We start from the raw sequence: 49,252 nt of genomic DNA on the forward strand, positions 1-49,252 counted from the left end.
CATCGCCGGCAGAAGCAGCCTCATGTTATCCGCAACCTGTTTCAGGAGAAGCATGTTCGCTACGCAGCTTGATCCAATATACGCACTATTTATTGAACTGGTCAGTAACAGCCCTGTGCAATCAGGGGGCGCAATCCATGTCCAGCCATTCAACACGGTTTCAGGGCGGCAGATGCGAACTTAACATGGATGTCTCCTGGGCACTGTTTCCGATTGCATACCGCCGGCTTCGGCGATTTTACGAACTTGTTTCAGGGCTCCCCCTCGACGGGCGGCCCCGAAACGGTTATCCGGTGCTGATGCCAACTTGTTCAGCATCGAAACGGAACGCGGCAGCTATCCTGGACTGATATTTGTGGAAACCGCAGCGAACCGTGTCCATTTTTGTGAGACACCCTGGCGGGTCTGTGCCCGTCACATCCAACTTTCACCGGATCACACCTTTCACGCGTCCTAGAAGCTCACCGCCGGGCCGAGCATGACGGCGACCTGGTTTGCAGTCGAAGACGGTGTTGCATTGTTGAGATCGCCCACGTCCGGGCGTGCGCCGATGATGCCCTCACCGCCTGCAGCGAGCGTCTGTCCACTCGCGTGCTGTCACGCCTGCAGGGCATAGACCGTCGTCCGCTTCGAGAAGTGGTACGACTCCTTGAGCGAAACCTGATGGTACTTTGCCGGGTCACTGATGCCGTTCGCGGACGATGCACGGGTGTAGCTGTAGCCGCCCGCGACTTCGATCGCCGGTGTGAACGTATATCGTACGACCGCGCCGTATGTGTTGAACACCACCGTGTCGGTAAACAGCGAATTCGTGCCAGGACGGTACTGAACGTTTGAGTAGTTCAGAGCACATAGCACCTTGCCCAGCGTGTGGTTGCCCTAGCGAAGATAGACGTTCGAGTGACCCTTCTGGTTGTTGACGTAGGCAATGGCATCGTCGACCACACCATACAACGTTACGCTGCTCTGCGCGAATGCCGGCGACGCGACCGCCGCGACAACCGCCGCTCCAATTAGTTTGGTACGCGAATGAAGAGTTCTTATGCAGACTCCTTCTTGATGCTTCGAATTAAGGTCATGTATTGCGTCTGGCGCCGCCGCCGGAACCCTTCAGCCCTGTTGCGCAGGGCCCGCGTGCCGGCATGAGCGACGTACCAGCAGCGCAATGCATAACACCGGCGCCACAGGGGCCTTGTCTCCGAATGCGAGTGCATCGTATGGAACGTCCGCGGTCAACGCGGGTTACACGTCGGCCAGCTCGGTCCAGAACATCGCGGTGGCCGCCAACTGCTGTACTCCTCGCGTTTCGGGCCGCGAGGAGCTGAGGATCTGGGCGGGGGGCTGAGCGCGATTTTTGATCTGCAGGCAGGGTTTGATCCGAACAGTGGCGCGGAGGCGTCTTCCGGACTGGTCTTTAACCAGCAGGCGTTTGTTGGGCTGCAGAACAACCAGTTTGGCACGCTGACACTCGGTCGGCAGTACACTGCCTTACTATGAACTGGTCGGACCACTTGGCCCCGCCTCTCTTCTCACGGGTGCGACCGGTGCGCCCCCGGGTGATCTGGACGGGCTGAATACGACGATCCGATCGAACAATTCCGTGGTCCTATACGTCGCCGGTCCTGTACGGATTTCAGGTCAGTGGCGTGTATGGATTTGGTGGCGTGACTAGCAGTTGGCATAGCGGCAGCACCATCAGTGCGGCAGTGAAGTACAGTACCGGGCTGTTCGCTGTGGCTGCCGGCTACCTCGCCACGGACAGTGCATTACTCCGGAGCAGGCGCCAAGGTACGTTCATGCATCGATCGTCGGGCGCAATTTGAAGCCGACCCGACACAAACACCAGCGACACCGCGCCCGCGGCGGTCCCCCGCCCTGCCTGGCGCCAGATGGGCCCGAGGTAATGGAGAATGCCAACTGGGTTGAACGGCGGCGCAGGATGGTGCCCGCCAGAGCAGATCTCACGGGATTCAGATGGACGCTCGCACACGATCAGGAAGCCGTGGTCACGAAGACTCGTGATGGACTGCATGCCGGTGAGTACGATGCTGTGCGCGTCCTCGAGTCATTCAGCTCAGAAGAAAGCTGCCATGGGCGCAGATCATGCCAAGCCAGCACGAGCGACCACCGCCGCAGGTGGCGGAATCGATTCGGGGGCGCAGCCGGCTGGCAGCGCGAGGGCAACGAGTTCGAAGCGATCGGCGATTTCGTATCGAGATGCGGTTCTAACCGGCTGAGAAGACCCGGCGACCTGCTCATCCTGGCGCAAATCCCGCTGCGCCGCATACCGCTTCCGCCGCCGGCTTCATCGCAACCGCTGGCCCTCGCAGAAGCCGCCACAGAGCCGTGAAGCCCCCCGAGCGCGCAACGTGTTCAAGTTTTCCCCGAGAACGTGATGCGTAATCGTCCCGCGAAGTGATGTTGTGTCATCCTCCCCCAATGAAAGCCCCGTGCCGCGGTTAGCCAACCAGCCCGTGTACTGGACTTTACTTTCCGAAAATGCGAACTAAACTTGCACCTTGTTGATGAAGCGAAGTAAAGCTGGAACTTTGCGGAGGGATGGTGGTGGCTGACGTTCGACCGGTCGATCCTGCGCTGCAGTTTGACTTTCACCCAATCGACATTCAGCGCTCAAAATGGATGCACCAGTTCCACGTCTGGAGCCCCAAGCTCTCCCGACGCCTCTTGCTTTATTCGCACGCGGCTGTCGACTTCTGGGCCATGATGGAGTCGTACGCTTCGGTTTTGACATTCTGCGAGTATCCGGGACTTATTCTTGTCGACCAGAAACCCCGTATTGCCGATTTCGTGCTTCGTCGGGACGACGTAACCGAGTTCGTCGTCTTGGAAGCCACGCCCCTCACCGCGATCGACGCCGGGTTGCTTGAAATCCTCGATCCATTGCCTGTCACGACCGTAAACGCTGATGCACTAAAGCCGCATCGTCAATGGATCGACAACTGGATGCGCATGTTGCCGTATGTCACAAGCAACGGCCCGTTCCTCTTGAATGAATTTCTCGACCGGATCGAACAGGGCCTGGCTTCACCGAAGCCTCTGTACGCCATCGAATACGAGGCGTTGCCAACTGATCCAGTCCTGACGCGCACCGCAGTCTTCGATCTGACTCGACGCGGTCGGCTTGTGAGCCCGGATCTGCGCGCCGACGAGATCAACAGGCATACGCGTTTCAGGCAGGCTGTGGCGACAGAGGGCGCGTCGTGAAAACGCGGGACTGCCTTACGCGTCGGGCACTCGCCCCGGAGCTGCGTGATCTGCACAGCTGGCCGACAGTCGATCCATCCGCGCTGCCGGAAGCGCGCCGGACGATTTTTCTGCGCCGTGAACAGGCGATTCGCCAGTACCTGGAAGACCGGAGCCTGACACTGATCGAGAGTGCGACCGGAATCCGGCGCGCGCAGCTATACCGCTTGCTCGCCCGCTGCACCACGCCGCATGCCGACGGACGTATCCAGGGCTTCCGCGCGCTGGTACCTCATGTGCGCACGCGGGGCTACGTGCGTACCCGGCCCACGCAACCGACCGTCCCCGGCAAGCGGGGCGGCGCGGCGGGAGCGATGGCGCAGTTGCTCGCGCGGCATGAGGTACTGGCCGAGTTCCTGCAAAGGCAGATCCACCTACACAAGGTCTACTTCGGCGCACGTGGCGAACTGCGCGGCCTGCGTGCAACGCACCGGGAATTTCTCAATCGATGTCGCGAGCTGAATCTGACAGGCAGGCACTATCCCTTCAATCAGGATCTTCAGGGCATCCGCAGCCTGGCTGCAGCCATCCGTCGCCTGGTGGCTAACCAGACATTTGCACACGCGGCGCGAGCCTCAGGCGCGCAGCGCGTCCAGCCACTTCGTCCTCCACCGGATCGGATGTCGCGCCCGCCGGTCACACGTCCATTCGAAGCGGTCGAGTTCGACGGACACAAACTGGATATCCGCCTGCGCATCCGTATGACGGATCCCATTGGACTGGACAGGGATATCGAACTTGAGCGCGTGTGGCTGCTCGTTGTCCTCGATGTATGCACGCGGGCGGTGCTGGGCTGGCACCTCGCGCTAGCCACCGAATACAACCGGCACGACGTCATCAGGACCGTACAGGACGCCCTGCAACCCCGCCGCAAGCGGACGACCTTCTCGATTGCCGGTTTGCGTTACGAATCGCGCGCCGGGTTTATCAGCGAAGCCGTTCGCGAGGCCGAATACGCGACGTGGGACTGGCTACGCTACGACAATGCACGCAGTCACCTCGCCGGCGAGACACTCGCCACCGTATGCGACATGATCGGGAGTCACGTCGATGCCGGCCCCTACGCGGAGCCCAACGAGCGGCCGTACATCGAACGGTTCTTCGGCACGGTTGGCAGCACGCTGTCGCATCGGCTTCCCGGTACAACAGGATCCAGCGCCCAGGATGTGCGGCGGGCCCTGTGCGATCCGGATGGCAAACGCAGCCTTCTGGTGAGCAGCGAGGAACTTGCCGAATTACTCGACGTGAGCTTCGCGAACTACAACGGAACACCGCATGACGGTCTGGGCGGGCGCTCGCCCATTGAGATGATGCAGCATTTCGCACAGAAACCTGGCGGGCTATGGCGAACACTTGCCGAACGCTACCGGCAAAACCTGATGCTGCTGCAGCCTGTTCATGAGGCCATTGTCCGCGGCAACCTGCGTCGCGGCGTGCGTCCCTATGTCAACCTTTACGGGGTCCGGTATTCCAGCGGCGTGCTCGGAGAAGCGTCCGGACGGATCGGCAAACCGTTGCGGATATATTTCGATCCCGAGGACATGCGTGTCGTAACGGCATTTCTCGCCAGCGGTGAGGAGATCGGCCCGCTCAGGGCTGCCAGACCCTGGGACCAGACACCTCACTCGTTGCGGCTTCGTCAGGAAATCCTCAGGCTGAAACGCCTCAAGGAAATCGACTACGGCGATCTCTCCGATCCTGTAGAGGCTTACCTCAAGTATCAACGAAGCAAGTCCCGTGCGAAACAACGGCGAATGCCCCATCGCATTGCCGAAGCCGCACGTGCCGTTGAGCAGCGAGACAGGCGTGACGAAATCCCCGCGGCACCAGCATCAACCGGATCGGACAATATCCCTGCCGTGAGCCTGCCCGAGCTCGGCAAGGGGCAGATTTTTCGCTGACCATGACGACCGACTCATTACGGCCATCGCCGATCGATGAACATCCGGTTGTGCTGCGCAGGTATCGCATCCCGACGCCATCGATCGCGCAATTCTATGCGTTGCTGGTGCGCTGCCTGTCGTTGCGTACCGGAGCGATGGTCTATGCCCGCTCGCGGGTCGGCAAGACCTATGCGATCCTCTTTCTGGAATCACTGCTCGCTTCACAGCGGCCGGCCCTGCCGATCCTGCGCATGCGCTGCCAGCACAAGCGCATTGCCACCGAGACAGCTTTCTTCAGCGCCCTGCTGACCATGGCCCGGCACAAGGCGAGCTCCGGCCGCGATCCGACACAGCTGCGGCACCGGCTTACACAGCGTCTGCTCGAAATCGCCGATCAGTCACAGAGCAGCGATATCCTCGTTTTCCTCGACGAAGCCCAGCATCTGGGCAGTTCCGAGTTCGAGTGGCTGCGTGACATTCACGACGAACTCGAGCTCGAAGGCGTGCGCCTTGTGACCATGCTCGTCGGCCAGCCCTCGCTGCGTGCGAGGAAGAGCATTTTCCAGCGTGATGGCGAAGAACAGATTGTCGCCCGCTTCATGACCGAAGAATTACCCTTTCACGGTGTGCGCTCCGCGCACGAGTGTTCAGCGTGTCTGCAGGGATACGATCAGGGCGAATATCCCGAGAACTCCGGCTGGACGCATACACGCTTCTTTTTCCCACGCGCCTGGGAAGCGGGCATGCGTCTGGCGGCCGAAGGCGGTGCCCTCTGGGATGCCTTCGACGACGCGCATAAACGAGCCCAGCTGGTGGGGGAGCTGGAGATACCCATGGAATTCTTCACGCGCGCGGTCCAGCACATTCTTTACCAGTGTGCAAAGCGCGATTCCACCAGTTTTGCCTTTTCCAGGGCAGTCTGGGACGAAGGTGTCGACGTGTCCGGCTATGTGCGCGCCAGGAAATGATGACGCCCGGCCAGTGGAAGGGGCCTTGCCCTGGCAGGAGCACAACCGGGTTTGCACCGCTCACCGGTCAACGTATACGACGCGTGCAGCATGGACTTGCGCGGTGGAGTCTGCGTGGTCGCGGTTCGCAAAATTTCAGCTGCTCAACCGCCTGAACTGGACACAACTCGACGAGGCCCTGGCAATCCTGCCAGCAATCAATACGGGCGAAGGCATTGACCTCCGGGCGGCCGATGCCTTCAGGCTCCCGGACCTGGCCGACACCTTGCACATCGGCCCGCACGACCTTGAAAATTCGTTTTGTACTACGAATCGTAGCGATGCGTTGCTGGATGCGGCGAGCCCGTCGCTGCGATTCTGCCTGACCTGTGCGTCGGCGGGTTTTCATGCAACGCTTTTTCAGTTTACAGCGTTCCGGCACTGCCCCATTCATGGATGCGTGCTGTGCGAGGCCTGCACGGGTTGCGGGCAGCCGCTCGCATACCGCCTCCATGCAGGGCTCGTGCGCCATCCGTATGCCTGCCCGGCCTGCGGTCGCTCCCTGCTCGCAGCAGCCTCGCTTCGCCGCCTGCGCGCAAAGGCCGGTATTGACGCGACCGGGCTGGATCGCCTGCGCGCATGGCACGACTACTTCTTCCGGTATGCGCAGTTGCTCGGCACAGGCAGGAGGCGTATGCGCGATGCGGCCGGGCAGTACCTTCCCGGCGCGGAAATCCAGGCGTGCTCGGACATTCCCCGCCGTCTCACGTTTATCGGCGAACTGGAGCGATACCTTCGCCGTCCACCAGAGCTGCCCCGCCTCGATCCCGTACCCCGCGCCAGTGCACAAAGCGGGCGCGGCTCTCGTCCGTCAGTGTGCCCGCCGGCCCGCTTCGCCTGGGCAGCCGACTGGCCACATGTCGACCACACATGCATCATGCTGTGCGCCGTTTACAGGAAGGCGCGGAAAAATCGTGTGCGCCGTCTGGCGCGTTCGATCCGGCCCGTACAGCCAGAAGCCGACTCGGTTCGCCATTTGCCCGAATCCGGATTGCTGCTGTGCGACGGCAATACCTCTGCCCAGTCGATTGCGCTGCTGGGATGGCGCCTGTCCTGGGAGCGACGCTTCAGTATTCAGACGCTCACGCGCTGCCAGGGAGACTATCCGCCGTTTGGATTGCTTGAATGGCTGGCCTTCATGCCTGCCCATTTGCCGCCCACCGTCGACCCGCAGGACTGGCTGCACCGCCATTTCGTTCACGCACTTGAGCAGACGTGGAACGCATGGCGTGCGATCGCTTCCGGGATGCAGGAAAGCGGTTGCTACGCCGTCTCTCCACTTCTTTTCCCCACGCGCCTGCACTGGCTGGATTATCCTGACGACGGGGATGCCATGGGCATTATGCGTTCCGCGCAAGCATGTCGTCCCGCTCCGTGAGGCGGCCGATCGCGCCTGATCGGATCGCAGCGCGCACCGCCCGGCGTTCCTCGAACCGTTATGGGCGCTTTCCTCTGTCAATCGCGCGTCAGGCCCCACGGCGCCCCGCAGCCGCGCCCCAATCGCGCGCCGAGATTGCCACGTTTCGACGGACGGATTTGCAGTCAGCGATTTGACTGGCGCATGGCGGCGTCCAGGACGTGTTTCCCCTTGCCTTTACCAGACCGGAAACACGACGTCCGGTTGCGGCGTAAATTGAATGCCCGTGTCGGGGCACGTTACGCGACCCTTGACGGTAACCCGCTGGTTGAGGTAAGGCAGCAGGAGTGTGGGGGCTGGCCTGCCTCCCTCGCCAAGAAGGATGTCGGACACCACCTTGTCGTTGCAGGGCGAAGTGGAGGGGCGATCCAGCATGATTGTCGTATAGTCACCCGGCGCATACTCCCCGCTGCCGCGCTGAACTGTCCCGGTGATCCAGATGTCATGTTGCAGGGGCAACGTCGGTAGCGGCGCGCTGGCTGACATGGCGTTCCCTGACCATGGTCCAGCGATCACAATTGCCGGGACCAGGATACACAATCGAGTTTTCATGGCGCAAGCCTCCAGACGTCCAGTGACGCTCGCCGGGATGTCACTGTTTTCTTTTCACTTCCCTGAAGTCGGCATCGATCACGTTCTCGTCCTGTGCCGCGCCTCTGGATCCCTGTGGGCCGGTCGTCGCATCGGGGCCCTGTGATTGCACGTCTGCGTAGACCTTTTCCCCGAGTTGCTGCGAGGAGGTCGCCAGTGCATGCACCCTCGCCTCGATCTCATCCCGGTCGGATCCTTTGAGCGCGGCCTCCAGTTCCGTGATTTCGGCTTCAATTTTCGCTTTTCCGGCGGCGTCCAGTTTCCCGCCGTATTCGGAGAGTGCCTTGCGCGTGCGGTGGATCAGGGCGTCACCCTGATTGCGCGCCTCGGCCAGTTCGCGCAGCCGGTGGTCCTCCGCGGCGTGCGCCTGGGCGTCTCTCACCATCTGTTCAACTTCGCCTTCTGACAGACCTGAACTGGCCTTGATGGTGATCCGGTTTTCCTTGCCGGTCGCCTTGTCTTTGGCCGACACGTGCAGGATCCCGTTCGCATCGATGTCGAACATCACCTCGATCTGCGGCATACCGCGCGGCGTAGGAGGAATACCCTCCAGTTTGAACTCGCCGAGCAGCTTGTTGCCGGTTGCCATCTCGCGCTCTCCCTGATAAATTTTGATGGTGACTGCTGGCTGGTTGTCATCGGCGGTCGAGAAAACCTCCGAGAAGCGGGTCGGAATGGTGGTGTTCCTGTCGATCATCCTGGTCATCACACCGCCGAGCGTTTCGACGCCGAGCGACAGCGGGGTCACGTCAAGCAGCAGCACATCCTTTCGTTCGCCGGACAGCACCGCCCCCTGGATCGCCGCGCCCACAGCGACCGCTTCGTCGGGGTTGACGTCCTTCCGGGGTTCACGCCCGAAAAACGATCTGACCTTGTCCTGCACTTTTGGCATGCGCGTCATGCCGCCCACGAGGATCACGTCGTCGATGCTGTCGGTGGACAACTCCGCATCCTTGATCGCGATGCGGCAAGGTTCCATCGTGCGCTCAATGAGATCTTCCACGAGTGCTTCGAGCCTGGCCCGGGTGAGCTTCAGACTCAGGTGCTTTGGACCCGATGCGTCTGCCGTGATGTAGGGCAAATTGATCTCGGTCTGCTGGCTCGACGACAGTTCGATCTTGGCCTTTTCGGCCGCTTCCTTCAGGCGCTGCAGCGCGAGCACGTCCTTCGAGAGGTCGACGCCCTGCTCCTTCCTGAACTCGCCGATGATGTAATCGATGATGCGCTGGTCGAAGTCTTCGCCGCCGAGGAAGGTGTCCCCGTTCGTCGAGAGCACTTCGAACTGTTTTTCGCCGCGAACATCGGCGATCTCGATCAGCGAAATATCAAAGGTGCCGCCACCGAGGTCGAACACGGCGATCTTGCGGTCACCCTTTTCAGCCCTGTCCAGACCGAACGCGAGCGCGGCTGCGGTCGGTTCGTTGATGATGCGCCTGACTTCCAGACCGGCGATGTGGCCGGCGTCCTTGGTGGCCTGGCGTTGGCTGTCGTTGAAGTACGCGGGCACCGTGATCACCGCTTCGGTGACCGGCTCGCCGAGGTAGTCTTCAGCGGTCTTCTTCATCTTGCGCAGCACTTCCGCCGAGATCTGCGGCGGCGCGAGCTTCTCGTCGTGCGCTTCGATCCAGGCGTCGCCGTTGTCGGCCTTGATGATTCTGTAGGGCATCAGGCCGATGTCCTTCTGCACTTCCTTCTCGTCGAAGCGGCGGCCGATCAGGCGCTTCACTGCGAACAGCGTGTTTCCGGGATTGGTGATGGCCTGACGCCTGGCGGGTGCGCCGACCAGTATCTGATCCTCGTCGAGATACGCGACGACCGATGGCGTCGTACGGGCTCCTTCCGAGTTTTCAATCACCTTGACCTGCTTGCCTTCCATCAGCGCCACGCACGAGTTGGTGGTGCCGAGGTCGATACCGATGATCTTCGCCATGATGTCTTTACCGATGCTCAGGGGTTCAAATGCGCCCGCTCGTCCGGACACGCTCTGCCGCCGTGCACACGCGCTTCAGTATTCCGTTGCCGGCGGCGACACGGGTGCCCTGCTTTCGTCCTTTGGCAATTCGGCGACCACGGCGTCGGTGGTGAGGATCAGCCCGGCCACCGAGGCAGCATTCTGCAATGCCGTGCGCACGACTTTGGTCGGGTCGACTACCCCCATCTCCATCAGGTCACCGTAGGTGTCCGAAGCCGCATTCCAGCCGAAGTTGCCTGTCTGTGCGAGGACCTTGTTGACCACGACCGAGGATTCTTCTCCCGCGTTGGTGGCGATCTGACGCAGCGGCTCTTCGAGCGCCCGCAACACAATCCGGATGCCGGCGTCCTGGTCGGGATTGGTGCCTCGCATCTCGCCGAGGGCTGCCCGGGCTCGCAGCAGCGCAACACCGCCGCCCGGCACAATGCCTTCTTCGACCGCTGCGCGGGTCGCGTGCAGCGCATCCTCGACCCGCGCCTTACGCTCCTTCATCTCGACTTCGGTGGCAGCCCCCACCTTGATGACCGCGACGCCGCGGGACAGCTTCGCGATGCGCTCCTGCAGCTTCTCCCGGTCATAGTCGCTTGTCGTCTCTTCGATCTGACGCCGGATTGCCTGGATACGTGCGCCGATCGTCTTGCGGTCCCCCGCGCCGTCGATAATGGTGGTGGCCTCTTTTTCGATTTCCACCCGCTTCGCCCGTCCGAGATCTTCGAGCTTGACGTTCTCGAGCTTCCTGCCGGTTTCTTCCGAGATCACCAGCCCGCCGCTCAGCGTCGCGATGTCCTCCAGCATCGCCTTGCGCCGGTCGCCGAAACCCGGGGCCTTCACGGCCACGGCTTTCAGGATGCCGCGCAGGGAATTCACCGCCAGCGTGGTCAGGGCTTCGCCCTCGACGTCCTCGGCAATGACGAGAATCGGCTTGCTCTCCCTGGTCACAGCCTCGAGCACTGGCAGCAAATCACGGATCGAGGAGATCTTCCTGTCGTGCACGAGGATGTACGGTTCCTCGAGAACAGCAGACTGCTTCTCGGGATCGGTGATGAAATACGCGGACAGCCACCCGCGATCGAACTGCATGCCCTCGACAACCTCGAGTTCGCTTTGCAACGACTTCCCCTCTTCGAGGGTAACGGCGCCGTCCTTGCCAACCTTGTCCATCGCATCCGCTATGATCCAGCCGATCTCCTCGTCCGCGTTGGCGGAGATGGTGCCGACCTGCGTGATCTCGCGGCTGGTCGTGACCGCACGGGAAAGCTTCCTGAGTTCCTCGACGATCGCGGCCGTCGCCTGATCGATGCCACGCTTGAGGTCCATCGGGTTCAGGCCCGAGGCGACATACTTCATGCCTTCCCGCACGATGGCCTGGGCGAGCACAGTTGCGGTGGTCGTTCCGTCACCGGCGACGTCCGAGGTTTTGGCGGCAACCTGCCTGACCATCTGCGCCCCCATGTTCTCGAGCCTGTCGCGCAACTCGATCTCTTTGGCGACCGACACGCCGTCTTTTGTGACCGTCGGTGCCCCGTACGATCGCTCGAGCACGACATTTCGCCCCCTGGGGCCGAGCGTGACCTTCACCGCATCGGCCAGGATGTTGATACCCGTGAGGATATGCTGCCGTGCGGGTTCATGAAACCTGACATCTTTGGCGGACATTTTCCGGTACCTCCTGACGAGTCAGACGAAGCACAACCCTGTTGCGCGGCCTACTGCGCAGGCCCCGATGTAACCACGCCCAGCAGATCGGATTCGCGCATGACGAGCAGCTCCTCACCTTCCACCTTGACCGTGGTACCGGCGTATTTGCCAAACAGCACGCGGTCACCGACCTTCACGTCCGGGGCGCCACGTTGGCCGTGCTCGAGCCGCCTGCCGGGGCCGACGGCAAGGACTTCGCCCTGATCGGGTTTCTCGCCAACGGTATCCGGGATGACGATGCCTGCCGCAGTCGTGCGCTCCTGTTCAATTCGCCTGACCACAACCCGGTCATGCAAGGGTGCGAGTTTCATGATCGTGCTCCCTCTGATCAAGATTGGGCTCAAGAACGGCGCGTTCGGCAGGTGCCGCCCACGCGCTGAGGGCCTTTGCCCGACCCCGCTAGCGCGCCAGGATGCCCGGCGTATCCTGGAGCGCCTCGTCGATCATGTCGTCGATGTCCGGCGCGAACTCGCTTCGATCTCGTGGTGAGTTTCATCGTTGGCCTCCGTCGTCACGCGGGAAATTGCGTTTCCCGCGATCAACCATGATCTGGCCGCGCCTGCGTGTTTATGGGCCATCGCGTCGTATCGCCTCGTCAAAATCCCTGGAAAGTCCGGACGCCAGCGGCAGCGTCCCCGGCACGATGTAACCCGCGGGCTCGACCGACGGCCCGGGCGCCAGTTTCAGGTCAGCGAGTCTGGCCCTGAGAAACGCGTCGGCATGCGCAAGCCGGTCTTCAAGTTCCGGCTCCGTGATGCCCAGAACCTGCGCTGCGGCATCCGCGGGCTGCGCTTCGAGGCGGCAGAGCGTCACGGCCCGTCGCCAGGGTTCCGGCAGCTCCGCGAGCAGCGTTGCCACCAGCTCGCGAAGCTCCCGGGTCATGACCACATCCTCCGGCGAGCCGTCCGTTGCCGGCACCACGTCCTCGAGGCGCAGGACTTCGTCGGGCTGCCAGTACTCGAACAGAAGCTCGTCGTCGTCTTCGTGTGGCTCGTGCAGCCGGACGGGTAGCCTGCCTTCGAGTGAAATGCACCGGCCTTCCTCACTCTGCCGATGCGCCACTTCGTCGGCAAGCCGTTCAAGCGCGATCTGATAGAGCCATTGCAACGGTTCGAGCCGGCGCGGGCGCTCTGCCCGTCGCTCGCAGGCACGCGCCAGGGCCTCGTCGACGATGTCGTCGACCGTCGGGTCGCCTGCGGCGAGATCGCCCCGTGCCTGGAGATACGCGATTTCCCGCTGTACGAAGCGCTGGAGCGGTGCCAGCAGCGGACGCACGCACTCGCCGAACAACGCGGATCCGGCGTCCGTCTGCTCTGCCAATGCGGCCTTGAGCTGCTGCAACCCGGCGCGCCGTTCCTTGCGGCGCCAGGCATCTTCGTGACGCAGATGTGCGACGTGCCTTTCCAGCTGCCGCTCCAGTTCGGTCATGGAGAGTTCGATCGCCGGCCCGGGCTCCGGAGAATCGTTCCCGCAGGCGAGCGGCCCCCCCGGCAACACGAGCTGGAGCCGGACGCGGTAGACACTGCGATGCCGGCTTCTTTCCACCGTCGCATGCAGCCGGACCAGTCCGGTCGGGAAATGCGACAGATGCGGCTTCAGGCGCCGTTCCGTGAGCCGGCCAATCAGGTCTTCCAGCTCCGGCCGGGCGAGCTTCGCAACGTTGCGGTAACTGATCGACGTTTTCATCTCAAACCTGCGCATGTCCTGGCGCGCCTACATGGCGGGCGACGCCGACCCCGTCGGGACCGGGCGCCACGCCGCGTGACCGAGTCATTCACTCTTACCGCCCGTGCCACTGGCGTGCGATTCCTTTCTCTCAAGGCTCAGGTAGGTGTCGGCTGCCACCAGCCCGAACACGATGTGATTGAGGAAACCCACCCAGCCTCGGGCGTCGGCAAACCACGGGAACCATTGCGTCATGCCATAAAAGTTGATCACATACAGCAGCACGCCGAATACGGCCCCCACCAGCGAGGCCATGCCGACACTGGAATCCAGGCTGAATGGCGCCATGATCACCGCCAGAATGACCGCGAAGAGGATCGACAGCGCAAAGTGGACAACCAGGCCCCCCAGCATGACGGCGGCCGAAAACGCAGCGGGTTGTGCCAGCACATCGCGGCCCATCACGATGGCCGCGGTCATTCGCAGGGGCGCCCACACGTTTTGTCCCATCACCCGCATGGCAAAGAGTTCGATCACCAGGAAAACGGCGCCCGCCACGCATCCGCCGATGAGTGCTGCGGGCCACTCAGGCATGCGGCGAACGAAATGATGCGAATGCATATGAAGTTCCATCATGACCTCCTCGGGATCTGCAAGGCTTTCCTCACCGGCGCCACCGCCAGACCGCCTCCGTGACATCCGGCGGCGGTCCGCGATACGGACGACGGTCCACAAGCCGCACGGCGTACTCCAGTGCTTCCGATTCCGCCTCCTCGCGACTCAGCCAGCGCCGGCAGAGCCATGGCAGGTGCCAGTTCACGAAAACCTCGCCATCCCTCACGACCTGAACAAATACAAGGTATCCGTTCACGACGGCTCGCTCCGGGCATGCCGCCGTGCGTACGTGCCTCACGACCAGGGTGCGCATACGGATCTCAAGGCCGTTGCGCATCTCGACTCTCACCGGTTCCATTGGACCGCTCCTGCTCGCGCGTGCACGCTATTGCACCATCCATGCGGTGCTTCCGCGAAAACCGCTCCGAACGAAATCGACGGCATACCGTCGTCGCGAGCGGTGCCCGCAGGGCAACCGCGCTGCTATCGGCGGCGCAGGTGCGACGTGAACTGGCGAAACGTCTGCCACATGGTGGCGATGCGGTCTGACAGCGTGCGCCGGGCACGCTGCGCGACCGGCCGGAAAGCGCCGGACAGGACGACGATCGTACGGTGGAGGCGCTCGAACAACGTAGTCGAAGCCGAGCGGAGATGAAGGCAGCTCATCGTCTTCTCCTTCGACGCAGCAAGGAAGAGAACGGGCTTGCGCGCTCCAGTTCGCCTGCCATGCTGCGGGGCAAACAAATCGAAACACGCAGCATGCAACCGATCCATCACCGGGCACACTGCCTGAGCTGGATATAAGTTAGTTTCACTGATGAAAATTTTCAAGGGGATGCGATGATTCCGCTAACCCGCCCCGGCGAGCCGGCCCCCGGTTATCCGGGGGCTGAAAACCGGCGTCGCCTGCGCGGACCGGATCGCGTTCAGGATATCCGGCCGCGCCTCGCGGCAGACACCACCTTTTCACGGTGGCCAGCAGCAGCGGCGCCGGGACTGGCTTGATGAGGCAGTCGTCCCACTGCGCCGGGCCCGGCGACGACGGCGGCGTCGCGGTGTGAACAAGGATCGGAATGTGTGCCAGCGCTGGATGCGCCCGGATCTGGCGGCACAGTTCAGCGCCGCCCATCAGCGGCATCATCCAGTCCGTTATGATCAACCCGGGTGGCTCGCGCAGGGCGTGGTCGAGCGCCTCAACTCCGTTGTGTGAGCCGCACACGTCATACCCTTCGTCAGTGAGCATGAGGCAGTACGCATCGAGCAGCTCAGGGTGGTCGTCGACAAGCAGGATAGAAGGCATTTTGCTGGACGGTAGACTGGTTTCCGCCACGCGAAGCTAATAGCGTTCCCGATCGCCGTCCCGATCAATACCGGCCCACGGGCTGGGAACAATAATGTGAGGTACGGATCATGGCCGATTCTCAAATGGGAACCCTGCACGCCCTTGCCGGATTTCTCCGTCGGGAACAGGCGCGCCTGACGCAGAGCTGCATGCGGGCGGTTGCTGCCGATGCCGACCTGGTTGACGCGGACCGGCTGACCTGGGAGCAGCTGGCCGATCACCTGCCCGCCATCCTGAGCGGCATCTGCACGGCGCTCGAAGAAGACGATCTCCAACCGGTCGAGCGCGACATTGAACGCAACGCGAGGCAACACGGGAACGTGCGCTGGCAGCAGGGTTACCGCATTGATGAACTCGTGCGTGAACTGGAGCTGTTCCGGCAGGCACTGGACGACGCCGTCCGGGCCTTCGCCGAGTCCGGCAGCACGTTCACCCGCGACCAGGAATCCCGTGCCCGGCGCCTGATTGACGAGGCGCTCAGTTTTGTCACCCTGACATCGATCCGCGAGGTCATCGGCGAGCGTGACCGCACCATTGCGGATTACACAACCCGGCTGGAGCGCGCCAACCGGGAGCTGCAGGAGCAGCAACGCGAGGTCAGTGATCTGCACCGCTCGCGCATGCAGATCACGCGCAGCCTCGTGCACGACCTGCGTAACTTTCTGAACGCCTTTTCGATCGACCTGCAACTGATTGCGCGCGTTCCATCCAGAGCCGACGCCGGACTGGCGCTCGCGACCCGGCAGGCGGAGGACATGAAGCAGCTGGTCGACGAAATGGTGGAGTACTCGGTTGTCGTGGGCGACAGCAGCCCGATCTGCATCGAGCCGGTTGATCTGCCCATGCTGTTTGACGAACTGGTCACGACCGCCCGGCCAGCGATCGAAGCGAAGGGCCTGCGTCTGTCTGCCTCCCTTGATGCCGGACTGGTCCGCGTGCAGTCGAGCCGCATCAGGCTCAAGCAGGTTGCGCTGAACCTGCTGTCGAATGCAACGAAATATACGCGGGAGGGGGAAGTGGAACTGGTCATCGCGAAATGCGGTGACAGCCAGTGGTTCATGCGCGTGGCCGATACCGGTGTCGGCATTGCGCCGTCAGACACGGAGCGTGTGTTCAGGGAGTTCGAGCGGGTCGCCGGCGACGACATCCCGGGTGCCGGTCTGGGCCTGGCGATTGTCAGGGAGCTGTGCCGTGCACTCGAGGGCGAGATCCACTTCAAGTCCCGCGAGGGGCAAGGCACGACCTTCGAGATCCGCTTTCCTGTCGCCTTGAAGCCGCAAGGCTGACGCGGCGCCCAGGGCAGGCGTCGGCCAGATCACCAGGTTCTGTCGGCCAGCGGGTGGCACCGCACGCGCTGTCAAGCGCTCGGCCCGTCGTTCCGGCACGAAGAATGCTTGAGACGCTTGCAGGCGATCCCGACTTTGCGCGCACGTTGCCGGACTCCGCAGGGTGCCGGATCGTTGACGCTGTTCATTGCGCGGCGGGTAGCGAAACCTTCCCCGGGGGACATGCTCGGGTCACCCTGTAGGCGCACCCCGGCAGCCGGCCCGACCTTCCCGTCCGCCGTCCGGATCACTGGATCGGCGGCGCCGCGCCCAGTTTCTCGGCGAGCATCCGCTCGTACACACCAAAGTGAAGATCCACCTCGGTCTGCGCCACCGTCGTGACCGTCAGGTTGATCTGGTCCGGCAGGACGCCCAGCACGACGGCAATCGCGGCTTCACGTTGCGGCGCACAAACCTTGTCCTCGGTCAGGGTGGTTCCGATCAGGACGTCATAGCTCTTTTCCTGCCGGCAGATCACCTCGACCAGCCGGGCACGGGCGCTCATGTTGTTGTCGATCGCAATGCGGATGACTTCGACCGCCGTGCGCATTGCTTCCGTGGGAAACCCCCTGGTCGAGCGCAGCCGCACGCGGTGCCGGCCCAGGGTCAGCCAGTCGGTATCGAATTCCACGACGTCCTCCAGTCGCAGTGTTGTTCCGCCGCGATACCAGGAACTGGCAAGAATTTTTCAAAGGTGCAACGCTGCTTTTACCCCTTGAAATCCTCGCCGGAGTACCTATCTTAGGATTCGCCCAGGCAGACGCGCGGGTCCCGACGTCCCGCGCGCTGCGTGTTTCGATTTGTTTCGCCAGATGGCAGGCGAACTGGAGCGCGTAGGCCCGTTCGCCTCCCTGCATCATTTGAGGAGAACAGCGTCATGAGCGATCTCTTTGGAACGGACCTCTTCAGCGAGTTCGACCGGCTGCAGCAGCAGATGGCGAACCTCTTCGGAACTTTTCCCTCCAGTCTCCGGGCGAGCCGCTTCGGCACGTTCCCGCCGGTCAATATTGGCGCCACCGACGACTCGATCGAGATCGTCGCGTTTGCTCCGGGCATCAATGCGGCGGAACTCGACGTGTCGATCGACAAGGGGCTGCTGACCATCAGCGGTGAGCGCAAGCCGGCACAACCGGATACCAGCGAGGACACACGGGTTTATGCGCAGGAGCGCTTCACTGGCGCGTTCCGGCGGGTCATCGAGCTGCCGGAGAACGCAGACCCCGACAAGGTTCAGGCGCGCTACGAGAATGGTTGCCTGTCGATCGCTATCGGCAAGCGCGAATCCTCGAAGCCTCGTGCAATCACTGTCCAGTAATCCGGGGAGCCGAAAATGAGCGATACCACCGAACTGAGCAAGCGCGACCCGTCGGCGGTCACGCGCAGCGAAAGTGCGCCGTCCGCGCGGCGGATGACGATTACTCCCGCCGTCGATATCTACGAGGACACCCAGGGCGTCACGTTGTGGGCCGACCTGCCCGGGGTCACCCGGGACAAGCTCGATGTGCGGGTCCATGACAGCAATCTCGCCATCGAGGCCGAGGCGGTTGTGCCGACACCGGCGAATCTGCGGCTGCAGCATGCCGAGGTTCGTGAGCCGCGCTTTGCGCGCACGTTCGCACTCTCCCCGGACTTCGATACGTCGAAGATCGAGGCAAGTCTGAAGGACGGCGTACTGAAGCTCACGATCCCGCGCCGCGACGAGGCGCGTCCGCGGCGGATCGAAGTGCGTACGGGCTGAAGTCGGCGCGCGGGCAGTAACGGCAGGAAGCGCACCGGGTGGCGGCTGCCTGGCTGCCACCCTCCGACACCGGAGGCCCGGGTGAGCCAGCCGTTCCCGACAGCTACGTCCGTGGCCAGGATTGAGTGCGATGGCCGACTCGCACCTGCACCAGCATGCAAAGCCGAGGCTGAGCGCTGCAGCAACCGCTCCCGGGACCCAGTCTGAAAACGTCGACGGCAGAAAAGCGGCGGCGCTGGTGCCATGACCGGAATACGGTTCTTCTGCCAGATACCAGAGGAGAAGATGATGAACCCCGATCCGAAAAAGTGGAATCCCTTCAAGTTCCTTCGCGGGGCCGTGCGCAAGTCCGATGCGGACAGACCGGAGAGCCCGCCGGCAGGCGAAAACGAACAATGGCGCGCCGCCCTGCCCGACATTGCGCGACTGTTCTCACGCGAACCATGGCGCGCAGTGGAGGAGTTTTTTCACGACCCGTTTTCAGGCCGTGGCGCGCTCGAACGATGGTTCGGCGACTTCAGTTCATCGCGCTTCCAGCCGCGCATCGACGTCGTCGATGAGGGACCGGTGCTGCGCGTGACCGCCGAACTGCCCGGGATGGAGCGCGAAGACCTGAACGTGAGCGTCGAGGACGGCGCGATCGTGCTGCGCGGTGAGAAAAAGCAGGATGTGCGCAGTGAGGAAAACGGCTGCTACCGGCTGGAGCGTGCCCACGGACGCTTCGTGCGCACGATCCCGATGCCGGAATACGCCGATCCCGGTCGTGCCCTGGCAAAATTTGATAACGGCGTACTCACGTTGACCGTGCCGAAAACGGAGCCGGCGCCGTCCACGAGTCGCACGATCGATATCGGTTAGGAGCAAGCACGCAAAGCGCCCCGACAGCGGGCGAAAAAGAGGATTGGGCCGTTAGCTCAGCTGGTAGAGCAGCGGACTTTTAATCCGTTGGTCACTGGTTCGAATCCAGTACGGCCCACATGAAGCCCTGAATCCGGCGCCATTCGACGCACGTTTGCTTGCCTCCGGGATCCGCCACCCATGCCTGTGTCGCGTATTGACGACCTTCATCCGGAGCGCACGACTTCACCATCCGAGAGAACCCGCAGCCCGGCGGCGAAATGCTGACTGACAGCTTTCGCTGCGGGCGGAATCCTGTTTGCCGGACACGGCGATCCGCGTGCGCCCCGGCTGTGCCTATCTACGAAGCGAATTGCCGGGGGCCGATCGTTCGCAGCTGTTCCAGCACGTGTGCGCCCCCCATCGGCACGTCTTGCCGGGCGCGACGCTGCGCTCGGACGCGAGCAGCGTCTGTCGCTGTCGCAGCAACGCTCGCATGCGCTCGACCTTGAAATCGCCCGTCGCGAGGCGCGGAACGCCAGCGCAATGCAAGGCTGACGAATGCGCCCGTCGCAACCTCGTTGCAGCGCGACTGCAAGGCGGGTCGTCGACGCTAGCCGAATATCGTGACACATCTGCCTGCATTCGCGCCCGTGCGCTTGACGACTGCTGAGCGAAGCGCAACACCGGGATGCGCGCCCTGACGTGTCAACGGCACGACGGGTGGCTTTGCCCCACTGAGCCGAAGCAATAATCAATGCCCTACGGGCAGCTCACTTGTACGCCTCACCGGTATCCTTTCTGCGCGCAGGCGGCCACGGCAAGGTTCAATTCGTGCAGATCAAGCGCGAGCAGCAGGCTGTCGATCTCGCCCAGCTGACTTTTGTTGACATTGCCACTATCGAGCAGGCGATGGAGCCGCTGGCGCCAGTAGTCCGCGGGAAAGATGGGCCCGGCCATATCGCCGGCCAGCGATGTCGGTATCACTCGCCGGATATGTGCGATCTCCCGATCAATGAGGTTCGATATGGCGTACCCGGGCTGGGGCCGCCCCGCGTTTTCCTTGTTCATTTTTCGCACCGCTTCCCGTTGATTATTTTGAATACAGGAAAACATGACCTCACGTGCACGATAGCACTTCCGCTGCCGGTGTGTCCTTCGTGCGTCCCGGTGCTTGCGTCTGCGCCGCATGTTCCCCGAGCACAGCACAGCGGCAAGAGCCTTTGACGCTCTCTCCCAGAGCGTTTCGCGCCGTCCTTCCACGCCGTCGAACAGGTGCCACAAACAACGTTGTCTGGTCGCAGGCGTCAGACTTATACTTGTACTCTCTGGTCCGGTTGCCTCGGATCGATCGGATCCCGGACCTCCTGCCAGCGCACCCGCGCTGGCTTTTTTATTCGCCGGGGCGTGACGAACATCGCTGGCCTGGAGGGCGTCCCCCGATCCTTGCCATGCGGTACGTGGGCGTCTGCACAATCGGGCGTCCGGTCCTCGTCCCCTGCTTGTCGCGAGCCATCGCAGCGGCCTCCCTGATGCCTGTCGCTCAAGCATGTCAATAACTTAGGTTAACTATCTATCCGCCTCAACCCGCTGGCCGGCGGCACGGCCCGTTTGATCCCGACTCCGGGATCCCGAAGCCAGACCGGGGTCCGGGAACACCGGGGGCGTGTGCCGTACCGGGCCACCACCGTGAAACGAGCTTGCCTCCAGTACAATCCGGGATTGCGATGATTGCGACAATCCGGGAGTTCAGTCTCTGCCATGGCCGCCAGAAAAGCATCGAAACATCCATCCCCGCGCGGTGGAAGAGCCCTGCTGCTTCCCATGCCCGCAATGGAGGCTGTGCAGCTCGTGCTTCGCACGCGCGTTGTGCTTGAGCGCGTACGTGCTGGCGAGAGTGAACGCGCACTGATCGGGCATCTGCTGGAGATCACTGCGATTACCGGCTTCATCACACAGGCCGGTTACGGCAAACTCGATGTCGCGCTGGTTCACGACGTCAGGCGGGACCTCGCTCACGTTCTCGCCTGTTTCGATGAGGCAGGCAGAAGGGGGATTGACGATAGCCTGATCGACAGGATAACCAGCGTCGTCAACGAATATGACCGCATGGTCGGAGCCGTCCGCCTCGAAGTCTTGATGCGGGCCTGCGATCATCTTGAACGCTCGGGTACAGGTAACGACCCGACGGCTGGGGCCGGAGAGTAGGTGGCTCCCACAATGGAGAACCTCAGGGGACGACGACAGGGACAAGGCAGATGACGACCTTTGCCGATGCGGCGTAACTTCACAACAAATGCCGGTACGCGGTCGCTCTCGACGCGTAGAGCCGGGCATCGTCCTTCGAGCCCGGTGCGATCTCGCACCAGAATTCCTGATGGCGGACACCGGGACGGCGTGCCGCCTCATAGCGGTGAAAGTGACTCGCAAGCCAGAACCGGCAGCCGTCAAAGAAAACCTTCATTGCCGGCCGCACTGCGCGCATTGAACCGCTGCGGACGGCGGTCATAGCGTCTTGCAGCGCTGCATCGTCGTACGATTCCCCACGGGTGAGCTCATCATCCACCGAGAGCTGCAAAAACTTGAGATAGTCCAGACCGAGCACGCCAGCGGGGAGTCTGGCCGATGAGTGGACAGGCAAACGAGGACTGCCGGGCATCATGATGACAGATTATTCAGGATAACGATACAAATGGGTAGCCTGGTCGTGCCTGACCTCCCGACGGGGACTGACCGGCCCGGTTCACTCATCAGCCATGAGATGGCGAATCACAAGTGCCGGGTCAGCGATATCCAGAATGAGCCTGCGCAGGATGCGTCGCCGCATGTGTTCCTCGTCGAGAATCCAGGGCTCGCCCTTCTCGCTGAGATAGCGCGCGAGGGCGTCGCGATTGTCCTCGCCTGCGGGGAGGTCCAGGCGAACGGCAAGCAATCCCGCCACCACGTCGTCGATTTCGACGGTCAGCGGTTTCGAGTCGATGAAAAGTTCAAGTTTCATGGTGGTCACCGGATAAAGCGGCGCCGCGTGACGGAGACAGCGTGCGGCGCCGAACGGAATGCACCGACCGCGACTGTTGGCCGGCACATGCAGGAAACGCTGCCGGATCAGTAGTCAAACTCCGGTGCGGGGGTCTGAGCCGGCTTCTCGTCCTTCGGCGCTTCGGCCACCGTGGCGTCCGTCGTCAGGATCAGCCCGGCAATCGATGCGGCGTTCTGGAGTGCCGTGCGCGCAACCTTGGTGGGGTCAACCACACCCGCCTCGACGAGATCGCCGTACTCGCCGGTGGCAGCGTTGTAGCCGAAGTTGCCCTTGCCTTCGAGGACCTTCGCGATGACCACGGAAGGCTCGTCCCCCGCGTTGGCGGCGATCACGCGCAGCGGCGCTTCGAGCGCGCGCAGCACGATCTGCACGCCCGCGTCCTGGTCACTGTTGGCGCCTTTCAGGCCCGTCACGGCCGAACGCGCGCGCAGAAGCGCCACGCCACCGCCCGGCACGATGCCTTCCTCGACCGCCGCGCGCGTGGCGTGCAGCGCGTCATCGACGCGGTCCTTTTTCTCCTTCATCTCGACCTCGGTTGCCGCCCCCACCTTGATGACGGCCACACCGCCTGCGAGCTTCGCGACGCGCTCCTGAAGTTTCTCGCGGTCGTAGTCGCTCGTCGCTTCTTCGATCTGCGTGCGGATGGACTTCACGCGCGCCTCGATGCGCGCCTCGTCGCCGGCGCCGTCGATGATGATCGTGTCGTCCTTGCGCACCTCGACGCGTTTCGCACGTCCGAGATCCTCCAGCGTTGCCTTCTGCAACTGCTTGCCGGTCTCTTCCGAGATGACCGTCGCGCCAGTGAGGATGGCGATATCCTCGAGCATGGCCTTGCGGCGGTCGCCGAAGCCGGGTGCCTTGACGGCCGCGACCTTCAGGATGCCACGCATCGCGTTGACCACGAGCGTGGCCAGCGCCTCACCGTCGATATCTTCCGAGACGATCAGCAGCGGCTTGCCTGCTTTCGAGGTCGCCTCGAGCACCGGCAGCAGATCCCGTATGTTCGATATCTTTTTGTCGTGCAGCAGGATCAGGGCGTCGTCCAGATACGCCGCCTGCCTGTCCGGATCGTTGATGAAGTAGGGGCTCACGTAGCCGCGGTCGAACTGCATCCCTTCAACCACGTCGAGTTCGTTCTCGAGCGATTTGCCGTCCTCGACCGTGATCACGCCTTCCTTGCCGACCCGCTCCATGGCGTCGGCAATGATCCTGCCGATCGCCTCGTCGGAGTTCGCCGAGATCGAACCCACCTGCGCGATCTCCCGGTTCGTGGAAATCGGTTTCGACAGGTTGCGCACCTCATGGAGCACGGCGGTCACGGCCTTGTCGATGCCCCGTTTGAGGTCCATGGGGTTCATGCCGGCCGCGACATGCTTCATGCCTTCCTGCACGATGGCCTGCGCAAGCACCGTGGCCGTGGTGGTGCCGTCCCCGGCCACGTCGGCGGTCTTCGAGGCGACCTGCTTGACCACCTGCGCTCCCATGTTCTCGAAGCGGTCCTTCAGCTCGATTTCCTTTGCGACCGACACGCCATCCTTGGTGATGGTCGGCGCGCCGAAACTGCGCTCGATCAGCACGTTGCGGCCTTTCGGTCCGAGTGTGACCTTCACGGCATCCGCCAGCACGTTCACGCCCTTGACAATACGGGCGCGTGCGCTGTCGTGGAATTTGACGTCTTTTGCACTCATGTTCCTGCTCCGGATAAAGTCGTTGACTCAACGCGTCGCGAGCGACCGGCCGGGCGTCCGCGACCGTAAAGGGATTTCAGGCAGCCTTGCGGGCGGCGCCCGCGTCGACCTCAAGGACGCCCATGACGTCTTCCTCGCGCATGACGAGGAGTTCCTCGCCATCGACCTTGACGGTCTGGCCTGCGTACTTTCCGAAGAGAACCTGGTCACCGACTTTGAGCTGGAGCGCGCGCAGCGTTCCATCCTGCAGCAGCCGGCCACTGCCGGTTGCGACGATTTCGCCCTGTTCGGGTTTTTCTGCCGCTGAATCGGGAATCACGATGCCCGAGGCCGTCGTCCGCTGCGTTTCGATTCGCTTGACGATAACCCGGTCGTAGAGGGGACGAATCTGCATTTCCATCTCCTGAGCGATTAGAGGATCACCAATTAAGGGAATCCGGCTGCGAGTCGCGGAGCGCATCAGGGCGCCACACTGCAGCCGAGCCAACATCTGGCGGAAATCGAAATAAAGGCGCCCATCGCGCCCTTCAAGGGGCGCGAAAACGGCTTTGTGTAACAAATTGTTTCAGCGCGGCAGCAGAATGCGATGGACCTTGCCGAGGCGATAAACCGTGCGGCCGCTCCCGCCGGGTCGGCGGGGTACAGGTGATACGGGACAGGGCGGCTGGCGTCCCCCGTCGACCTCAAGGGTGTCATCCGGCTCATCGAGCGTGCGCCACAGGCCGCCCTTGACGGGCCGGAACAGCCAGCGCACGTAACCCCTGCGCGCGGCAAGCTGCATCAGCCCGTCGCGATCGGTCTCGTCACCGAGGAGTTGCGGGTCGCGGACCATGTCCTCTCCATAATCGCCGAACGCCTGCCGGCAGGCGAGTGTCTCGGCAGCGCTGGCGCCGATCACGTTGCAGCCGCGCTGCTCGACGCGCTCGACATCCCACGCACCGGATTGCCAGGCGGCATCCAGAAGCATGGCGTCCACGGTCTCGAAGCTGTGCCACGGTGCATCGAGCTGGATGGCCGATCCCGGAACCGCTCGTGACGGGATTTCAACGCCGGGCAGGACAAGCGGCGTTGCGCGCCGGAATCCGTGCCAGTGGAGTATGGCGATGAGCGGCGTATTCACCTGTGCCGCCGCCGTGACGGTGACGGCAAAGAGCGGCAGGCGCACGGTGCCGATCTGTTCCTGAAGCCTGTCGAAAAGGTCCATGAAGCCTCCCGGTTGACATGTTGCAGGGCCTCTTGAAATTTCCGTTCCATGCGCTATTTTATTCATCGCTCAGGCAGTCGCGATCAAGCGCTGCGTGTTTCGATTTGTTTGTCGGCGGGGTTTCCCACGGGCAGGCGGACTGGAGCGCGTGGTCCGGTTCGTTCTTCGTGAGAGGCCCCGGTTTCAGGGAGCCCGTCATGAGCGATCTTTTCTTCAGCACCGATCTGCCAGACGAATTCGACCGCCTGCAACGGCAGATGGCCAGCGTCTTCGCGGGCTTTCCCGCGAGCCTGCGCGCGATGCGCAGCGAAACCTTTCCTCCCGTCAACATCGGCAGCACCGACGACAGCGTCGAGATCGTCGCGTTCGCGCCAGGACTCGATCCGGCCGCGATTGACGTCTCGATTGACAAAGGAGTGCTGACGATCAGTGGCGAGCGCAAGCCGCCCGGACCTGAAGCGGACGTTGAGACGCGCGTCTACGCCAGGGAACGCTTCATGGGGGCGTTCCGGCGCGTGATCGAGCTGCCGCAGCATGCGGATCCCGACAGGGTCAACGCGCGCTACGTGAACGGTTGCCTGACCATCAGCGTCGGACGTTCCGAGGCATCGAAGCCGCGCGCCATTTCCGTCCAGTGAGCCGTTGGCTAAAACATCACGGAGGACATCATGAACGACAGCACTGAACTGGCTACCCGTGAGTCGCGCACCGGCGTTGCTCCGCGCGAGGGTGCGCAACCTGCGAAGCAGCTCACCCGGATCGCACCTGCGGTGGACGTCTTCGAGGACAGCCATGGCATCACGCTGTACGCGGACCTGCCAGGTGTGCCGCGCGAAAAGCTTGAGGTGCGGGTACAGGACGGGAGCCTGAACATCGAGGCTGAAGCGGTGATTCCGAGCCCATCCGGGCTGCGTCTGCAGCATGGCGAGGTGCGCCACCCGCACTTCTGGCGCGCCTTCACGCTCAGTCCGGATTTCGACGTCTCGCGTATCGACGCGCAGCTGCGCGATGGGGTGCTCGAGCTCACCATTCCCCGTCGCGAGGAGGCAAAGCCGCGACGCATCGAGGTGAGCGTTAGTCAGGCGTAAGCACAGGGGCAAGTACGGGCATGCGGAGGAATGTATGGACGACGTACGCAGCGAAAGCTGGAAGGGCTTCATGATCGAAACCCGCGCATTTCCGGTCCGGCACTGCGCGCTGCCTCCTGCTGGCCGGGATACGTATGTGGTCGTCGTGCGCATCCGGCGCGCGGAGCGCACGGTCGCGGACTGGCACCTGCCACGCTACGCCCAGCAACGCTCAAGCGTGGACGAGGCGCACCGGGAGGCGCTCGAGTACGCGATACACGCCATCAATGCGGGCTGTGTCAACGACACGGGTTCGCCGGCGCGCTTCCTCGCGTGACAAACACCACGCTGCACGGTAGCGCGGTCCTCGTTTGGCCTGCATTACGTGTCGTTTTTCTGCGGGGGCCCCTGCTTTCGGGACCCTGTTTTACGGGAGAAGGAAATGCTCAGTCCACACGAATTTGCGACCCTGATGCTGGTTAGTCAGGCACCGGACCAGATCGACATGAATCGCGCGGAACTCGACGCGCTGCTCGAACGCCAGCTGGTCATGCTGGAACATTGCGCCGGGGGTGCGCGCCGCGCGTACCTCACCGGGAAGGGCAGAACGTTCCTCGACGCGCTCCACCCGGGCGACGCACCGCGTCGAAGCCGCAAGACCGCCGGCAACGACACTGGGACAAGGCCGGAAACGCCCTTCGTGCCCGGTGGCATCACGACGGATATTGTGGTGCCGGGAGGCGCAGGCTGAATGGCTGCGTGATCGCTACGCCAGGCTTGTCATCGTCGCAGAGAGACGCGGGCGCGAGGTTATCGGGGTCTCCCAGGCAACCCCGGGGCGACACAAGTCGTCGTGCTCGCGCCCGGTCGCGCCGACGGGGGCAGGCCTGCAGCTCGCCATGCGGAATGCCATGTGCTACATGAACTGACGGGAAACTCTTTTCGCCGCGGGCGCTTGCGCATGGGTGAGGCGCCCTGCCGGAGGTGCATTATGAATGTGGACAAAATCATCGAGTATCACGGCTGCGAGATCCGGCCGGTGGTCAGCGCCACCGGGAAGGGCCGTTACGCAGCTGTGGCCATCGTCACTGACCGGGCCGACGAAACGCGCACGCTCGGTGTGGACGGGGAGTTCGCCAACCCGCAGGAGGCGCGCGATGAAGCGTTGGAGCTTGCCGTCGCATGGATCCAGCAACGCTCAGTCGTTTCAGACCGGTATGTCCGACGGACGTGGCTCCCGGTCAGCAACTGCCGTCCGGACGCGAGGTGATTACCTGCGGTTTCATGGTCGGTCCGGTTCCGGTTCGCGGTGCCTGCGGAACCCGGAACCATTCGGGCTCAAGCCACTTCGAGGAGGAAAGCGAGTATGACAGACGTCGCAGTCATCGATCCCGACAAGGACGCGCTTTATGAACGCATCCGGCTGCTGCTCTTCAGCGCGGATCTGCCGGTGCAGCGTCTGGAAGCCGACATCGACGATATCGGACGTTTCACCGCGCCGGATGTGCGCTCACCGCACCTGCGCCTGGTCGAGTCCATGCCGCCGCTCACGCCTGCTGCCGAAGCGATTGTGCGCGCCGTGATCCACGCATACGGCATCGAGCTGTTCGGGCGCGACAGCGTGAATTCCCGTCTGCGTGCCCTGATAAAGGCTGGACCCGTCAAGTTTGGACAGACTGCCCTGATGCTGGGGCCGGACGCGCCCGTGCCGCAGCGTGCCCGTGCACTCGTCCAGGAGTTCAACCGGATTTTCGAGCGCTATCCCGAGAGCGGTTTCGCCCAGGCCCGATGCCTTCTCGCGGGGATTGGCCTGCCAGTCGGCCGCGACGTGCCTCGCCAGCCAGGTCGCTCACTCCAGGGCGACTAGCAGATTGGTCATGCCGCCAAACATCCCGTGCCGGGAACGCCGCCTCACGTCGTAGCGGTCAGTTTTCGCGAGCCAGTCTCGGCCGCACCGAGCGTACCCGCTTCGCATTGAAATGCCGCGGGAGCGGCACTGTGCCGCCGCGCGTCCTCCAGGCTACTGAGGAACGCTTTATGCACCGCAGCGCATAAGCGCACGCTTGTTTGCCGCCTTGGAGCCATCAAGCTTCTGCCTGTCGTTGAAAAGGCGCTCCGCTGTCCGCACCCTCAGTGGCTCAATTTTCGGTCGGCGTAAACACATCGACAAGAGTGGGACCAACCTGGCCGCGCTGAACGTCGTGAACGCCAAGCGTGAGACGCATCCGCCAGGTCAAGTATCTCGACAACATCGTGGAACAAGCTCATCGGACGATTAAACCGTACCCGACCCATGCTGGGATTCAAGCCATTTCGCTGCGCCCGGATCCTGCTATGTGGAATCGCGATCATGTATACGATCGCGAAAGGCCAGCTGGGCAGATGCGCTGAGTAATGTAAGCTATCCTATGTATATCGTCTTGTTCCGTCTACGCTCTCTTACCGCGACAGAACCCGACCGCGGCCGGCTGATTGGGAGCACCTAAACCTAAAAAGCCGGAGACGCAAACCTCCGGCTTTGCATGCTGCTCGCGCGGCTGTTGTCTGGCAGCCGCCCGACGCAGTCACGTATCAGACCAGGTCGAAGCGGTCGAGGTTCATCACCTTGACCCAGGCGGAGACGAAGTCGTCGATGAAGTGCTCCTTGCCGTCCTCACTCCCGTACACCTCGGCCAGTGCCCGCAGGATCGAGTTCGAGCCGAACACAAGATCCACCCGGGTGCCGGTCCACTTGAGTTGACCCGTTTTGCGGTCATAGCCTTCGTAAATATCGCCGGCCTGCTTCCACTCGGTTCCCATATCGAGCAGATTGACGAAAAAATCGTTGGTCAACGCGCCCGGAGTTTTCGTGAAGACACCGTGTTTGCTGCCGTCCGCGTTGATGCTGATGGCGCGCAGGCCACCGATCAGCGCGGTCATCTCCGGAGCCGTCAGGGTCAGCAGCTGTGCCTTGTCGATCAGCAACGCATCGGCGGGAACCGGCGACCTGGTCTTCTCAAAATTGCGGAAGCCATCGGCGACGGGTTCGAGCACGGCCATCGCGACAGCATCGGTCTGCTCGGCAGTGGCGTCGACACGGCCCGGCGCGAACGGCACCGCGAGCGTGAGGCCCGCTGCCTTCGCAGCCATTTCGATGCCGACACTGCCGGCCAGCACGATCACGTCAGCGAGCGACGCCTTGCCCGACGCCTTCTGGATTTCTTCAAGCTTCGCCAGCGTGCCGGCGACGGGCTGGTTGACCGCCCAGTCGCTCTGGGGCGCGAGGCGGATGCGCGCGCCGTTGGCCCCGCCGCGCTTGTCCGAACCACGGAAGGTCGAGGCCGAAGCCCACGCCACCGCAACGAGCTCCGAAGCCGACAGGCCCGAAGCTGCGATCCTGGCCTTGAGATCGGCAATGTCCGCCTCTCCCGGATGGTGCGTTGCCGCTGGCAGCGGGTCTTGCCAGATCAGGTCCTCATGCGGCACTTCCGGGCCAAGATAGCGTGCCTTCGGGCCCATGTCGCGGTGAGTCAGCTTGAACCAGGCGCGTGCGAACGCTTCGGCAAGCGCCTGCGGATCGTCGAGGAAGCGACGCGAAATCTTCTCGTAGACCGGGTCCATACGCAGCGACAGATCGGTCGTGAGCATGGTCGGCTTGCGCTTGGGCGAATCGGGTGTCGGGCCCGGGATCACTGCATCGGCGTCCCTGGCGACCCACTGGATCGCGCCCGCCGGGCTCTTTTCCTGCACCCATTCATACTTGAACAGGTTTTCCAGGTAGGCGTTGCTCCACTGCGCAGGCGTCTGCGTCCAGGTGACCTCGATGCCGCTGCCGATCGCGTCGCCGCCCTTGCCGGACTTGTAGGTGCTGGCCCAGCCGAGGCCCTGCAATTCGACCGGTGCCGCTTCGGGGGGCGGACCCACGTGGGTCGCCGGGCCCGCGCCGTGAGTCTTGCCAAAGGAGTGACCACCGGCGATCAGCGCCACGGTCTCTTCGTCGTTCATCGCCATGCGGGCGAAGGTCTCGCGGATGTCGACCGCCGCCGAGAGCGGGTCACCGTTGCCGTCCGGGCCTTCCGGATTGACGTAGATCAGGCCCATCTGTACGGCGGCGAGCGGTTTGTCGAGATCGCGCTTGCCCGAGTAACGGCTGTGCTTGTTGTTCGGATCGTTGCTGAGTGCGAGCCAGGTCGTTTCCCCGCCCCAGTACACGTCGTTGTCCGGCTCCCAAGTATCTTCGCGGCCCGCGCCAAAGCCGAAGGTGCGGAAGCCCATCGTTTCGAGCGCGACGTTGCCCGTCAGAACCAGCAGGTCGGCCCAGGAAATTTTCTGGCCGTACTTCTGCTTGATCGGCCACAGCAGGCGTCGCGACTTGTCGATGTTGACGTTGTCGGGCCACGAGTTCAGTGGCGCGAAGCGCTGCTGGCCGCGACCTGCGCCGCCGCGCCCGTCGACCGTGCGATAGGTACCGGCGGCATGCCAGGCCATACGGATGAATTGCGGGCCGTAGTGACCGAAGTCGGCCGGCCACCAGTCCTGCGACTCAGTCATGAGCTTGCGCAGGTCGGCCTTGAGTGCCGCATAGTCGAGTTTCCTGAATTCTTCGCGGTAGTTGAATTTCCGCCCAAGCGGGTCGGATTTTTCGGAATGCTGATTCAGGAGGTCAACGCGTAGCTGGTTGGGCCACCAATCCTGGTTGGTCATGGTGCCAACAACGACGCGTGTGGCAATGGAGGCATCGCCCGAGAACGGGCATTGAGCTTCGGATGACATCGTTCTCTCTCCAGGTCGTGGTTGTTCAAGGGTCATGCCAGCAACATGGCATGCGCGCGGGCACAACCCGCCAGGACAGCATAGTCCATTCTTGTGGCGCGATTATTGGGATGCGCTATGGCGGCGATAGCCTCTGGCAGCGAAACCAAAAGTCACCCGAGACAGCCGAATTCGCGCGTCACCACGGAGACCAGGTTGCTGTTGCACCGCAAACCAGGCATGCCGACCCGGATGTCGCAGGTGCCCAAGCCAGACCTTGCTGTCCATAGCACCCTGAATGCAGGCCTCGCAGGTCGAGGCGCGAAACGACGGCCGAGGGTCGTGCAGCCGATCGCTATGCGTCGGACAGCAACCATTCGCGGGGGCTCGCCTTATGGCCGCGAGAATGGGAATCAACGATCTGACCCGCTCGATCCACCGACCGGTAAAGACAGAGGCATTTACCGCAGCGGGTCTTCAAGTATGTTTCGTCAACGCGCTACGACGCCGCGCAGCCGTGTCGAAGCGGTTCCAGCGCTTGGCCAGCTCCGGTGTGTAACGTTTCACCCACCGCAGGATCGTCGTGTGGGCCAGCGACAGGCCCCGCTCGGCCATCATCGCGACAACATCACGCAGGCTGAGCTTGTATGCGAGGTTATGCCGCCTGCCGGTTGAGCGAATCTGCCAGTTCGTCGATCGCCATGGCCCTGGCAAAGTGCCAGCCCTGGGCGTACTCGACTCCCCGGTCGCTGAGGTACCTGGCCTGCTCCGCAGTCTCCACGCCTTCCGCGATGAGCTGAAGTCGCAGATCCTTCGCGAGTCCGATGATGTGCGCGACGACATGATTCTTGACAGATGCGGTGTCGATTGCATCAACGAACGATTTGTCGATCTTCAGGTAGTCGGTGCCAAGCGTCTGCAGATAGGAGAGACTCGAGTAACCCGTGCCAAAGTCGTCGATGGCAACCGTCGAACCCATCCCTCGTATTTCCGCCAGAATCGGCCTTGCCTGGTCAGGCTTGATCAGGCTGCGCTCCGTGGCCTCGAACGCGAAGTTGCGTGCCCTCGCTCCTGTTACGCGCGCAATGAAATTCTTCAGGCGTGGCACGACGTCAGGGGACTGCATTTCGGAGGCCGACAGGTTGATGGCAACGTGGAAATCGGGGTATTTCTCGAAGAACCCAGCCAGATCCGCTGCGGCCAGCTCGAACACCTGGTCGGTAATCTCCTCGATCAGGTGGCAGTCTTCAGCGACCGGGATGAAAATATCCGGTCGAACATGTTCCCCGGTGCTTCGGCGCCAGCGCAGCAGGGCCTCGGCACCCACCCAGCGGCCGGTGTTCAGCTCGACCACTGGTTGATAGACCAGATAGAACTCCCTTCTTCTGAGCCCCTCGCGGATGGCGTCAGAGAGGGGCAGCGCCTTGCGCGCCGACCGCCCCGTCAGGAACAACAGCACCACCATCGCGCAAGCTGCGCACGACATGAGCAGTACGCCCGCCTGGTGAATTCGCGCGTTCGCTGCATCCGCAGGAATCGAGGCAAATGCAAAGTAGTCGTACCTCGGGGAGCGCCACAGCGAAACAATCCTGTCATCCTTAACAAATTCTGCATGCTGACCGTCACCCAGCCTGCCACGCCAGTCCGGATTGAATTTTCCGCGAGACATTCTGACTTCGTTGGAGCTGTAGAGCACCGTGCCAAGCGCGACATCAGGGTCCTTTGTATCGACATCGATCGCCAAGGTGGGAGAAACGATGGCCGTGTATCCGTTTGCGGCGGACGTGACCATGATCACAGGTTGTGGTCCGACACTGCTGGCGAGAGAAAGACTCGCCTTGCGCAATTGGAGCGGGCCTCTCGCGGTGTGCTGTGAGGTCGGGGCGGGCAACAGGACACCGTCACCATGGCGTCCATAGGAAGAACACATAAGGCGGTTGTTCGCGACGTACCCCACTCCCTGCAGTTGCCCGTATTTCAGGTTGAGCTCTGCCATCAACGCCACGCTCTTCGGGGAGCAGGGAGCCGTATCGTGTGCTTGCAGCTCGGCAATTGCAGCGCGCACCTGGGCGCTCGAGCGCTCACTGCGCTCCAGGACCTCTGCCGCTACCACGTTCAGCTTTGCAAACTCTTCGCGCATGATCTGGGCGCGCGCAAATCCAAACGCGATACCAGCCAGCAAGGCGATGGCCAGCGTCCCGACAACCGCTGTTGTCACAGCTGTCATCCTCCGGCTATCCAGCACTCCACGAATCACACGGACGAAGGGACGGGGCAAGTAAGAGAGTGCCCGTCGTGCGACAGGAGCGGAGAGCGAACTCATGACATGGCCCAAAAGTTGGGTAAGCCGGACCCGGGCTACTGCTGCCAACATGCGTGTCTCCAGGAGCGGGCGGACTCGAGAGAGGACAGCGGTAACACCGATAGCGGGAAGCAGCGGGCGATATGGTCACCCCATTCGCGCATCAAGTTGAAAAATCAACTATATATTTTAATGTAAGGATTTTGTATGCGTCAAGACGTCGCCAGTGTTCGCTTAGTTCGCATCGTCCAGACCGGCATGAACAGCCGCCGTCGCCAGTTCCGGCTGGAAGAGGCAGTGATTCAGATTGGCGCCGTGATCGCGGACCGGGCCTTGGTGACGCGATGAACGCTATCGCAGTCTAGGGTGCGCAAACACTGACCAGACTGATAAGGCCTATTATCGGTCCATCATCAATTTCTACGAAAACTCGCAAGCATGAAAACGCGTGAGACTTCTGCCGCCGCGTCCGGAAAGGACGCATTCTTCCCGGACAAAGCCGAACTCGCGGCATTGCGAAGCTGGTATGCCGGCCTCGATGCCCGCAGCGCCATTGCCCGCTATCTGGGGGAGCGGGCGCCCGGCGAGTCTTCGCGTGGCATCATGGGGCGCATCCGCCGGCGCCTTGTTGTGTTTGCGCAGGCGCGCCATCGCGAGGATCTGGCCGCCGTCTTCGTAACGCGGCCTGCAGCGGCCTCACCCGATGCTGTCGCCCTTGCAATCGAGACCTTGCGCTACGTTGCCGTACCGGTTCCGCAGATCAGTGACGCGATCGAAACCTGGCTGCCCGCGCGCATCGTTGCGCCCCTGCAGGCGCACGGCATCCAGACGCTGGCAGACCTGACCGTGCGGATTCCCCGGCGCCGCCGGTGGTGGGTGGCCATCCCCGGACTGGGTGTCGCCGGCGCACATCACATCGAGGCGTTCTTCGCCTCGCATCCCGCGCTGACCGAACGCGCCCGGGCCTTGATCGCCGCAACACCAGTCAATGGTATCGTTCCATGGGAACAGCTGCGCGTGCCGAACGAGGTTGACGGCTCCCAGGGACAGTGTCGCGCACCCCGGGACAGCTGCCTGCTGAAGGCGTCGAACGACCCTGAAGCCATTAAGTCATGGCTGTCACTGCATGAATCCCCCGCGACGCAGCGCACGTACCGCAAGGAAGCGGAACGCCTGATCCTGTGGGCGATTGTCGAGCGCGGCTGCGCGCTGTCGTCGCTGACAACCGACGATGCGATCGCTTACCGCAGCTTCCTGCGACGACCGACACCCCACGAGCGCTGGATCGGACCGCTGCGTCCGCGCCACAGTCCAGAGTGGCGGCCGTTTTGTGGTCCCCTGTCGGCGCGCTCCGCAGCGTGTGCGCTGACGGTGCTGTCCGCGCTGTTCCGCTGGCTTGTCGAGCAGCGCTACGTGCTCGCGAACCCGTTTTCCGGCGTGAAGGTCAAGGCCCACTCGCATCACGCAGGACTCGATGTGTCGCGGGGATTCTCCGAAGGCGAGTGGCTGCTGGTGCGCGCGCTTGCCGACGGTCTCGAGTGGTCCTACGGCTGGAGCGAGGCGGCGGCACGGCGCCTGCGTTTCCTGCTGGACTTCGGCTACGCGACCGGCCTACGCGCCAGTGAACTGACCGGAGCGACGCTTGGCGACATCCATCCGGACGACCATGGTGTTCAGTGGCTGCACGTGCGCGGCAAGGGCGGCAAGCTGGGCAAGGTCGCACTACCGGCGCTCGCGCGCACCGCACTGGACCAGTATCTCGCGCAGCGCAAACTGCCGGTAACCTCTGCGAGCTGGAACCCGGTAACGCCGCTCGTTGCGAGCCTCGAGGAAGACGGCGCAGGCATCGAAACCACGCGGCTGGGGCGTGTGCTGCGACGATTTTTCGTGCTGGTTGCCGATACGGTCGAGGATGAGCGACCCGCGACGGCCGCAAAGCTGCGATGCGCGAGCCCGCACTGGATGCGGCACACTCACGCCAGTCACGCACTCGCGCGCGGCGCGGAGCTGATCATGGTTCGCGACAACCTTCGGCACGCGTCCATTTCCACGACGTCGACCTATCTGCATGCGGATGAAGTGCTGCGCGCACGACAGTTCGACCAGGCGTTCCGTCCACGTGAGAAGTAACCTTGCGGTCCTCGCGAAGCATCGGATTTGCGTATCGCACATCAGGCGCAACCCGGACGCCTTCTTTCGCAATAAGATCATCGCTGTCTGTCCATCCCATCTACAGGCTTCATGTGATGGCTGGCAGTTGCTCCTGAGGAAAGACAACATGGCACACGAACGTTGCGAGCAATGCGGCAACCCCACACCACCCTGGGACATCATTGACTTCAGCGAGGATGGCAACAGCTATGCGTTGCTCTGTACTCCGTGCTTCAACGCAACGATCGCCGAATTAACCGGCTTCACCGATTTCGAAAATGTCCGCCTCGAACCGATCAGGATGACTGATTGTACCGGAGAGCCCCATCAGTTCCATTTCCAGTTCCGCCTGCAGGGCACCATGATTATTCTGGATGCATTTGAGCTTTGCGGGGATCTTCGCTGCGGCTACCAGTTCCAGTTGACCGGCGAACCCGATGACGATGTGTTCGTCCTGCTCGGCCACCTTGTCGAAAGGATCCGTCGCACACTGTCAGTCCGGCACATCGATTTTCAGGAACGCCAGATCATCGACAGCACGGTGCGTGGTCGCATTGACCTGGACGAGGCACAGGACGGGCTTCTGCCGCTCGTCGTGGTCGACGGCAAGGAAGTGACATGGAAGGAATTCGGGCGAATGCTGACGAGCGTGCAAGGCGGCAGATGGAAACCGTCGCCCGCGTTCATCCAGGCGCTTGACGAAGCGGCGCTGGGACCGCGCCGTTGCCCAATGCTTTAGACGAAAACCACTTATATCCAATGATAGGAATTCACGCTCATCATGTCGGTACCCCGATCTCGACCACGTCAACCTACCTGCACGGCGACGAAGTCAAACGGGCGAGGCAGTTCGATCAGGCGTTTGGTCTGCCCGGGCGCTAGCGACAGCGGCGACATGGCCATCAATCCGCCCCCCAGAATGCACCAACTTTACTTCGCAACCGTCTTAATCCGTTGATTTTTCGGAAAAATAATTCTTCGAGATTGCGCAAATTCACCGGAATTCGGCGAAGTTTCGACTTTACTTCGCGAAATGCAACATCTTTACTTCGGCGGACGGTAATGTATCTATTAAGATAAGTATTCTTATCATAAGGTGTCGATCTATGCGATAAACTCTAGCGTATGAAAAATCGCGCGATGCAGTCCCCCGCCCCGGCTTCCCCCGAACCCACCGGCTTTCCCGATGCCGACGAGCTCGCCATGCTGCGCGCGTGGTACTCGGGCCTCGCCGTGCGCCAGGCCGTGGCGCGCTACCTGCCCGCGCGCCTGGGCGACGGCAAATCGGCACGCGGCGTGCTCGGCACCCTGCGGCGCCGGCTGCAGGCGCTCGCACGCGCCGCGCACCGCGACGATCTGGTGGCCCTGTTCGACCATCCCGCGGAGGAACGCGAACGCCACGCGAAGGCCGTCGCCCAGGCCATCGACACCCTGCGCACCGCACGCCCGCCCGAGCCGCAGATCGCCGACGCCGTCGCGCAGTGGTTCGCGCCGCGCGCCGTGCGCGTGCTGCACGCGCACGGCATCACGACGCTCGCCGATCTCACGGTGCGCATCCCGCGCCGCCGCCAGTGGTGGAAGGCCGTGCCGGGGCTCGGCATGGCGAGCGCCCGCGCGATCGAGGCGTTCTTCGCGGCATGGCCCGCGCTCACGGAAAAGGCCCGCGCGCTGGTGGTCGCGGACCGGCGCGGGGACATCGTGCCGTGGGAAGCCATCCGGCTGCCGCACGAGGTCGACGGCACCGCGGGCACCTTCCGCGCGCCGCCCGCCACCTGCACGCTCGACGCGTCGAACGACTACGAGGCCGTGCAGACCTGGCTCGCGCTGCACGAATCGCCCGCCACAAAGCGCACCTACCGCAAGGAGGCCGAGCGGCTGATCCTGTGGGCCATCGTCGAGCGGGGCCGGGCGCTGTCATCGCTCACCACCGAAGACGCCATCGCCTACCGGACGTTCCTGCGCCACCCCTCACCCCGTGGCCGCTGGGTGGGCCCGGTGCGGGCGCGCACCTCGCCGGACTGGCGGCCATTCAACGGCAGCCTGTCCGCGCGCTCGGTGGCACACGCCCTGTCGATTCTCGGCGCCCTGTTCCGCTGGCTCATCGAACAGCGCTACGTCCTCGCCAATCCGTTCTCCGGCGTGAAGGTGCGCGACGCAACCGGAATCAACGTGCTCGACGCCTCGCACGCGTTCAGCGAGGGCGAATGGGCGCTCGTGCGCACGATCGCGGACGGGCTGGAGTGGTCGTACGGCTGGTCGGCACCTGCCGCGCAGCGGCTGCGCTTCCTGCTCGATTTCGGCTATGCGACCGGCCTGCGCGCCAGCGAGCTCATCGGCGCGACGCTGGGGCACATCGAGACCGACCCGCGCGGCGACCACTGGCTGCGCGTGACCGGCAAGGGCAAGAAACGGGGGAGCGTCGCACTGCCACCACTCGCCTGGGACGCGCTCGCGCGCTATCTCGCCGAACGCGGCCTGCCGGTGCTGCCCGTGCGCTGGAATCCGCAAACACCGGTGATCGGCAGCCTTGACGTGGGCACCCGCGCCGACAACGACGCGGCGATCAGCAGCGTGCGCCTCTGGATGGTGATGCGGCGGTTCTTTGTGCTGGCTGCAGATGCCATCGAGGCCGACCACGCACCGCTCGCCGAAAAACTGCGACGCGCCAGCCCCCACTGGATGCGCCATACCCACGCCACGCACGCACTGGGCCGCGGCGCAGAGCTCACCACCGTGCGCGACAACCTGCGGCATGCCTCGGTGTCGACGACCTCCATCTACCTGCACAGCGACGAGATCAAGCGCGCGCGGCAGATTGCGGAGGCTTTCACGAAGGCAAAGTGAGGAACAAGTCGTCCATATGCAGCTGCCCATACGCAGAGCGCGAGAAGGTATCGCCCACCACCTGTGGCTGGTCTTTTCCGCGGCTATACTCCAAGCCTCCCTCCTTCCATTTGCCCAGCATGAAACGCGTTTCCGTCCGGCGATCTCCCATCCACGGCAAGGGCGTGTTCGCCCTTCGTCCGCTTTCCCGTGGTGAGCGCGTGTTCGAATACAGGGAGCTCGTGACTACCTGGCAGGAAGCGTCGCGTCACTACGCGCAACGCGATGAGGAGAGCCATACGTTGCTGTTCGGCCTGTCCGACGGACGCGCGATTGACGGTGGGCGCGTCGGGAACGGCGCACGGTGGCTCAACCACGCCTGTTCGGCGAGCTGCGAAGCGGTTGAAGAAGCCGGCCACGTCTATATCGAGGCAATCCGCAATTATTGCGCCCGGCGAAGAGCTCTTTATCGACTATGCACTTGAGGTTCCATCGAAACCGTCCGGAAAATCCCTCCGCGAATACGACTGCCGTTGCGGGACAAGATGCTGCGGCGGACCCATGCTCGGCCGCACCTAGCGCGATAGGGTGCTCGGTCGACCGCTCGGCTTGGCAGCGGCTGATGGCTGCCATGCAGCGTCATTCGCGAGCAAGATTGCCCAAACACTTGGGCGTCGCGTCCCATACACGCGCCGGCCATTCAATTTGCAATGTTGGAGCGTTGTGATCTGGTCCGCGACAAAGTGGGCTTGATCGTCAGCAACATCGGTAGCCGCGCTGCGTTTCCTGCAAGTCAATCGAAGTTCCAAGCGGTACATGAAAGATGATATTTAATATCTCGCCCTCCCAGGTTGAATCTCTGAATAGCCTGCAGCTGGTCGAACTGTTGCGAAAGCTACTTCACGCCGAAGCACAAAGCGCTGGAATAGCCCTCCGTGGCGTCTCGGTGCCCCTGCAGATCACCGTTGCGGACGGAGGGGAGGATGCTCGTGTTCACTGGAGCGGCGGAAATGACGACACTAATTACCTCCCTTGTCGCATGAATGTATTTCAGTCCAAGGCAACAGATCCCGCACCGGCTGGCTGGAAGAAGGAGGTGTGGACAAAGGCCTCACAAAGGGACGGTGTGCCGCGGGTGTTAAACGATGCCGTTTCGGCGGCAATCGCCGGACGCGGTGCATATATTGGATTTACCTCGGCAGCGATCGTTGGCGACAAGCTCAACCGGCGCCTCTCTGGAATCAGGGATGGCATTCTGGAGGCCGGTGCAAATCCGGACGATCTGGTATCCATCACCATTTACGATGCGAACCAGATCGCCGCCTGGATCGGCGAGCACCCGGCCGTCGCGGTGTGGCTGAATGAAGTACAGACCGGCCTTCCTTTAGGCGGATTCCAGACGATCGATGGTTGGGGAGCACGCAGCGATTTTGTCGCGATCGAGCTCGTTGACGACGAAGCTTCCCGGTATGCCATCGGCGATGACGAAAGCGGGAAGGCACATTCCGGCGACACGCTGAGTTCACATCAAGCAAAGGAACGGATTTTTGATCACATTGCCGAGCCGAAACGATGCGTTCGAGTCATTGGTCCCTCCGGCATCGGCAAGTCCCGCTTCGTCTATGAGTTGTTCCGTGACCGGAACACCTTAGAAAGAGCCATCGCAGGTTTGTCAGCGATCTACTGCGACTTCCGGAGCATCGGACAGGAGCGTCTTCACCAGGTCGTCGAGGCCATGGTTCGTCAGGGCACTCCAGCTCTCGTCATCGTCGACGAGTGTCCACGTGAGTCAGCAGCCGTTCTGGTCAACATTGTGTCCAACACGAATAGCCGACTTCGCCTGATCGCCATTGATATCGACGACCGCGCGATTCCTGCGGACAACGTTCTCAATATTTCAGTATCCAGAAGCGACGACGCACTTGTCGAAGGGATCATCCGGCAAAGAGCCCCGAGAGCCGACGATACGACAATTTCTTACCTCAAGAATCTCTGCGGCGGCTTCCCTCGAATCGCCGTTCTCGCTACGGACAACCATTTAAGCGGCATGCCTGCCCTTAAGTCCATCGAGGACGTTGTCGAACGGGTCGTGACCGGCTGCGGCCTCCGCGAGCGGGATCCGTTACGCGCCATCGAGTGCCTGGCATTGTTCGATCGCGTGGGGGCAGAAGGCGATGTGGCCGGGCAGCTCGATCTCGTTGCCGAAGGACTAGCACGACAGTCCGGCGACGAAATGTACGAGCACCTGTCCGCTGCGTCGAAGCATGAACTGGTCGACCATCGCGGGCGTTTCTTTCGCGCGCAGCCACTTCCGATCGCGGCCTTCCTCGGGGCCAGAAGAATCGAGCTGCTGCGCACCGAAACGATCTTACGGTTCATCGAATCTGCTCCGAACGAACTGGTTCTCTCGTTTTTAAAGCAGTGGAGGTATTTGGACCGAACGCGCACCGCCGTAGCGGTGGCCGAGAGGCTGTTAGGGCGAGAAGGACGTTTCGGGACGCTGGACGCCCTGAGTTCTGAGTTCGGCGCACAATGCCTGCACGCTTTGTCGCACGTCGCGCCGGACGCTGCCGCTGATACCGTCCGGCGAGTCTTCGGCGAAATGCCGCTTGACGAGCTTCGGGGACTCGGGGGCGGACGACGTTATCTCATCCATGTACTCGAAAGACTTGTATTTCGTCGCCAATCGTTCCGTGTGGCGGCCCTTCTTCTGATGCATCTAGCCGCGGTCGAGACGGAGGACTGGAGTAACAACGCGACGGGCCAGTTCAAGCAGTTGCTCCAAATAGAACTCAGTGGCACCGAGGCCGAGCCTTCGGAAAGGTTCGCCATAGTCGATGCCGGCATCGCATCTGGTGAGGAGCGAATCATTAGTGTGTGCATCGAGGCCCTCGCGACAAGTCTTGGTCTTACATATTCCTCCCGAATCGCAGGCGCGGAGGAAATAGGTAGTCAGCCGCCCTTGCGCGATTGGCATCCCAAAACTTGGGGGGAGGTGTTCGATTTCCACCGGCGAAGTCTCGCTACCCTTGAAAGGATTCGCGCCGCACACGGGATTTTCGGGAGCCGCTGCGATGAAGTTCTCGCCACCAGTCTGCGCGGAATTATCTGCGAGGCCCTCATCGCCGATATTGAGGCAGCTGTGTACCGCGTTGCGCAGAGGCGAGGAATCTGGCTCGAAGGAATCCAAGCCGTCGGGGAGTGGCTTTACTTCGACCGCAATGGCTATCCGGAGGAATTCCAGCAACGAGTGAGGTCTTTGTATGACAAATTGATGCCCACCGATTTGATACATCTCGCCCTCTTATACACAAAGTTCTGGTTGAGCGACCTCCACGACCCCGATCTGGAATATGATCAGGGTGATCATACTACTCAGGACTTCGAATATTCGTCGAGGAAGGCGAAGGAAGTCGCAGTACAAATTGCGCGGGACGAGGAGCTCGTGGTGCGAGCGGTGCGCGAAATGGCGCCTCAGAACCTCAACAATACTCACCCATTTGCCTACGAGCTGGCGAGGAATGTCGTTAATCCAATGTCGACCTTCAAGCTTGCGCTTGATGCGATTAGTGTTTCGACCAATCTGGAGGGGCTCGGATTTCTTCGGGGTCTTCTCGCAGGTATCGACGCCGGCGACAGCGCCGTCGCGGACGAGTGCGTCCGGCTAGCGCTGGCCCGCGACGCGCTAAAGCCGAGAGCTATCGAAATATGGATGGCTGTGAAAATCTCGGTCTTGCGTCTCACTCAAATCGTCGAGAACGTCAGGGCAGGAGCCTTGGTAGCGACTCAGTGTGTCTATCTGTCTTACGGACAAGGACTTGCGCACCTGAACGCAAATCAGATCCTCCCGCTAATCGACGAACTGGCGAACAACCACAAAGGTCAAGGAGCTTGGTCTGCCCTTGAAATCATCACGATGTACCTGCACAGTCGGAGTGATTTCGATCCCTGTTTGGTCGACAGCGCCCAAAGCATACTCGTGTCGTCGGCGCTTCTCGGGGAGGTCAGGCGTGGCAACCAGGACGGCCACCTTTTCGAAAGTCTGGTCAGGTCGATCCACAAGCACGCTGGGCTTGATGATAGCTTTGTGGCCAAGTTGGGGGAGCAGATTGTCCGTCTCTGCCAAACCAGTGACGGCAATGTCTTCGATGCGCTGGATGATCCGATCCGTAGGATCGTCAAGCTTTTGGTCGCCGAACGGCCGCTCCCTATGTGGGAGGTGATTGCCCGATTGGTCGAACGTGCTACACCGACCGAGCGATCCCGCCTTAATCGCTTAGTCGGACAATCGAGGCGCGGTTTTCGCCACGACGGAGACAGCGAGAACAGCGCGGGCCCCTTGTACGGTGTCCCTGAGCAAGCATGCTTCGAGTGGGCGGATGCCGACGCGCCGACCCGCGCACCATTTCTCTGCGAGTTCTATCCGCTCTTCGAAAAGGACGGTGCTGGAAAGACCGTCTGGCATCCAAGCATGGAAGGCCTTGCGGTTAGGTACGGCGAACATGCTGCGTTTTGCGAAGCGCTCACTCATCGACTCCATGTCGGCGCCTGGTCGGGTTCGCTGATTCCCTACCTGGAAGCGTACTTTGATCCTCTCGAGACTTGGTACCACCACAGACATCCCCAGCTCTGCATGTGGGCAAAGGAAATGCGTAGAGCGCTCGATGCGCGCATCGTGCGGGAAAAGAAAATCGAAGGAGCGGATTCCGATTCTTGACGCCTACGACTGGCCGCTACTTGATAGGTGGTGCCCCGATCTGCCGCCATCTGGCTAATCTTCGTCTGCATCAACCCTCCGATCTTCGAGCGGTATCCATGAGTAGTCCAGGGTGAGCGCTCAAATCCAACTTATGTAATGGCACACCCACGTTGCGGGAGCGGATTTCCGTCCTTCATGAGAGGATCTGGTGGTGGGGGTTCTTGTCGATGACGGCGGCTCGCACTTTCGTCTTCAGGAATGCGACGAGGTCGTCCTGACGATGCAGTAGCATGACGATTTCGTGCAGTGAACAAAGCATCAGCGTCTTCTGGGTCAGAGCGGCCGCGCATTCCCTGACGACGGGTTCCGTGAAACCGTTTGACGAAATCAGGATCCCCCTTGCATCCCCGCGCAAGAATACCCGCCCGAGGTGCGGCATGAATTCCCCCATGCCCGCCGGCTCGCCGAGCCACTTCATCTCTACAAGATAGAGATTGCCATCCAGTTCGATCACACCATCGATCTGTTCCACGACCACGCCAGTGTCTGGATCTCGCCGACGAAAATCTTCCTCAACATGGATACCAAATGCACGGAACAGGTCGTTCAGGACCCCCTCGAGCAGCTTGCCGCGCCGCTGCGGCGCGTCATCCATGGCAAACAGCGCGGAGAGTCGCGCGGCAATCGCTTCGAGCTTTACGCGCGTCTCCGCGGCGGAGGCCCGCTCGGACTGTTGCCGCTCCAGGTTCTTCGCCCGCTCGGCGTCCCGCTCCTGCTGCATGCGTGTAAAGGAGTCCTTTCTATTTCGCGCTTCCCGGATGGCGGCAACGAGGCCGCGCGCCTTCATCTGGTCCTCTGGCCAGCAACTGGAGAAGTCCTCGAACTCCTCCACGCGCTTGATGATTTCACGCCGGGGCCGTATTCCGCTGTCACCGCGAGCGTTGACCCTATCCAGCACATTCCGGGCGATTTCGAACTTGCTGATCGAGTGCGGGTCCGTCCGGACAATCTGGTCTACCTCCGCGAGGTCGACAGCGTCGACACCGGCGCTCCGCAGGAACAACACGACGCCCTTCTTGCTCCTGTTAAGCCTGGCGAGCGCCTCGACCAGCAACTCGAAAAGGTCCGGCGGGTAATGATATGCCTCTGCCATAAGGTCTCCCAGCGGATTGGGGATCCTGCATTCCCCGCGGCATGGATGTAACGGGGAATGCTGTCGTTTCATCAGTCGCCGGACGGGTCAGGGTTGCGGGCCTCATCCGAGACGGGAATCTCATAGAGGTCAACGCGGACCTCGCCAGACTCCTCCTCAACGGCCTCGAGCGCCTGGTTGACCAGATCGTCCAGCATGGCCACTTCTTCAAGCACGTAGTCAAACAGTTCGCGCTGCAGCGCAGGCGTCATCGGGTGCGGCGACACCAGACACACGAGACCCGCATGGATCGCCTGGCGCGCATGCAGGCCGCCAGGCGGCCCGCCATCCGGTCCACGGAAATCGACCGCGTTGTGCGTGACGAGCGTGTAGTCGCCTTCGACCGCGAAACGGACCAGCTCGTGGTCCTTCATGCCCGACAGGCCGCGATCGCGCACGCAGGTCGATTCAGGATGCCCGGCCTCGCGCGCAATCTGCACGAGGCCCGGCCACAGACATTCATCGAACAGGAAACGCAATGTCACGCCACCCCCGGCGCCCGGCGGACGACCTTGCGGCTGGCCAGCCTGGCCTGGGGAACGACCTCTTCGAGCCGTCGCGGCCGTCCGGGGCGTGGGTGCGCCTTCATGTAGACGTCCGCGTCCTCAAGCAGCTGCTGTGTCAGAAAGGGCCAGGCTGCCTGAAGTTCATCGAGTGGCATACCCTGTTGCCAGGCGGCAAGCACATTGGCGACCGGCACCCGCGTGCCGGCAAAGCACGGCGCGCCACCAAGGACTTGCGGATCTTCGGTAATGTGCTGGCCGGCTTCGCTGACGCGGCCGGCGCGACGTGAGGCCGTTTCGACATAGTGCGTGAGCTCGACGGTCAGGGCGTCGAACTCCACGCGCCAGTCGAAGTCGTCCAGGGCGTGAGCGCCGAGGGTAAGGATAACGTCGAAGTCGGGCCGGTCGAGCAGGCGTCGCGTCAGTGTTTCAATGACATTGATGCGCGCCGCGCGCGTCAGGTTGTCACTCGCGCTGAACCAGAACGTCGCAAACGGTGCAGTCAACGGCGCGAAGCGCCGCCCGTCCGTTCGATGCACCAGCGGTGCCCGCAGGACGTCCTCGTCAACCAGCCGGTTGATTTCCCGGTCCGTCAGTCCGGCAATGAACGCAATTTCGGCGGCCGATGCCGCCGCGAAGGCGCGTGCCATGATACCTCCAATATATCCGCGCATCCGGAATGTTTCCGGATATACGGAATAATTTTAGCACAAACGCAACCGCGCACCCACTCTCCCGCGCGACGGTTAACGGCTGGCTGGCCGCTTGCGCGATTCCGGCACGCTTGGCCGGTCGCCACGCGCACGAAAAAGACAGTGTTCGGCGGAAGGCGAATCGTCACATCTGACAACTCCGGTTATCGCGAGTCGCAATTTTGGCCGTCAGATTTTGGGCCCGCGAGTACACTTCGCGGGAACGCTCGCCCGGCAAGCGGTTGCGCTGGGGCTGTGGACGGCGGTTTCGCGACCACCAATTAGAAGGAAGGAAACATGAGCGTGATGCTCTACGACCTGACGGCCAGCGTCGCGCAGATGTGCGCCCCGGTGCCCGCGGCCGCCACCGGCGGCTGGACCGACTGGCTCGACCACTGGCAGACGCTGCTGGGTGCCGCCGTGGGCGGCTTCATGGGTGTGGCCGGTGCCTGGATTGTCGCCCGGTCGCACCGCCGCCGGGACCAAGATGTTGCCGCTGGGATGGTGCTGCCCGATCTCCAGCAACTTGACGCGGCGGGCCAGAGTCTCCGGCAACGGCTGGGTCCGCCGCCGAATGCCCCCAACTTGCCGGCCCAGGCGCGGGCGTTCTTTGAGGCCGGGCGTGTTGTCGATACCCTGAAGCTTCTGGCGGAGCGGAGGCCCAAGCTGTTCGCGCTGCACACGCCCGCAATCGGGCAGCTGTCCGACGTCGACGCCCGCCTGTACAGTCACCTATTCCAGTGCCAGATGGTCCATCGACAGTTTGAGGACGCGATGGAGTCCCTGAAAGCCGTGCCGAGCGAACCCAAAGGTCTCGATCTACGACACCAGCGGATTTGCAGCGACTCGACCCTCTGCGTGGAGCACGCGGCGCTCGCCAGGTTCTGGCTGGAGAACCTGGTGTTCTCCCCTTGGCCCCGCTGGGTCGTCAACGCCTACTTGAAGCGGCGCCCTGATGACCTCGTAAAGCGTTCGATGTATCTGCTTGAAAAAGGCGAGATTCGTCCTCCGTCGATGACCGGAGAACGAGGCCAGCTATGAACACACCAACCCGAACGCTCACCCGGCCGCACTTCGCCCTGTACCCGACGCCGACTTGACGGCGTCGCGATCGAGGGACTGCACGCCGCCTACGGCGAGGAGGGCACCGATGTGCACGTGACGCGGCACCTGATCGCCACGATACGTGACACGCTAGCCGTGACCGCGCGGCGCGTGACACCGAGGCTGCACACCCGCTGCGCCTCAAACCCGGCAGAGCTGCATGGCCGCCGACGGTTTAAGCGCCAATTTGCTCGCTTACGGGAGACTGCTCCGCGTACCACAACTGCTGTGCGAGTTCGGATTCGTCCGGCACGATCGCGTTCGGATCGCCGGCGAGCGGAGCGACTGGCACTCGCATCGACTTCTCCCAAAACCACGCCGCCAAAAGACCGGAAGCGAGTCCCCCGAACGCGAGCGCACCCGCAATGCTTTACGCGACGGTAGTCGTCGTCATACTGCGTCTACGTGGCGACCGGGTCGAACGAAGTCCCCGTGAGCGCGCGGCGCGCTAGTGGTCCGCAGGGTCCGCATAGTGGCCAGCAACCTGCCGAAACCAGCCGCAGTACACGCACCATGCCGCGCGCGACGCATGGGCCGCGCATTCGGCATGGTCCTTCGCTTCCTGCATGTCTTCGCGGATCTGGCCTTCCACCACGGCGGGTGATCTGCTGGTGGCTCCAGGACTTCTGGCTGCGCTTTTTCATGGCGCCTCCTTCGTCTGAACGTCTACAGGCGTCGCTTCGGCGCCCTCCATGTGACGGCTGAGCAGGAAGACGGCGACAATCCCATTAACGCAATGCAGCTAATCTTGATACGACTTAGCGACACTGAAGGTGGTGACAAAAAACCGACCGGAGCTGGGTCGTCGTGAATTTTTAACGCGGATGCTAAACCATCGCGTAAGAGCCGTCGACAATCGCCTGGACCTCACGCAGGGGCACGGCCACCGCGCGTTGTGGGTGCCTGTTGTCGCGCAGTGCCTCCGTTCCCGGAAAAAAGCGGCCGGGTTTTGTCGCGTAGCCAAGGAATGTCATCGCTGCGTTTTGGTGGTCTGCAACCCTGGGCTTGCCAAGACCGTCAACAGTTGTAATGCTGTTGCTCTCTATGGGTCATGCGAGCTGCAATGTCACAGGTCTATCTAGGAATCGACGAGAATACATCCCTCGTCTATGAGGGCTCACCTTCTTGCTATGGTCATGCAGCCTGGCCATCGCCATTTGTCTCGATTGCATGTCATATTGGCCCCCTGTCTGAGTGGCAGCGACGTGAATATTCCCCGACCTTAGCGAGTGCGCAGTGGATTTTCCGGGAGGATTTCTTTGATCCCGTTGCCCGCATACGCCGTGGTAGGCTGTATAAGAGGTCTCACGCAATCAATCCTGCAAGCTGGCATGTTCAACGACATCCCGCATTCACCTCTGCGTCCCGTCCAGCGGCACCAGGGGCAGCATTCCACGGTACGGATGCTCGCGGCTATGAATCCGCTACGTTGCTAACTTTTGCTTCATGGGTTGCCCCTGAAACGATCCTCCGGAACCAACGTGACGCAGTGCTCGTCCTGGGATCTGGAGATCGGTCAAGGGCTCACTCAGTTCTCGATATCGAACGGCTCGCAAATGGCGAAGAGCTACTGACCATCCGGACACGGGCTAGCTTGGGGACATTGCCGGACCTCGTCGATTCGATGATTCCCGCCGAACATCGAACGCTTGTGCTCCAGCAATACGAGAAAGCTGCCACTGCAGCCTATCGCGAAACGCCAGAGAGTGTCGTCGACCGTTGCCGGGAAGCAGCCGCGGCGGCCCTGAATGCCGCAAGAACCTTGTATCAACCCGAGGGAAAGGCGCTAGATCTCACTGACCTCGCAGCATTTTTTGCCTCCGAACAGTTTGGCTCTAGAGGGGGGCGGCTAATCCTGAGTAACGCTGCGCGCATCATCGCCCGCTTGCACAGCAAAGGAAAATCTGCCGAGCAAGTGAATCACCGCTCCGTCGCGCCCACCGAGGCAGATGCCGAGTGTGTGTTGGCACTGCTCGGCACCATATACCGTGATCTCGGTTGGTCAAAGGCGTAGGCTTGATATCTGCCGGGAGTTGGCCCGCAGCCAATTTTGAGTCAGCGCCTCACGATTGCACGCGGTAGCAGTGAATAACCGATTGATCATAGTTCGCTGCGACTGAGAAGCGGCCCGCTAGATCACCAACAACAGTAATGTGCGGGTGATGGTTATCAGGTTTCAAGGCTGAGAAGTGGGTAGTTGCAAGGTTCGCGCAACGCTTACGCCCCAACAGCAATGTCAGCAATTTGCAATCGCTTCCGGCCACTGCGACCGCATCTACACACATAGCGTATGCATACCTGAAATGGAACTGCGGTGAAAGCGGCAGCTTATTTTTCAATCGCCGCCCGGTCTATCATCCAGGCGTAGAGAATCTCAACTCGGGCCCCTTCGCTTTCCAGGTAGGCATTGGCTGTCGCCCTAGCGCCCGCGTCCTCAATTCCGAAAATAGCACTCGCGCCCGCGACTACTGTTTTGCGGTCTGGCGCGCGCTGCCAATCTTTGTACATTTTCGTGTGCTGCTCAGAGAAGCTGATTGAGCCATCGTCTTCGCGTATGAAGCAGCCAAACACACGAGCACTCTTCGCTTCCTTGGTAATCCCCCCACTTTTAACGCGGTTCAGAAGTAGAGGCTATGCGGCGGCCATCAGCCGCTGTTTCGGCGTTACCCCGCCAAGGCCCATGTTGGGGCGCTCGTGATTGT

The 49,252-nt window shown here is 62.3% G+C and carries 50 protein-coding genes, 1 tRNA gene and 2 pseudogenes; 27 read left to right on the top strand and 26 right to left on the bottom strand.

Annotation, left to right across the window (positions count from 1 at the left end):
- Positions 1-597 precede the first annotated feature (597 nt).
- Positions 598-786: a hypothetical protein gene (locus HV773_RS37150; protein WP_246282558.1), complete on the bottom strand. Its 189-nt coding sequence runs from the start codon at positions 784-786 to the stop codon at positions 598-600.
- A 93-nt stretch (positions 787-879) separates the two neighbouring features.
- Positions 880-1,083: a porin gene (locus HV773_RS37320; protein WP_343052416.1), complete on the bottom strand. Its 204-nt coding sequence runs from the start codon at positions 1,081-1,083 to the stop codon at positions 880-882.
- Positions 1,084-1,341: 258 nt separating this feature from the next.
- On the opposite strand from HV773_RS37320, the gene HV773_RS32815 reads away from it, so the two are divergent.
- From HV773_RS32815 to HV773_RS32835, 5 genes are all read left to right on the top strand, one after another.
- On the top strand, positions 1,342-1,497 hold the full coding sequence (locus HV773_RS32815; protein WP_343052417.1) for a porin: 156 nt from the start codon (positions 1,342-1,344) through the stop codon (positions 1,495-1,497).
- A gap of 1,062 nt (positions 1,498-2,559) precedes the next feature.
- Entirely contained in the window at positions 2,560-3,225 is a 666-nt protein-coding gene (locus tag HV773_RS32820; RefSeq protein WP_246282559.1) for a hypothetical protein, read from the top strand.
- On the top strand, positions 3,222-5,165 hold the full coding sequence (locus HV773_RS32825) for an integrase (RefSeq protein ID WP_175198015.1): 1,944 nt from the start codon (positions 3,222-3,224) through the stop codon (positions 5,163-5,165). The genes HV773_RS32820 and HV773_RS32825 overlap by 4 nt, the downstream gene beginning before the upstream one ends.
- Before the next feature lie 2 nt (positions 5,166-5,167).
- The gene (locus tag HV773_RS32830; RefSeq protein WP_175198016.1) at positions 5,168-6,115 is read left to right on the top strand and encodes an ATP-binding protein; all 948 of its coding nucleotides are present in this window, start codon (positions 5,168-5,170) and stop codon (positions 6,113-6,115) included.
- A gap of 103 nt (positions 6,116-6,218) precedes the next feature.
- Complete coding sequence (locus HV773_RS32835) at positions 6,219-7,532, top strand: hypothetical protein (RefSeq protein ID WP_246282562.1); 1,314 nt, start codon at positions 6,219-6,221, stop codon at positions 7,530-7,532.
- Positions 7,533-7,748: 216 nt separating this feature from the next.
- Here the strand turns inward: HV773_RS32835 and HV773_RS32840 are convergent, their stop codons facing one another.
- The 4 genes from HV773_RS32840 to HV773_RS32855 all read right to left on the bottom strand — a co-directional run bounded on the left by HV773_RS32840 (position 7,749) and on the right by HV773_RS32855 (position 12,143).
- Complete coding sequence (locus HV773_RS32840; RefSeq protein ID WP_175198018.1) at positions 7,749-8,123, bottom strand: hypothetical protein; 375 nt, start codon at positions 8,121-8,123, stop codon at positions 7,749-7,751.
- 40 nt (positions 8,124-8,163) lie between these two features.
- Complete coding sequence (gene dnaK, locus HV773_RS32845; protein WP_175198019.1) at positions 8,164-10,092, bottom strand: molecular chaperone DnaK; 1,929 nt, start codon at positions 10,090-10,092, stop codon at positions 8,164-8,166.
- Between the two features lie 75 nt (positions 10,093-10,167).
- Complete coding sequence (gene groL / locus HV773_RS32850) at positions 10,168-11,790, bottom strand: chaperonin GroEL (RefSeq protein ID WP_175198020.1); 1,623 nt, start codon at positions 11,788-11,790, stop codon at positions 10,168-10,170.
- Positions 11,791-11,840: 50 nt separating this feature from the next.
- Complete coding sequence (locus tag HV773_RS32855; protein WP_175198021.1) at positions 11,841-12,143, bottom strand: co-chaperone GroES; 303 nt, start codon at positions 12,141-12,143, stop codon at positions 11,841-11,843.
- Here HV773_RS32855 and HV773_RS32860 point away from each other — a divergent pair.
- Positions 12,142-12,321: a hypothetical protein gene (locus HV773_RS32860; protein WP_175198022.1), complete on the top strand. Its 180-nt coding sequence runs from the start codon at positions 12,142-12,144 to the stop codon at positions 12,319-12,321. The two genes, HV773_RS32855 and HV773_RS32860, sit on opposite strands and share 2 nt — an antisense overlap.
- Positions 12,322-12,399: 78 nt before the next feature.
- On the opposite strand, the gene HV773_RS32865 is transcribed toward HV773_RS32860, so the two are convergent.
- From HV773_RS32865 to HV773_RS32885, 5 genes are all read right to left on the bottom strand, one after another.
- Positions 12,400-13,518, bottom strand: a complete 1,119-nt coding sequence (locus tag HV773_RS32865; RefSeq protein ID WP_175198023.1) for an RNA polymerase subunit sigma-28 — start codon at positions 13,516-13,518, stop codon at positions 12,400-12,402.
- Positions 13,519-13,602: 84 nt separating this feature from the next.
- Positions 13,603-14,130 (bottom strand): hypothetical protein, encoded by a 528-nt coding sequence (locus tag HV773_RS32870; RefSeq protein ID WP_175198056.1) that lies wholly within the window; start codon positions 14,128-14,130, stop codon positions 13,603-13,605.
- A gap of 31 nt (positions 14,131-14,161) precedes the next feature.
- On the bottom strand, positions 14,162-14,470 hold the full coding sequence (locus HV773_RS32875; protein ID WP_175198024.1) for a hypothetical protein: 309 nt from the start codon (positions 14,468-14,470) through the stop codon (positions 14,162-14,164).
- A gap of 125 nt (positions 14,471-14,595) precedes the next feature.
- Complete coding sequence (locus HV773_RS32880) at positions 14,596-14,778, bottom strand: hypothetical protein (protein ID WP_175198025.1); 183 nt, start codon at positions 14,776-14,778, stop codon at positions 14,596-14,598.
- Between the two features lie 145 nt (positions 14,779-14,923).
- Complete coding sequence (locus HV773_RS32885; protein ID WP_175198026.1) at positions 14,924-15,412, bottom strand: response regulator; 489 nt, start codon at positions 15,410-15,412, stop codon at positions 14,924-14,926.
- A gap of 110 nt (positions 15,413-15,522) precedes the next feature.
- Here HV773_RS32885 and HV773_RS32890 point away from each other — a divergent pair, with 110 nt between their 5' ends.
- Complete coding sequence (locus HV773_RS32890; RefSeq protein WP_175198027.1) at positions 15,523-16,740, top strand: sensor histidine kinase; 1,218 nt, start codon at positions 15,523-15,525, stop codon at positions 16,738-16,740.
- A gap of 286 nt (positions 16,741-17,026) precedes the next feature.
- Here the strand turns inward: HV773_RS32890 and HV773_RS32895 are convergent, their stop codons facing one another.
- Positions 17,027-17,410 carry a hypothetical protein gene (locus HV773_RS32895; RefSeq protein WP_175198028.1) on the bottom strand — a complete coding sequence of 128 codons (384 nt, stop codon included), beginning with the start codon at positions 17,408-17,410 and terminating at the stop codon, positions 17,027-17,029.
- Between the two features lie 246 nt (positions 17,411-17,656).
- On the opposite strand from HV773_RS32895, the gene HV773_RS32900 reads away from it, so the two are divergent.
- The 4 genes from HV773_RS32900 to HV773_RS32915 all read left to right on the top strand — a co-directional run bounded on the left by HV773_RS32900 (position 17,657) and on the right by HV773_RS32915 (position 19,493).
- Entirely contained in the window at positions 17,657-18,094 is a 438-nt protein-coding gene (locus tag HV773_RS32900) for an Hsp20/alpha crystallin family protein (protein ID WP_175198029.1), read from the top strand.
- Positions 18,095-18,109: 15 nt separating this feature from the next.
- Complete coding sequence (locus tag HV773_RS32905; protein ID WP_175198030.1) at positions 18,110-18,517, top strand: Hsp20/alpha crystallin family protein; 408 nt, start codon at positions 18,110-18,112, stop codon at positions 18,515-18,517.
- Positions 18,518-18,805: 288 nt separating this feature from the next.
- Positions 18,806-19,375, top strand: coding sequence for an Hsp20/alpha crystallin family protein (locus HV773_RS32910; RefSeq protein ID WP_175198031.1), 570 nt, complete (start codon positions 18,806-18,808; stop codon positions 19,373-19,375).
- A gap of 45 nt (positions 19,376-19,420) precedes the next feature.
- Positions 19,421-19,493: transfer RNA gene (locus HV773_RS32915), tRNA-Lys, on the top strand.
- A 647-nt stretch (positions 19,494-20,140) separates the two neighbouring features.
- Here HV773_RS32915 and HV773_RS32920 read toward each other — a convergent pair.
- On the bottom strand, positions 20,141-20,470 hold the full coding sequence (locus HV773_RS32920) for a hypothetical protein (protein ID WP_246282564.1): 330 nt from the start codon (positions 20,468-20,470) through the stop codon (positions 20,141-20,143).
- 645 nt (positions 20,471-21,115) lie between these two features.
- On the opposite strand from HV773_RS32920, the gene HV773_RS32925 reads away from it, so the two are divergent.
- The gene (locus HV773_RS32925) at positions 21,116-21,562 is read left to right on the top strand and encodes a hypothetical protein (protein ID WP_175198032.1); all 447 of its coding nucleotides are present in this window, start codon (positions 21,116-21,118) and stop codon (positions 21,560-21,562) included.
- Positions 21,563-21,641: 79 nt separating this feature from the next.
- Here HV773_RS32925 and HV773_RS32930 read toward each other — a convergent pair whose 3' ends face one another.
- The 5 genes from HV773_RS32930 to HV773_RS32950 all read right to left on the bottom strand — a co-directional run bounded on the left by HV773_RS32930 (position 21,642) and on the right by HV773_RS32950 (position 25,286).
- Positions 21,642-21,959, bottom strand: a complete 318-nt coding sequence (locus HV773_RS32930; RefSeq protein WP_175198033.1) for a hypothetical protein — start codon at positions 21,957-21,959, stop codon at positions 21,642-21,644.
- Between the two features lie 138 nt (positions 21,960-22,097).
- On the bottom strand, positions 22,098-22,352 hold the full coding sequence (locus HV773_RS32935) for a hypothetical protein (protein ID WP_175198058.1): 255 nt from the start codon (positions 22,350-22,352) through the stop codon (positions 22,098-22,100).
- 107 nt (positions 22,353-22,459) lie between these two features.
- On the bottom strand, positions 22,460-24,082 hold the full coding sequence (gene groL / locus HV773_RS32940; RefSeq protein WP_175198034.1) for a chaperonin GroEL: 1,623 nt from the start codon (positions 24,080-24,082) through the stop codon (positions 22,460-22,462).
- A gap of 76 nt (positions 24,083-24,158) precedes the next feature.
- Positions 24,159-24,476 (bottom strand): co-chaperone GroES, encoded by a 318-nt coding sequence (locus HV773_RS32945; protein ID WP_175198035.1) that lies wholly within the window; start codon positions 24,474-24,476, stop codon positions 24,159-24,161.
- 171 nt (positions 24,477-24,647) lie between these two features.
- Complete coding sequence (locus tag HV773_RS32950) at positions 24,648-25,286, bottom strand: diguanylate cyclase (protein ID WP_175198036.1); 639 nt, start codon at positions 25,284-25,286, stop codon at positions 24,648-24,650.
- 197 nt (positions 25,287-25,483) lie between these two features.
- On the opposite strand from HV773_RS32950, the gene HV773_RS32955 reads away from it, so the two are divergent.
- From HV773_RS32955 to HV773_RS32985, 7 genes and pseudogenes are all read left to right on the top strand, one after another.
- Positions 25,484-25,924 carry an Hsp20/alpha crystallin family protein gene (locus tag HV773_RS32955; protein ID WP_175198037.1) on the top strand — a complete coding sequence of 147 codons (441 nt, stop codon included), beginning with the start codon at positions 25,484-25,486 and terminating at the stop codon, positions 25,922-25,924.
- A gap of 30 nt (positions 25,925-25,954) precedes the next feature.
- Positions 25,955-26,374, top strand: coding sequence for an Hsp20/alpha crystallin family protein (locus tag HV773_RS32960; RefSeq protein WP_175198038.1), 420 nt, complete (start codon positions 25,955-25,957; stop codon positions 26,372-26,374).
- Between the two features lie 34 nt (positions 26,375-26,408).
- Positions 26,409-26,690: a hypothetical protein gene (locus tag HV773_RS32965; protein WP_175198039.1), complete on the top strand. Its 282-nt coding sequence runs from the start codon at positions 26,409-26,411 to the stop codon at positions 26,688-26,690.
- A 105-nt stretch (positions 26,691-26,795) separates the two neighbouring features.
- Entirely contained in the window at positions 26,796-27,104 is a 309-nt protein-coding gene (locus tag HV773_RS32970) for a hypothetical protein (protein WP_246282566.1), read from the top strand.
- A gap of 240 nt (positions 27,105-27,344) precedes the next feature.
- Entirely contained in the window at positions 27,345-27,623 is a 279-nt protein-coding gene (locus tag HV773_RS32975) for a hypothetical protein (RefSeq protein WP_175198040.1), read from the top strand.
- Between the two features lie 96 nt (positions 27,624-27,719).
- Positions 27,720-28,220, top strand: a complete 501-nt coding sequence (locus HV773_RS32980; RefSeq protein WP_175198041.1) for a hypothetical protein — start codon at positions 27,720-27,722, stop codon at positions 28,218-28,220.
- A 295-nt stretch (positions 28,221-28,515) separates the two neighbouring features.
- Positions 28,516-28,748: pseudogene (locus HV773_RS32985) on the top strand (DDE-type integrase/transposase/recombinase); the annotation flags it as partial.
- 176 nt (positions 28,749-28,924) lie between these two features.
- Here the strand turns inward: HV773_RS32985 and katG are convergent.
- The 3 genes and pseudogenes from katG to HV773_RS32995 form a co-directional block, all read right to left on the bottom strand.
- Entirely contained in the window at positions 28,925-31,105 is a 2,181-nt protein-coding gene (katG, locus tag HV773_RS32990; RefSeq protein WP_175198042.1) for a catalase/peroxidase HPI, read from the bottom strand.
- 391 nt (positions 31,106-31,496) lie between these two features.
- Positions 31,497-31,747: pseudogene (locus HV773_RS37160) on the bottom strand (transposase domain-containing protein); the annotation flags it as partial.
- Positions 31,740-33,458, bottom strand: coding sequence for an EAL domain-containing protein (locus tag HV773_RS32995; protein WP_425496374.1), 1,719 nt, complete (start codon positions 33,456-33,458; stop codon positions 31,740-31,742). The gene HV773_RS32995 and the pseudogene HV773_RS37160, both read right to left, overlap by 8 nt.
- A gap of 135 nt (positions 33,459-33,593) precedes the next feature.
- On the opposite strand from HV773_RS32995, the gene HV773_RS33000 reads away from it, so the two are divergent.
- The 6 genes from HV773_RS33000 to HV773_RS33025 all read left to right on the top strand — a co-directional run bounded on the left by HV773_RS33000 (position 33,594) and on the right by HV773_RS33025 (position 43,077).
- Positions 33,594-33,734, top strand: a complete 141-nt coding sequence (locus tag HV773_RS33000) for a hypothetical protein (protein WP_175198044.1) — start codon at positions 33,594-33,596, stop codon at positions 33,732-33,734.
- Positions 33,735-33,824: 90 nt separating this feature from the next.
- The gene (locus tag HV773_RS33005) at positions 33,825-35,516 is read left to right on the top strand and encodes a site-specific integrase (RefSeq protein WP_175198045.1); all 1,692 of its coding nucleotides are present in this window, start codon (positions 33,825-33,827) and stop codon (positions 35,514-35,516) included.
- A gap of 148 nt (positions 35,517-35,664) precedes the next feature.
- Complete coding sequence (locus HV773_RS33010; protein ID WP_246282568.1) at positions 35,665-36,276, top strand: DUF7686 domain-containing protein; 612 nt, start codon at positions 35,665-35,667, stop codon at positions 36,274-36,276.
- Between the two features lie 386 nt (positions 36,277-36,662).
- Positions 36,663-38,381, top strand: a complete 1,719-nt coding sequence (locus tag HV773_RS33015) for a site-specific integrase (protein WP_175198046.1) — start codon at positions 36,663-36,665, stop codon at positions 38,379-38,381.
- A 119-nt stretch (positions 38,382-38,500) separates the two neighbouring features.
- A complete protein-coding gene (locus tag HV773_RS33020; RefSeq protein WP_343052415.1) occupies positions 38,501-38,845 on the top strand; it encodes an SET domain-containing protein in 345 nt (114 codons plus the stop codon).
- A gap of 338 nt (positions 38,846-39,183) precedes the next feature.
- Complete coding sequence (locus tag HV773_RS33025; RefSeq protein WP_175198047.1) at positions 39,184-43,077, top strand: hypothetical protein; 3,894 nt, start codon at positions 39,184-39,186, stop codon at positions 43,075-43,077.
- A gap of 175 nt (positions 43,078-43,252) precedes the next feature.
- On the opposite strand, the gene HV773_RS33030 is transcribed toward HV773_RS33025, so the two are convergent.
- The 3 genes from HV773_RS33030 to HV773_RS33040 all read right to left on the bottom strand — a co-directional run bounded on the left by HV773_RS33030 (position 43,253) and on the right by HV773_RS33040 (position 45,404).
- Positions 43,253-44,212 (bottom strand): PDDEXK family nuclease, encoded by a 960-nt coding sequence (locus tag HV773_RS33030; protein WP_175198048.1) that lies wholly within the window; start codon positions 44,210-44,212, stop codon positions 43,253-43,255.
- Between the two features lie 71 nt (positions 44,213-44,283).
- On the bottom strand, positions 44,284-44,736 hold the full coding sequence (locus HV773_RS33035) for a DUF5615 family PIN-like protein (protein WP_175198049.1): 453 nt from the start codon (positions 44,734-44,736) through the stop codon (positions 44,284-44,286).
- On the bottom strand, positions 44,733-45,404 hold the full coding sequence (locus tag HV773_RS33040; RefSeq protein ID WP_175198050.1) for a DUF433 domain-containing protein: 672 nt from the start codon (positions 45,402-45,404) through the stop codon (positions 44,733-44,735). Before HV773_RS33040 ends, HV773_RS33035 begins: the two co-directional genes overlap by 4 nt.
- 339 nt (positions 45,405-45,743) lie before the next feature.
- Between HV773_RS33040 and HV773_RS33045 the strand changes: the two genes are divergently transcribed.
- Positions 45,744-46,487: a hypothetical protein gene (locus HV773_RS33045; RefSeq protein WP_175198051.1), complete on the top strand. Its 744-nt coding sequence runs from the start codon at positions 45,744-45,746 to the stop codon at positions 46,485-46,487.
- A 238-nt stretch (positions 46,488-46,725) separates the two neighbouring features.
- On the opposite strand, the gene HV773_RS37325 is transcribed toward HV773_RS33045, so the two are convergent.
- A complete protein-coding gene (locus HV773_RS37325; RefSeq protein ID WP_281365324.1) occupies positions 46,726-46,848 on the bottom strand; it encodes a hypothetical protein in 123 nt (40 codons plus the stop codon).
- A gap of 1,326 nt (positions 46,849-48,174) precedes the next feature.
- On the opposite strand from HV773_RS37325, the gene HV773_RS33050 reads away from it, so the two are divergent.
- Entirely contained in the window at positions 48,175-48,564 is a 390-nt protein-coding gene (locus HV773_RS33050; protein ID WP_175198052.1) for a hypothetical protein, read from the top strand.
- A 314-nt stretch (positions 48,565-48,878) separates the two neighbouring features.
- Here HV773_RS33050 and HV773_RS33055 read toward each other — a convergent pair whose 3' ends face one another.
- Positions 48,879-49,058 carry a hypothetical protein gene (locus HV773_RS33055; protein WP_175198053.1) on the bottom strand — a complete coding sequence of 60 codons (180 nt, stop codon included), beginning with the start codon at positions 49,056-49,058 and terminating at the stop codon, positions 48,879-48,881.
- Between the last annotated feature and the right edge of the window lie 194 nt (positions 49,059-49,252).

The sequence above is a fragment of the Paraburkholderia caffeinitolerans genome (assembly GCF_902859945.1).
In the GTDB taxonomy this organism is placed as follows: domain Bacteria; phylum Pseudomonadota; class Gammaproteobacteria; order Burkholderiales; family Burkholderiaceae; genus Paraburkholderia; species Paraburkholderia caffeinitolerans.

Coding starts and splice junctions, on each gene's coding strand:
- HV773_RS32920 (WP_246282564.1), bottom strand. CDS start 20,470: ATGTTTTCCTGTATTCAAAATAATCAACGGGAAGCGGTGCGAAAAATG.
- HV773_RS33015 (WP_175198046.1), top strand. CDS start 36,663: ATGAAAAATCGCGCGATGCAGTCCCCCGCCCCGGCTTCCCCCGAACCC.
- HV773_RS32855 (WP_175198021.1), bottom strand. CDS start 12,143: ATGAAACTCGCACCCTTGCATGACCGGGTTGTGGTCAGGCGAATTGAA.
- HV773_RS32885 (WP_175198026.1), bottom strand. CDS start 15,412: ATGCCTTCTATCCTGCTTGTCGACGACCACCCTGAGCTGCTCGATGCG.
- HV773_RS32925 (WP_175198032.1), top strand. CDS start 21,116: ATGGCCGCCAGAAAAGCATCGAAACATCCATCCCCGCGCGGTGGAAGA.
- HV773_RS33000 (WP_175198044.1), top strand. CDS start 33,594: ATGCGTCAAGACGTCGCCAGTGTTCGCTTAGTTCGCATCGTCCAGACC.
- HV773_RS32945 (WP_175198035.1), bottom strand. CDS start 24,476: ATGCAGATTCGTCCCCTCTACGACCGGGTTATCGTCAAGCGAATCGAA.
- HV773_RS32960 (WP_175198038.1), top strand. CDS start 25,955: ATGAACGACAGCACTGAACTGGCTACCCGTGAGTCGCGCACCGGCGTT.
- HV773_RS33025 (WP_175198047.1), top strand. CDS start 39,184: ATGATATTTAATATCTCGCCCTCCCAGGTTGAATCTCTGAATAGCCTG.
- HV773_RS32970 (WP_246282566.1), top strand. CDS start 26,796: ATGCTCAGTCCACACGAATTTGCGACCCTGATGCTGGTTAGTCAGGCA.
- HV773_RS32880 (WP_175198025.1), bottom strand. CDS start 14,778: ATGAGCTGCCTTCATCTCCGCTCGGCTTCGACTACGTTGTTCGAGCGC.
- HV773_RS33050 (WP_175198052.1), top strand. CDS start 48,175: ATGATTCCCGCCGAACATCGAACGCTTGTGCTCCAGCAATACGAGAAA.
- HV773_RS32965 (WP_175198039.1), top strand. CDS start 26,409: ATGGACGACGTACGCAGCGAAAGCTGGAAGGGCTTCATGATCGAAACC.
- HV773_RS37325 (WP_281365324.1), bottom strand. CDS start 46,848: ATGCGAGTGCCAGTCGCTCCGCTCGCCGGCGATCCGAACGCGATCGTG.
- HV773_RS32980 (WP_175198041.1), top strand. CDS start 27,720: ATGACAGACGTCGCAGTCATCGATCCCGACAAGGACGCGCTTTATGAA.
- HV773_RS32975 (WP_175198040.1), top strand. CDS start 27,345: ATGAATGTGGACAAAATCATCGAGTATCACGGCTGCGAGATCCGGCCG.
- katG (WP_175198042.1), bottom strand. CDS start 31,105: ATGTCATCCGAAGCTCAATGCCCGTTCTCGGGCGATGCCTCCATTGCC.
- HV773_RS32865 (WP_175198023.1), bottom strand. CDS start 13,518: ATGAAAACGTCGATCAGTTACCGCAACGTTGCGAAGCTCGCCCGGCCG.
- HV773_RS33020 (WP_343052415.1), top strand. CDS start 38,501: ATGAAACGCGTTTCCGTCCGGCGATCTCCCATCCACGGCAAGGGCGTG.
- HV773_RS32830 (WP_175198016.1), top strand. CDS start 5,168: ATGACGACCGACTCATTACGGCCATCGCCGATCGATGAACATCCGGTT.
- HV773_RS33055 (WP_175198053.1), bottom strand. CDS start 49,058: ATGTACAAAGATTGGCAGCGCGCGCCAGACCGCAAAACAGTAGTCGCG.
- HV773_RS32955 (WP_175198037.1), top strand. CDS start 25,484: ATGAGCGATCTTTTCTTCAGCACCGATCTGCCAGACGAATTCGACCGC.
- HV773_RS32935 (WP_175198058.1), bottom strand. CDS start 22,352: ATGAAACTTGAACTTTTCATCGACTCGAAACCGCTGACCGTCGAAATC.
- HV773_RS32900 (WP_175198029.1), top strand. CDS start 17,657: ATGAGCGATCTCTTTGGAACGGACCTCTTCAGCGAGTTCGACCGGCTG.
- dnaK (WP_175198019.1), bottom strand. CDS start 10,092: ATGGCGAAGATCATCGGTATCGACCTCGGCACCACCAACTCGTGCGTG.
- HV773_RS33010 (WP_246282568.1), top strand. CDS start 35,665: ATGGCACACGAACGTTGCGAGCAATGCGGCAACCCCACACCACCCTGG.
- HV773_RS32870 (WP_175198056.1), bottom strand. CDS start 14,130: ATGGAACTTCATATGCATTCGCATCATTTCGTTCGCCGCATGCCTGAG.
- HV773_RS32905 (WP_175198030.1), top strand. CDS start 18,110: ATGAGCGATACCACCGAACTGAGCAAGCGCGACCCGTCGGCGGTCACG.
- HV773_RS32910 (WP_175198031.1), top strand. CDS start 18,806: ATGAACCCCGATCCGAAAAAGTGGAATCCCTTCAAGTTCCTTCGCGGG.
- HV773_RS32875 (WP_175198024.1), bottom strand. CDS start 14,470: ATGGAACCGGTGAGAGTCGAGATGCGCAACGGCCTTGAGATCCGTATG.
- HV773_RS33005 (WP_175198045.1), top strand. CDS start 33,825: ATGAAAACGCGTGAGACTTCTGCCGCCGCGTCCGGAAAGGACGCATTC.
- HV773_RS32950 (WP_175198036.1), bottom strand. CDS start 25,286: ATGGACCTTTTCGACAGGCTTCAGGAACAGATCGGCACCGTGCGCCTG.
- HV773_RS33040 (WP_175198050.1), bottom strand. CDS start 45,404: ATGGCACGCGCCTTCGCGGCGGCATCGGCCGCCGAAATTGCGTTCATT.
- HV773_RS32890 (WP_175198027.1), top strand. CDS start 15,523: ATGGCCGATTCTCAAATGGGAACCCTGCACGCCCTTGCCGGATTTCTC.
- HV773_RS32995 (WP_425496374.1), bottom strand. CDS start 33,458: ATGTTGGCAGCAGTAGCCCGGGTCCGGCTTACCCAACTTTTGGGCCAT.
- HV773_RS33045 (WP_175198051.1), top strand. CDS start 45,744: ATGAGCGTGATGCTCTACGACCTGACGGCCAGCGTCGCGCAGATGTGC.
- groL (WP_175198020.1), bottom strand. CDS start 11,790: ATGTCCGCCAAAGATGTCAGGTTTCATGAACCCGCACGGCAGCATATC.
- groL (WP_175198034.1), bottom strand. CDS start 24,082: ATGAGTGCAAAAGACGTCAAATTCCACGACAGCGCACGCGCCCGTATT.
- HV773_RS32840 (WP_175198018.1), bottom strand. CDS start 8,123: ATGAAAACTCGATTGTGTATCCTGGTCCCGGCAATTGTGATCGCTGGA.
- HV773_RS32820 (WP_246282559.1), top strand. CDS start 2,560: ATGGTGGTGGCTGACGTTCGACCGGTCGATCCTGCGCTGCAGTTTGAC.
- HV773_RS32860 (WP_175198022.1), top strand. CDS start 12,142: ATGATCGTGCTCCCTCTGATCAAGATTGGGCTCAAGAACGGCGCGTTC.
- HV773_RS33030 (WP_175198048.1), bottom strand. CDS start 44,212: ATGGCAGAGGCATATCATTACCCGCCGGACCTTTTCGAGTTGCTGGTC.